The 54,009-nt window shown below is 65.7% G+C and carries 60 protein-coding genes and 5 tRNA genes (2 of these 65 only partly in view); 40 read left to right on the top strand and 25 right to left on the bottom strand.

All coding sequences use genetic code 11. The features are described from left to right. The 20 genes from nuoF to ACZK1G_RS15700 form a co-directional block, all read left to right on the top strand. On the top strand, positions 1-410 hold the end of the coding sequence (gene nuoF, locus ACZK1G_RS15795) for an NADH-quinone oxidoreductase subunit NuoF (RefSeq protein WP_005410459.1). 931 nt of this gene lie to the left of the window's left edge; only the last 410 of its 1,341 coding nucleotides appear in the window; its start codon lies beyond the left edge, outside the window; its stop codon occupies positions 408-410. After that, a complete protein-coding gene (gene nuoG, locus ACZK1G_RS15790; RefSeq protein ID WP_101765855.1) occupies positions 407-2,641 on the top strand; it encodes an NADH-quinone oxidoreductase subunit NuoG in 2,235 nt (744 codons plus the stop codon). The genes nuoF and nuoG overlap by 4 nt, the downstream gene beginning before the upstream one ends. Beyond that, positions 2,638-3,732 carry an NADH-quinone oxidoreductase subunit NuoH gene (gene nuoH, locus ACZK1G_RS15785; protein ID WP_006458641.1) on the top strand — a complete coding sequence of 365 codons (1,095 nt, stop codon included), beginning with the start codon at positions 2,638-2,640 and terminating at the stop codon, positions 3,730-3,732. Before nuoG ends, nuoH begins: the two co-directional genes overlap by 4 nt. A gap of 4 nt (positions 3,733-3,736) precedes the next feature. Further along, on the top strand, positions 3,737-4,225 hold the full coding sequence (gene nuoI / locus ACZK1G_RS15780) for an NADH-quinone oxidoreductase subunit NuoI (RefSeq protein WP_005410456.1): 489 nt from the start codon (positions 3,737-3,739) through the stop codon (positions 4,223-4,225). Between the two features lie 9 nt (positions 4,226-4,234). Further along, positions 4,235-4,891: an NADH-quinone oxidoreductase subunit J gene (locus ACZK1G_RS15775; RefSeq protein ID WP_075677133.1), complete on the top strand. Its 657-nt coding sequence runs from the start codon at positions 4,235-4,237 to the stop codon at positions 4,889-4,891. Beyond that, entirely contained in the window at positions 4,888-5,193 is a 306-nt protein-coding gene (nuoK, locus tag ACZK1G_RS15770; protein WP_005410454.1) for an NADH-quinone oxidoreductase subunit NuoK, read from the top strand. The genes ACZK1G_RS15775 and nuoK overlap by 4 nt, the downstream gene beginning before the upstream one ends. A 7-nt stretch (positions 5,194-5,200) precedes the next feature. Further along, on the top strand, positions 5,201-7,366 hold the full coding sequence (gene nuoL / locus ACZK1G_RS15765) for an NADH-quinone oxidoreductase subunit L (RefSeq protein ID WP_101765854.1): 2,166 nt from the start codon (positions 5,201-5,203) through the stop codon (positions 7,364-7,366). A 23-nt stretch (positions 7,367-7,389) separates the two neighbouring features. Continuing rightward, on the top strand, positions 7,390-8,898 hold the full coding sequence (locus ACZK1G_RS15760) for an NADH-quinone oxidoreductase subunit M (protein ID WP_008268294.1): 1,509 nt from the start codon (positions 7,390-7,392) through the stop codon (positions 8,896-8,898). Between the two features lie 15 nt (positions 8,899-8,913). After that, positions 8,914-10,374: an NADH-quinone oxidoreductase subunit NuoN gene (gene nuoN, locus ACZK1G_RS15755; RefSeq protein ID WP_075677141.1), complete on the top strand. Its 1,461-nt coding sequence runs from the start codon at positions 8,914-8,916 to the stop codon at positions 10,372-10,374. Positions 10,375-10,501: 127 nt separating this feature from the next. After that, positions 10,502-10,578 (top strand) — tRNA-Met (locus tag ACZK1G_RS15750). Positions 10,579-10,660: 82 nt separating this feature from the next. After that, positions 10,661-10,737 (top strand) — tRNA-Met (locus ACZK1G_RS15745). 367 nt (positions 10,738-11,104) lie between these two features. After that, complete coding sequence (gene rimP / locus ACZK1G_RS15740; protein WP_049401227.1) at positions 11,105-11,695, top strand: ribosome maturation factor RimP; 591 nt, start codon at positions 11,105-11,107, stop codon at positions 11,693-11,695. A 4-nt stretch (positions 11,696-11,699) separates the two neighbouring features. Next, positions 11,700-13,211: a transcription termination factor NusA gene (gene nusA, locus ACZK1G_RS15735; RefSeq protein WP_005410449.1), complete on the top strand. Its 1,512-nt coding sequence runs from the start codon at positions 11,700-11,702 to the stop codon at positions 13,209-13,211. Between the two features lie 92 nt (positions 13,212-13,303). Then, positions 13,304-15,949 carry a translation initiation factor IF-2 gene (gene infB, locus ACZK1G_RS15730; protein WP_075677143.1) on the top strand — a complete coding sequence of 882 codons (2,646 nt, stop codon included), beginning with the start codon at positions 13,304-13,306 and terminating at the stop codon, positions 15,947-15,949. A 124-nt stretch (positions 15,950-16,073) separates the two neighbouring features. After that, entirely contained in the window at positions 16,074-16,457 is a 384-nt protein-coding gene (gene rbfA, locus ACZK1G_RS15725; protein WP_005410447.1) for a 30S ribosome-binding factor RbfA, read from the top strand. Positions 16,458-16,562: 105 nt separating this feature from the next. After that, positions 16,563-17,471: a tRNA pseudouridine(55) synthase TruB gene (gene truB, locus ACZK1G_RS15720; protein WP_101765853.1), complete on the top strand. Its 909-nt coding sequence runs from the start codon at positions 16,563-16,565 to the stop codon at positions 17,469-17,471. Between the two features lie 173 nt (positions 17,472-17,644). Then, entirely contained in the window at positions 17,645-17,905 is a 261-nt protein-coding gene (rpsO, locus tag ACZK1G_RS15715) for a 30S ribosomal protein S15 (protein ID WP_005410445.1), read from the top strand. Between the two features lie 151 nt (positions 17,906-18,056). Next, positions 18,057-20,165 carry a polyribonucleotide nucleotidyltransferase gene (pnp, locus tag ACZK1G_RS15710; RefSeq protein WP_014037942.1) on the top strand — a complete coding sequence of 703 codons (2,109 nt, stop codon included), beginning with the start codon at positions 18,057-18,059 and terminating at the stop codon, positions 20,163-20,165. A gap of 273 nt (positions 20,166-20,438) precedes the next feature. Then, the gene (locus tag ACZK1G_RS15705; RefSeq protein WP_101765852.1) at positions 20,439-21,629 is read left to right on the top strand and encodes a glycoside hydrolase family 18 protein; all 1,191 of its coding nucleotides are present in this window, start codon (positions 20,439-20,441) and stop codon (positions 21,627-21,629) included. Positions 21,630-21,719: 90 nt separating this feature from the next. After that, complete coding sequence (locus tag ACZK1G_RS15700; RefSeq protein WP_101765851.1) at positions 21,720-22,124, top strand: VOC family protein; 405 nt, start codon at positions 21,720-21,722, stop codon at positions 22,122-22,124. Between the two features lie 24 nt (positions 22,125-22,148). Here ACZK1G_RS15700 and ACZK1G_RS15695 read toward each other — a convergent pair whose 3' ends face one another. The 3 genes from ACZK1G_RS15695 to ACZK1G_RS15685 are packed head-to-tail and all read right to left on the bottom strand — an operon-like array spanning position 22,149 to position 24,278. Next, entirely contained in the window at positions 22,149-23,708 is a 1,560-nt protein-coding gene (locus ACZK1G_RS15695; protein ID WP_101765850.1) for a PepSY-associated TM helix domain-containing protein, read from the bottom strand. 10 nt (positions 23,709-23,718) lie between these two features. After that, the gene (locus tag ACZK1G_RS15690) at positions 23,719-23,982 is read right to left on the bottom strand and encodes a hypothetical protein (protein ID WP_075677153.1); all 264 of its coding nucleotides are present in this window, start codon (positions 23,980-23,982) and stop codon (positions 23,719-23,721) included. Continuing rightward, positions 23,982-24,278, bottom strand: coding sequence for a hypothetical protein (locus tag ACZK1G_RS15685; RefSeq protein ID WP_014037937.1), 297 nt, complete (start codon positions 24,276-24,278; stop codon positions 23,982-23,984). The genes ACZK1G_RS15690 and ACZK1G_RS15685 overlap by 1 nt, the downstream gene beginning before the upstream one ends. Before the next feature lie 429 nt (positions 24,279-24,707). Between ACZK1G_RS15685 and thrS the strand changes: the two genes are divergently transcribed. From thrS to ACZK1G_RS15630, 11 genes are all read left to right on the top strand, one after another. Beyond that, positions 24,708-26,609, top strand: a complete 1,902-nt coding sequence (thrS, locus tag ACZK1G_RS15680) for a threonine--tRNA ligase (protein ID WP_100473453.1) — start codon at positions 24,708-24,710, stop codon at positions 26,607-26,609. 48 nt (positions 26,610-26,657) lie between these two features. After that, positions 26,658-27,200, top strand: coding sequence for a translation initiation factor IF-3 (gene infC / locus ACZK1G_RS15675; RefSeq protein ID WP_019660568.1), 543 nt, complete (start codon positions 26,658-26,660; stop codon positions 27,198-27,200). Positions 27,201-27,466: 266 nt separating this feature from the next. Beyond that, on the top strand, positions 27,467-27,664 hold the full coding sequence (rpmI, locus tag ACZK1G_RS15670) for a 50S ribosomal protein L35 (protein ID WP_005410436.1): 198 nt from the start codon (positions 27,467-27,469) through the stop codon (positions 27,662-27,664). An 11-nt stretch (positions 27,665-27,675) separates the two neighbouring features. Further along, positions 27,676-28,035, top strand: a complete 360-nt coding sequence (rplT, locus tag ACZK1G_RS15665; protein WP_005410435.1) for a 50S ribosomal protein L20 — start codon at positions 27,676-27,678, stop codon at positions 28,033-28,035. A gap of 193 nt (positions 28,036-28,228) precedes the next feature. After that, positions 28,229-29,224, top strand: coding sequence for a phenylalanine--tRNA ligase subunit alpha (locus tag ACZK1G_RS15660; RefSeq protein WP_014037935.1), 996 nt, complete (start codon positions 28,229-28,231; stop codon positions 29,222-29,224). 121 nt (positions 29,225-29,345) lie between these two features. Then, positions 29,346-31,727: a phenylalanine--tRNA ligase subunit beta gene (gene pheT / locus ACZK1G_RS15655; RefSeq protein WP_101765849.1), complete on the top strand. Its 2,382-nt coding sequence runs from the start codon at positions 29,346-29,348 to the stop codon at positions 31,725-31,727. Between the two features lie 27 nt (positions 31,728-31,754). After that, on the top strand, positions 31,755-32,054 hold the full coding sequence (locus tag ACZK1G_RS15650) for an integration host factor subunit alpha (protein WP_005410432.1): 300 nt from the start codon (positions 31,755-31,757) through the stop codon (positions 32,052-32,054). Beyond that, positions 32,035-32,391 (top strand): MerR family transcriptional regulator, encoded by a 357-nt coding sequence (locus tag ACZK1G_RS15645; protein WP_005410431.1) that lies wholly within the window; start codon positions 32,035-32,037, stop codon positions 32,389-32,391. The genes ACZK1G_RS15650 and ACZK1G_RS15645 overlap by 20 nt, the downstream gene beginning before the upstream one ends. Before the next feature lie 68 nt (positions 32,392-32,459). Beyond that, positions 32,460-32,536 (top strand) — tRNA-Pro (locus ACZK1G_RS15640). A gap of 116 nt (positions 32,537-32,652) precedes the next feature. Next, positions 32,653-32,853, top strand: coding sequence for a hypothetical protein (locus tag ACZK1G_RS15635; RefSeq protein WP_014037933.1), 201 nt, complete (start codon positions 32,653-32,655; stop codon positions 32,851-32,853). After that, positions 32,850-33,191, top strand: coding sequence for a low molecular weight protein tyrosine phosphatase family protein (locus ACZK1G_RS15630; RefSeq protein ID WP_049442387.1), 342 nt, complete (start codon positions 32,850-32,852; stop codon positions 33,189-33,191). Before ACZK1G_RS15635 ends, ACZK1G_RS15630 begins: the two co-directional genes overlap by 4 nt. Here the strand turns inward: ACZK1G_RS15630 and ACZK1G_RS15625 are convergent. Continuing rightward, a complete protein-coding gene (locus ACZK1G_RS15625; protein WP_182474389.1) occupies positions 33,170-33,619 on the bottom strand; it encodes a GNAT family N-acetyltransferase in 450 nt (149 codons plus the stop codon). The two genes, ACZK1G_RS15630 and ACZK1G_RS15625, sit on opposite strands and share 22 nt — an antisense overlap. Positions 33,620-33,705: 86 nt before the next feature. Next, positions 33,706-34,221, bottom strand: coding sequence for a DUF3011 domain-containing protein (locus tag ACZK1G_RS15620; RefSeq protein ID WP_087923176.1), 516 nt, complete (start codon positions 34,219-34,221; stop codon positions 33,706-33,708). 241 nt (positions 34,222-34,462) lie between these two features. Here ACZK1G_RS15620 and ACZK1G_RS15615 point away from each other — a divergent pair, with 241 nt between their 5' ends. Beyond that, positions 34,463-34,858, top strand: a complete 396-nt coding sequence (locus ACZK1G_RS15615) for a hypothetical protein (RefSeq protein ID WP_014037929.1) — start codon at positions 34,463-34,465, stop codon at positions 34,856-34,858. Positions 34,859-34,870: 12 nt separating this feature from the next. Here the strand turns inward: ACZK1G_RS15615 and ACZK1G_RS15610 are convergent, their stop codons facing one another. Continuing rightward, a complete protein-coding gene (locus ACZK1G_RS15610; protein ID WP_101765847.1) occupies positions 34,871-35,563 on the bottom strand; it encodes an aspartate/glutamate racemase family protein in 693 nt (230 codons plus the stop codon). Positions 35,564-35,724: 161 nt separating this feature from the next. On the opposite strand from ACZK1G_RS15610, the gene ACZK1G_RS15605 reads away from it, so the two are divergent. Continuing rightward, entirely contained in the window at positions 35,725-36,366 is a 642-nt protein-coding gene (locus ACZK1G_RS15605; RefSeq protein ID WP_101766431.1) for a LysE family translocator, read from the top strand. Positions 36,367-36,460: 94 nt separating this feature from the next. Then, positions 36,461-36,634 (top strand): DUF1328 domain-containing protein, encoded by a 174-nt coding sequence (locus ACZK1G_RS15600; RefSeq protein ID WP_005417836.1) that lies wholly within the window; start codon positions 36,461-36,463, stop codon positions 36,632-36,634. Positions 36,635-36,656: 22 nt separating this feature from the next. Here the strand turns inward: ACZK1G_RS15600 and ACZK1G_RS15595 are convergent, their stop codons facing one another. From ACZK1G_RS15595 to ACZK1G_RS15580, 4 genes are all read right to left on the bottom strand, one after another. After that, entirely contained in the window at positions 36,657-36,989 is a 333-nt protein-coding gene (locus ACZK1G_RS15595) for an SMR family transporter (RefSeq protein WP_075677169.1), read from the bottom strand. Between the two features lie 13 nt (positions 36,990-37,002). After that, complete coding sequence (locus ACZK1G_RS15590; RefSeq protein ID WP_101765846.1) at positions 37,003-37,572, bottom strand: TetR/AcrR family transcriptional regulator; 570 nt, start codon at positions 37,570-37,572, stop codon at positions 37,003-37,005. 87 nt (positions 37,573-37,659) lie between these two features. Then, a complete protein-coding gene (locus ACZK1G_RS15585; protein ID WP_101765845.1) occupies positions 37,660-37,893 on the bottom strand; it encodes a DUF1653 domain-containing protein in 234 nt (77 codons plus the stop codon). A 12-nt stretch (positions 37,894-37,905) separates the two neighbouring features. Then, on the bottom strand, positions 37,906-38,193 hold the full coding sequence (locus ACZK1G_RS15580; protein WP_101765844.1) for a hypothetical protein: 288 nt from the start codon (positions 38,191-38,193) through the stop codon (positions 37,906-37,908). Between the two features lie 394 nt (positions 38,194-38,587). On the opposite strand from ACZK1G_RS15580, the gene ACZK1G_RS15575 reads away from it, so the two are divergent. Further along, positions 38,588-38,845: a hypothetical protein gene (locus tag ACZK1G_RS15575; RefSeq protein ID WP_101765843.1), complete on the top strand. Its 258-nt coding sequence runs from the start codon at positions 38,588-38,590 to the stop codon at positions 38,843-38,845. Positions 38,846-38,921: 76 nt separating this feature from the next. Beyond that, a complete protein-coding gene (locus tag ACZK1G_RS15570) occupies positions 38,922-39,239 on the top strand; it encodes a hypothetical protein (protein ID WP_197621975.1) in 318 nt (105 codons plus the stop codon). Between the two features lie 71 nt (positions 39,240-39,310). Here the strand turns inward: ACZK1G_RS15570 and ACZK1G_RS15565 are convergent, their stop codons facing one another. The 7 genes from ACZK1G_RS15565 to ACZK1G_RS15535 form a co-directional block, all read right to left on the bottom strand. Further along, positions 39,311-39,805, bottom strand: coding sequence for a pilin (locus ACZK1G_RS15565; protein WP_119006557.1), 495 nt, complete (start codon positions 39,803-39,805; stop codon positions 39,311-39,313). A gap of 98 nt (positions 39,806-39,903) precedes the next feature. Continuing rightward, entirely contained in the window at positions 39,904-40,359 is a 456-nt protein-coding gene (locus ACZK1G_RS15560; protein WP_101766430.1) for a pilin, read from the bottom strand. Between the two features lie 153 nt (positions 40,360-40,512). Then, positions 40,513-40,959, bottom strand: a complete 447-nt coding sequence (locus ACZK1G_RS15555) for a pilin (protein WP_101765840.1) — start codon at positions 40,957-40,959, stop codon at positions 40,513-40,515. Positions 40,960-41,068: 109 nt separating this feature from the next. Further along, a complete protein-coding gene (locus ACZK1G_RS15550; protein ID WP_014037914.1) occupies positions 41,069-41,431 on the bottom strand; it encodes a hypothetical protein in 363 nt (120 codons plus the stop codon). A 63-nt stretch (positions 41,432-41,494) separates the two neighbouring features. Then, positions 41,495-41,866: a roadblock/LC7 domain-containing protein gene (locus tag ACZK1G_RS15545; protein ID WP_101765839.1), complete on the bottom strand. Its 372-nt coding sequence runs from the start codon at positions 41,864-41,866 to the stop codon at positions 41,495-41,497. Further along, positions 41,859-42,410 carry a GTP-binding protein gene (locus ACZK1G_RS15540; protein ID WP_101765838.1) on the bottom strand — a complete coding sequence of 184 codons (552 nt, stop codon included), beginning with the start codon at positions 42,408-42,410 and terminating at the stop codon, positions 41,859-41,861. The genes ACZK1G_RS15545 and ACZK1G_RS15540 overlap by 8 nt, the downstream gene beginning before the upstream one ends. Then, on the bottom strand, positions 42,407-43,114 hold the full coding sequence (locus ACZK1G_RS15535) for a hypothetical protein (RefSeq protein ID WP_101765837.1): 708 nt from the start codon (positions 43,112-43,114) through the stop codon (positions 42,407-42,409). Before ACZK1G_RS15535 ends, ACZK1G_RS15540 begins: the two co-directional genes overlap by 4 nt. 250 nt (positions 43,115-43,364) lie before the next feature. On the opposite strand from ACZK1G_RS15535, the gene ACZK1G_RS15530 reads away from it, so the two are divergent. The 3 genes from ACZK1G_RS15530 (at position 43,365) to ACZK1G_RS15520 (ending at position 45,100) form a co-directional block, all read left to right on the top strand. Further along, positions 43,365-44,036, top strand: coding sequence for a response regulator (locus ACZK1G_RS15530; protein WP_101765836.1), 672 nt, complete (start codon positions 43,365-43,367; stop codon positions 44,034-44,036). Between the two features lie 127 nt (positions 44,037-44,163). Beyond that, positions 44,164-44,721: a DUF3011 domain-containing protein gene (locus ACZK1G_RS15525; RefSeq protein WP_005417825.1), complete on the top strand. Its 558-nt coding sequence runs from the start codon at positions 44,164-44,166 to the stop codon at positions 44,719-44,721. Positions 44,722-44,896: 175 nt separating this feature from the next. Further along, a complete protein-coding gene (locus ACZK1G_RS15520; RefSeq protein WP_005417823.1) occupies positions 44,897-45,100 on the top strand; it encodes a hypothetical protein in 204 nt (67 codons plus the stop codon). A 139-nt stretch (positions 45,101-45,239) separates the two neighbouring features. Here ACZK1G_RS15520 and dxs read toward each other — a convergent pair whose 3' ends face one another. From dxs to ACZK1G_RS15485, 7 genes are all read right to left on the bottom strand, one after another. Beyond that, positions 45,240-47,147: a 1-deoxy-D-xylulose-5-phosphate synthase gene (gene dxs / locus ACZK1G_RS15515; protein ID WP_101766429.1), complete on the bottom strand. Its 1,908-nt coding sequence runs from the start codon at positions 47,145-47,147 to the stop codon at positions 45,240-45,242. A gap of 105 nt (positions 47,148-47,252) precedes the next feature. Beyond that, a complete protein-coding gene (locus ACZK1G_RS15510) occupies positions 47,253-47,918 on the bottom strand; it encodes an HNH endonuclease (protein ID WP_032956174.1) in 666 nt (221 codons plus the stop codon). A gap of 465 nt (positions 47,919-48,383) precedes the next feature. Next, a complete protein-coding gene (locus ACZK1G_RS15505) occupies positions 48,384-50,174 on the bottom strand; it encodes an acyl-CoA dehydrogenase C-terminal domain-containing protein (protein ID WP_099551910.1) in 1,791 nt (596 codons plus the stop codon). Positions 50,175-50,239: 65 nt separating this feature from the next. Continuing rightward, on the bottom strand, positions 50,240-50,716 hold the full coding sequence (locus ACZK1G_RS15500; RefSeq protein WP_101765835.1) for an LEA/WHy family protein: 477 nt from the start codon (positions 50,714-50,716) through the stop codon (positions 50,240-50,242). Between the two features lie 164 nt (positions 50,717-50,880). After that, positions 50,881-51,432: a lipocalin family protein gene (locus ACZK1G_RS15495; RefSeq protein ID WP_101765834.1), complete on the bottom strand. Its 552-nt coding sequence runs from the start codon at positions 51,430-51,432 to the stop codon at positions 50,881-50,883. 141 nt (positions 51,433-51,573) lie between these two features. After that, positions 51,574-51,649 (bottom strand) — tRNA-Phe (locus tag ACZK1G_RS15490). A 72-nt stretch (positions 51,650-51,721) separates the two neighbouring features. Beyond that, positions 51,722-51,797 (bottom strand) — tRNA-Phe (locus ACZK1G_RS15485). A gap of 333 nt (positions 51,798-52,130) precedes the next feature. On the opposite strand from ACZK1G_RS15485, the gene ACZK1G_RS15480 reads away from it, so the two are divergent. Beyond that, entirely contained in the window at positions 52,131-53,156 is a 1,026-nt protein-coding gene (locus ACZK1G_RS15480) for an NADP-dependent oxidoreductase (RefSeq protein ID WP_101765833.1), read from the top strand. A 37-nt stretch (positions 53,157-53,193) separates the two neighbouring features. On the opposite strand, the gene ACZK1G_RS15475 is transcribed toward ACZK1G_RS15480, so the two are convergent. Further along, positions 53,194-54,009, bottom strand: partial view of a bifunctional transcriptional activator/DNA repair enzyme AdaA gene (locus ACZK1G_RS15475; RefSeq protein WP_101765832.1) — the 3' portion only. 27 nt of this gene lie beyond the right edge of the window; the window shows 816 of its 843 coding nt (coding positions 28-843); its start codon lies off the right edge, out of view — the gene reads right to left on this strand; the stop codon is at positions 53,194-53,196.

The following is a 54,009-nucleotide window of genomic DNA, read 5'->3' as shown; positions in this document are numbered from 1 at the left end:
TGAAGGACCTGCCGATGGACTACGACACCATCCGTGCGCTGGGCTCCGGCCTGGGTTCGGGTGCGATCGTGGTGCTCGACGACAGCGTCTGCTGCGTCAAGTTCGCCTGCCGCATCAGCCAGTTCTTCCACAAGGAATCGTGCGGCCAGTGCACCCCGTGCCGTGAAGGCACCGGCTGGATGCACCGCGTGCTGGAGCGCATCGTCGCCGGCAAGGCCACGATGGAAGACCTGCACCAGCTGAAGGCGGTGGCCGGCCAGATCGAAGGCCACACCATCTGTGCGTTCGGTGAAGCGGCTGCATGGCCCATCCAGGGCTTCCTGCGCCAGTTCTGGGACGAATTCGAGTACTACATCGTCAACGGTCATTCGATGGTTGACGGCAAGAAGGTGGAGGCAGCCGCCGCATGAGCGCGCAACCCGTAAACCCGAACGTGCCACCGGACCACGTGACCATCGAGATCGATGGCAAGTCGCTGGTCGTGCCCAAGGGTTCGATGATCATCCAGGCGGCCGACAAGGCCGGCATTTCGATTCCGCGCTTCTGCTACCACGAGAAGCTGCCGATCGCCGCCAACTGCCGCATGTGCCTGGTGGACGTGGAAAAGTCGCCGAAGCCGGCGCCGGCCTGCGCCACCCCGGTGATGGATGGCATGAAGGTCGCCACCCGCAGCGAGAAGGCACTGAAGTTCCAGCGCTCGGTGATGGAGTTCCTGCTCATCAACCACCCGCTGGACTGCCCGATCTGCGATCAGGGCGGCGAGTGCGAGCTGCAGGACGTGTCGCTGGGCTATGGCCGTTCGGTCAGCCGCTTCAACGAGCGCAAGCGCGTGGTGCCGGACGAGGATATGGGCCCTCTGGTCGCCACCGAGATGACCCGTTGCATCCAGTGCACCCGCTGCGTCCGCTTCACCGCCGACGTTGCCGGTACCTATGAACTGGGTGGCATGTACCGTGGTGAGAACCTGCAGATCGGTACCTTCGACGGCAAGCCGCTGACCACCGAGCTGTCCGGCAACGTCGTCGACGTCTGCCCGGTCGGCGCGCTGACCAACAAGGTGTTCCAGTTCCGCGCCCGCCCGTGGGAACTGACCGCGCGCGAATCGCTGGGTTACCACGACGCGATGGGTTCGAACCTGTTCCTGCACGTGCGTCGCGGCGAAGTGCTGCGCACCGTGCCGCGCGACAACGAAGCCGTGAACGAGTGCTGGCTGTCCGACCGTGACCGCTACTCGCACCAGGGCCTGTACAGCGAAGACCGTGCGGTCAAGCCGCTGCGCAAGGTCAATGGCGAGTGGAAGGAAGTGAGCTGGGCCGAAGGCCTGGCCGCGGCCGCCGAGATCCTCAAGGCCAACCAGGGCGACAACCTGGGCGTGCTGGTGCACCCGTCGACCTCGAACGAGGAAGGCGCGCTGCTGGCCCGCCTGGCCAAGGGCCTGGGCTCGAGCAACATCGACCACCGCATCAACAACCGCGATTTCTCCGACGCTGCAACCGCCGAAGTGTTCGGCCTGCCGCTGGCTGAGATCGAAGGCGCTGACCGCATCGTCGTTCTGGGCAGCAACATCCGCCACGAACTGCCGCTGCTGCACGCCCGCCTGCGCAAGGCGCAGACCACCAACGGCGCGAAGATCCACGTCGTCAACCCGGTGGACTTCGACTTCGCCTTCAGCATCGCCGGCAAGCAGATCGTCGCGCCGTCGAAGTTCGTCGACGCGCTGGCCAACGCCGAGCTGCGTTCGGCGGTGCAGGGCGGCAACAACACCGTGCTGATCGTCGGTGGCATTGCCGAAAACCACCCGCAGGCTGCCGCGATCCGCGCTGCCGCGCGTGACTTCGCTGCCGCCACCGGTGCCAAGCTGTGCCGCATCCCGCAGGGCGCCAACGCCGTTGGCCTGACCCGCGCCGGCGTGCTGCCGGCCGGCAAGGACGTCGCCGCGATGCTGGCGCAGCCGCGCCAGGCCTACGTGGTGTACGGCCTGGAGCCGGGCCTGGACTTCGCCGACGCTCCCGCCGCGCGCAAGGCGCTGGCCGGTGCCCAGGTGGTGGCCTTCAGCCAGTTCGCCTGTGCTTCGACCCGCGACGTCGCCGACGTGATCCTGCCGATCGGCGCGCTGCCGGAAATCGACGCCACCCTGACCAACCTCGATGGTCGCGAGCAGTCGGCCCGCGCCGGCGGCAAGCTGCCGGGCGAGGCCCGTGAAGGCTGGCGCGTGCTGCGCGCCCTGGGCGGCGACCTGGCTGTGGCCGGTTTCGACTTCACCGACCTGGCCGGCCTGCGCGCCAGCCTGGCCCCGGTGTCGGTCACCGTTGCCGCCTCGGCACAGCCGGCGGTTGCCGGCGAAGGCCTGGAAGTGGCTTCGACCGCCGCGATCTACCGCACCGATGCGGTGGTCCGTCGCGCCCCGGCGTTGCAGTCGCATCCGCTCAACAACGCCCCGCGCATCGTGCTGAACGCTGAAGATGCCGCTCGCCTGCAGCTGCAGGAAGGGCAGATGGCCAAGGTCGGCACCGATGCCGGCAAGGCCACCCTGCCGGTGGTGGTCGACGCCCGCGTCGCTGCGGGTTCGGTCTGGATTGAATCGGGCCACGGCGCGACCGCGCCGCTGGGTGCCGCTCGCGTAACGGTGGTGGCTGCATGAACGAATTGCTGTTGAACGCGGTCGACCCGCTGCACCAGTGGCTGCTTGGCCTCGGTGACATCGGCGCGCTGATCTGGATCATCCTGAAGATCCTGGTGATCACCGTGCCGGTGATCATCTCGGTGGCCTTCTACGTGGTCTGGGAACGCAAGCTGATCGGCTGGATGCACGTCCGCCACGGCCCGATGTACGTGGGCATGGGCATCTTCCAGGCCTTCGCCGACGTCTTCAAGCTGCTGTTCAAGGAAGTGGTCCAGCCAAGCAGCGCCAACAAGGCGATCTACCTGCTGGCCCCGCTGATCACCCTGGCCCCGGCCTTTGCGGCCTGGTCGGTGGTGCCCTTCGATTCGCAGATCGTGCTGTCCAATGCCAACGCCGGCCTGCTGTACCTGCTGGCGATGACCTCGCTGGGCATCTACGGCATCATCCTGGCCGGTTGGGCGTCCAACTCGAAGTATGCGTTCCTGGGTGCGATGCGCGCCTCGGCGCAGATGATCAGCTACGAAATCGCCATGGGCTTCGCCCTGGTCGGCGTGATGATCGCGTCGGGCAGCTTGAACCTGAGCAACATCGTGATGGCGCAGGCCGGCAGCTCCGGCTTCTTCGACTGGTTCCTGCTGCCGCTGTTCCCGCTGTTCGTCATCTACTGGGTGTCGGGCGTGGCTGAAACCAACCGCGCGCCGTTCGACGTCGTGGAAGGCGAATCGGAAATCGTCGCCGGCCACATGGTCGAATACTCCGGCGGTGCATTCGCCCTGTTCTTCCTGGCCGAATACGCGAACATGATCCTGATCAGCTTCCTGATCTCGATCTTCTTCCTCGGCGGCTGGCTGAGCCCGGTGCAGGGCTGGGTCAACTTCGGCGACGTCTCGCCGCTGGTCGACTGGATCTGGAAGGGGGGGGCGCCGTGGCTGTTCGTCAAGGTGTTCTTCTTCGCCAGTGCCTACATCTGGTTCCGTGCCAGCTTCCCGCGCTTCCGCTATGACCAGATCATGCGCCTGGGCTGGAAGGTCTTCATTCCGCTGGCCATTCTGTGGATCGCGGTTACCGCCGTCATGGTGTTCTTCGGCGTGATTCAAAAGGGCGTCTAAAGTGATGAACAGGATTACCCATTACTTCAAGAGCCTGCTGCTGCTCGAACTGCTGGCCGGTCTCTGGCTGACGCTGAAGTACAGCTTCAAGCCGAAGTACACGATGATGTACCCGATGGAGAAGTTCCCGCAGTCGCCGCGCTTCCGTGGCCTGCACGCTCTGCGCCGTTATCCCAACGGTGAAGAGCGCTGCATCGCCTGCAAGCTGTGCGAAGCGGTGTGCCCGGCGCTGGCCATCACCATCGACTCGGCCAAGCGCGAAGACGGCACCCGCCGTACCACGCGCTACGACATCGACCTGTTCAAGTGCATCTTCTGTGGCTTCTGCGAAGAAAGCTGCCCGGTGGACTCGATCGTCGAAACCCACATCCTCGAGTACCACTTCGAGAATCGTGGCGAAAACATCGTTACCAAGCCGCAGCTGCTGGCCCTGGGCGACCGTCTCGAAAACGAGATCGCCGAGCGTCGCGCCGCCGATGCCGCTTACCGCTGAGGTCGAGAGATGGATTGGGTAAATATCGCTTTCTGGGTGTTCGCCATCGCGGCAACGGTTTCGGCCGGTGCGGTGATCAGCGTGCGCAACCCGGTTCACGCCGTGCTCTGCCTGGTGCTGACCTTCTTCTCCATCGCCTGCGTGTGGCTGCTGGTGGGCGCCGAGTTCCTCGGCGTGGCGCTGGTGCTGGTCTACGTCGGCGCAGTGATGGTGCTGTTCCTGTTCGTGGTGATGATGCTGGACATCGACCCCACCAAGCTGCGTGAGGGCTGGGTGCGCTACCTGCCGGTCGGCCTCATCGTCGCGGTGGCGATGCTGGCGCAGATGCTGATCCTGATCGGCGTCAAGGCCCGCTCGGTCACGCCGTTCCCGGCCGACAACGCTGCAGCGGTCGCCGCCGACAGCTCCAACGTCACCTGGCTGGCGCGCACGCTGTTCACCGAGTACCTGCTGCCGTTCGAGTTCGCCGCCGTCATCCTGACCGTGGCCGTGGTTGCCGCGGTGATGCTGACCCTGCGCCGCCGTACCGGCGTGAAGAGCCAGAACCCGGGTGAGCAGACCATGGTCAAGGCCGGCCAGCGCCTGCGCATGGTGAAGATGGGCGCCGAAGCACCGGTCGTGCACAGCAACAGCAAGCCGGCCGCCGGCGAGGAGACCCAGCCGTGATTACCCTTGGCCACATGCTTGCGCTCGGCGCGGTGCTGTTCGCCATCAGCCTGGCCGGCATCTTCCTCAACCGGAAGAACGTCATCGTCCTGCTGATGTCGATCGAACTGATGCTGCTGTCGGTGAACATCAATTTCGTCGGCTTCTCGCGTCAGCTGGGCGATCCGTCCGGCCAGCTGTTCGTGTTCTTCATCCTGACCGTCGCCGCCGCGGAAGCCGCCATCGGCCTGGCGATCCTGGTGACCCTGTTCCGTACCCGCCGCACGATCAATGTCGGCGAAGTCGATTCGTTGAAGGGCTGATCCACAGATGGAAATCACTCTCTCCAAGAGTCTGTTGATCGCAGTGGTGCTTGCACCGCTGTTCGGCAGCATCATCGCCGGCCTGTTCGGTCGCCAGGTCAAGCGCTTCGGCGCGCAGACCATCACCATCCTCGGCGTCGCGGTTGCCTGTGGCCTGTCGATGTACACGCTCTACCAGCTGCTGTGGGGCGGGGCGCAGCCGTTCAACCAGAACATCTACACGTTCTTCGAAGTCGGCCAGTACTCGGCCCACGTCGGTTTCATGGTCGACAAGCTGACCGCGATGATGATGGTGGTGGTGACCTTCGTGTCGCTGCTGGTCCACATCTACACGATCGGCTACATGCAGGACGATCCGGGCTACCAGCGGTTCTTCAGCTACATCTCGCTGTTCACCTTCTCGATGCTCACCCTGGTGATGAGCAACAACTTCCTGCAGCTGTTCTTCGGCTGGGAAGCGGTGGGCCTGGTGTCGTACCTGCTGATCGGGTTCTGGTTCAAGCGCCCGACCGCGATCTTCGCCAACATGAAGGCGTTCCTGGTCAACCGCGTCGGTGACTTCGGCTTCCTGCTGGGCATCGCCGGCGTGCTGTGGGTGTTCGGCACCCTGGACTACTCGCAGGTGTTCTCGCAGGCCGGCATGCTGGCTGACCCGCGCGCCCAGCTGCAGATCTGGGACGGCACGATCCTGGGCATGCAGCTGCTGAACGAGCCGGTGATCTGGTCGATCGCCACCGTCATCTGCATCTGCCTGTTCATCGGTGCCATGGGCAAGTCGGCCCAGGTCCCGCTGCACGTGTGGCTGCCGGATTCGATGGAAGGCCCGACCCCGATCTCGGCACTGATCCACGCCGCGACGATGGTGACCGCCGGTATCTTCATGGTCACCCGCATGTCGCCGCTGTTCGAGCTGTCGCAGACCGCGCTGAACTTCGTGCTGTTCATCGGTGCCACCACCGCGTTCTTCACCGGCCTGATCGGCATCGTGCAGAACGACATCAAGCGCGTGGTCGCGTACTCGACCCTGTCGCAGCTGGGCTATATGACCGTCGCCCTGGGCGTGTCGGCCTATTCGGCCGCCGTGTTCCACCTGATGACGCATGCGTTCTTCAAGGCCCTGCTGTTCCTGGGCGCCGGCTCGGTCATCATCGCGATGCACCACGAGCAGGACATGCGCAAGATGGGCGGCCTGCGCAAGTACATGCCGATCACCTTCATCACCATGTGGATCGGTACCCTGGCGCTGGTCGGTACGCCGTTCTTCTCCGGCTTCTACTCGAAGGACACCATCATCGAGGCCGCCGAGCTGCACGCGCACCTGTCCAACAACTGGGTGGCCACCTATGGCTACTGGGCGGTGCTGGGTGGCGTGATCGTCACCAGCTTCTACAGCTTCCGCCTGCTGTTCCTGACCTTCCACGGCAAGGAGCGTTTCCGCGACGCGCATCATGACGATCATGGTCACGGCCATGACGATCACCACGCCGCCGACGCCCACCACGGCGATGCGCATCACGACGACCACGGCCATGGCCACGGTCCGCACGAGCCGCACGAAACCCCGTGGGTGGTGACCCTGCCGCTGATCCTGCTGGCCATCCCGTCGATCGCCATCGGTTTCTTCAGCATCGGTCCGATGCTGTACGGCACCGACTGGGCCGGCAACCATGCGCACGATGCCATCAAGGGCCAGGCGCATACGTTCTTCACCGGCGTGGTCGACTTCTACGATCCGGCCAAGAACACCATCGGTTTCCTGGGTGAAGAGTTCCACGGCCCGGTCGCCTTCGCGCTGCACGGCATGATGGCTCCGGCGTTCATGCTGACCGTTGCGGGCTTCCTGCTGGCCGCGCTGTTCTACCTGTGGAAGCCGGACCTGTCGGGCAAGGCTCGCAAGACCTTCGCTCCGCTGGTGTCGGTGCTGGAAAACAAGTACGGCTTCGACAAGCTGTGGATCGATGGCTTTGCCGGTGGCAGCGTCAAGCTGGGCAAGGTCTCGCGCTGGATCGACAGCAACATCGTCGACGGCGTGGTCAATCTCTCGGCACGTGTTGTGGACGTCGCAGCCGGCGTGCTGCGTCGTACCCAATCCGGTTTCCTCTATCACTACGCCTTCGCGATGATCATCGGCCTGATTGCCCTGCTGGGCGTGCTGATGCATTACCTGCGTTGATGACCTGTACGGAATAAGAAGACGTGTCGAACTGGCCTCTACTCAGTGTCCTCATCTGGCTGCCGATCCTCGGTGGCGCCCTGATCCTTGCGATCCGTGATGCGCAGACCGCCCGCTGGGCGTCGCTGGGCGTAGCGGTGCTGACATTCGTGGCGAGCCTCTCGCTGCTGAGCGGCTACAACGCGGGCATCGACGGTCTGCAGTTCGTCGAGACCCATGCCTGGATCCCGGCATACAAGATCGGCTACAACCTGGGCGTGGACGGCATTGCCGTGGCGCTGATCCTGCTGACCACCCTGGTCAGCGTGCTTGCCCTGATCGGCGCCTGGAGCGCCATCGACAAGCGCGTGAACCAGTACGTGGCGGCCTTCCTGATCCTGGAAGGCGTCACGGTCGGTATCTTCTCGGCCACGGACGCGATGCTGTTCTACGTGTTCTTCGAGGCGATGCTGATCCCGATGTTCCTGATCATCGGTGTCTGGGGTGGCCCGCGCCGCATCTACGCCGCGCTGAAGTTCTTCCTGTACACCTTCCTCGGCTCGGTGCTAATGCTGGTGGCGCTGATCTACCTGTACCTGAAGGGCGGCAGCTTCCAGCTGGCCGACCTGTACGCGCTGCCGCTGTCGGCCAAGGAACAGACCTGGATCTTCTTCGCCTTCCTGATCGCCTTCGCGGTCAAGGTGCCGATGTTCCCGGTCCACACCTGGCTGCCGGATGCCCACGTGGAAGCACCGACCGCCGGTTCGGTGATCCTGGCCGCCATCGCCCTGAAGATCGGTGGCTACGGCTTCCTGCGCTTCAACCTGCCGATCGTCCCGGACGCATCGCAGGAATGGGCCTGGCTGGTGATCGCGCTGTCGCTGATCGCGGTGATCTACGTCGGCCTGGTCGCCCTGGTTCAGGACGACATGAAGAAGCTGATCGCCTATTCGTCGATCGCGCACATGGGCTTCGTCACCCTGGGCACCTTCATCGCCCTGTGGCTGGTGCGTGAAGCCGGTAACGCCGATGCCGCCCGCCTGGGCCTGCAGGGCGCCATGGTGCAGATGATCTCGCACGGCTTCGTGTCCGGCGCTATGTTCTCCTGCGTCGGCGTGCTGTACGACCGCATGCACAGCCGCCGCATCGCCGATTACGGCGGCGTGGTCAACGTGATGCCGTGGTTTGCCACCTTCGCCATGCTGTTCTTCATGGCCAACGCGGGCCTGCCGGGTACCAGCGGTTTCGTTGGCGAGTTCATGGTCATCCTGTCGGCCTTCCAGCGTAATCCGTGGATCGCACTGGGCGCGGCCACCACCCTGATCATCGGCGCCGCCTACACCCTGTGGCTGTACAAGCGCATCTTCTTCGGTGAAGTGGCCAACAGCCATGTTGCCGAACTGAAGGACATCAACGGCCGCGAATGGCTGGTGCTGGGCGTGTTCGCCATTGGCGTGCTGGCGCTGGGCATCTATCCCAAGCCGCTGACCGACCTGATGGAGCCCTCGATCGCGAAGCTGGCGATGCAGATCGCATCCAGCAAGCTGCTGTAATTCCAGGATTTGATGATGACCACCTCGCCGCTGCTGCCATTGACCGCCGCTGACCTGCCACCGCTCGCTCCCGAGCTGGTGCTGATCGGCAGCGCCTTCGCCCTGATGATCCTCGACCTGTTCGTCAGCAACCGGAACAAGATCGTCACCCACCTGTTCTCGCTCGCTGCGCTGGCCGTGGTGCTGTTCATGCTGGCCACCGGCGTGGGCGGGCAGGGGGAGGTCTTCCATGGCATGTTCGTGCGCGATACCGCCGCGGACGTGATGAAGACCGGGATCGTGCTGCTCAGCGGCCTGACCCTGGTCTACGGCTGGCGCTACCTGCGTGACCGCAACCTGTTCCAGGGCGAGATCCCGGTGCTGATCCTGTTCGGCACCGCCGGCATGATGATCCTGGTCTCGGCCGGCAGCCTGCTGATGGTCTACCTGGGCCTGGAACTGCTGGCGCTGTGCTCCTACGCACTGGTCGCCAGCAACCGCGAGAACGGCCTGGCCTCGGAAGCGGCGATGAAGTACATCGTGCTCGGTTCGCTGGCCTCGGGCCTGCTGCTGTACGGCATGTCGCTGATCTACGGCGCCACCGGCAGCCTGCACCTGGACGTCATCCGCGAGGCCATCCCGCACTCCGAAGAGCGCGTGCTGCTGATCACCGGTGCGGTGTTCATGATTGCCGGCGTCGCCTTCAAGCTGGGTGCCGCGCCGTTCCACATGTGGCTGCCGGACGTGTACCAGGGTGCCCCGGCACCGATCGCACTGTTCATCAGCTCGGCGCCGAAGCTGGCCGCCTTTGGCATGGCGTACCGCCTGCTGGAAATGGGCGTGGGCCCGCTGTCGACCGAACTGCAGCTGCTGATCGCCGGCCTGGCCGCGGTCTCGCTGGTCATCGGCAACCTGATGGCCATCGCGCAGAGCAACCTCAAGCGCATGCTGGCGTTCTCCACCGTCTCGCACATCGGCTTCCTGCTGATGGGCATCGCAGGTGGCGGTTCGCAGGGCTATGCCGCCGCACTGTTCTACGCACTGGCCTACGCCATCATGTCGACCGCCGCCTTCGGTGCGATCATCGCGCTGTCGCGTGCCGGCTTCGAAGCCGAGAACATCGAAGACTTCAAGGGCCTGAATGCCCGCAACCCGTGGATGGCCGGCCTGGTGCTGTGCATCATGGCGTCGCTGGCCGGCATCCCGCCGTTCCTGGGCTTCTGGACCAAGCTGGCGGTGCTGGGCGCGGCCGTCAACGGCGGCCTGCTGTGGCTGGCCATCCTCGGCGTGCTGTGCGCCGTGGTCGGCTGCTTCTACTACCTGCGTGTCATCAAGGTCATGTACTTCGATGAGCCGGTGGGCGAGGCCATGCCGCGCAGCAACGACCGCGTGCTGGGCGTGGTGCTGGGCGTGAACGCGCTGGCACTGCTGGCCCTGGGCCTGGCCTGGAACCCGATCATGGTCTGGTGCCAGCAGGCATTTGCGCATCTTGCATAAAAGTTGACACAAAGCTGCGCGATTCGTGTAATATGCGCAGCCTGAGTTGTCACTGCAGCGGTTCAGCCAGAACATCGTTGCGGTAGCCCTCCTCGAAAGAGCAGGGCAGCAGTTCAAACACTTCCGGTGCGGGGTGGAGCAGTCTGGCAGCTCGTCGGGCTCATAACCCGAAGGTCGCAGGTTCAAATCCTGCCCCCGCTACCAACTTCATATCGGCGCCAACCGGTTTGATGAATGAGGGAAGGCTTGCATGTTTTGAAGCATTCGCTCATAATTCCGCTTCTGATGCGGGGTGGAGCAGTCTGGCAGCTCGTCGGGCTCATAACCCGAAGGTCGCAGGTTCAAATCCTGCCCCCGCTACCAAGTAAAGAAATCGCCTTCGAAGTTCTGCTTCGAAGGCGATTTTCTTTGGGGTCTGCGTCGTTTCTGCGTGATTGGGGTCAGGTCCCTTTTCCCGTGGAAAAGGGACCTGACCCCGGGTCCGCACCTTGCACCAGCGCGGTGCAGTCGCTATCATCAGCGGCCTAGCAGTACCCCTGAAGGCGGCCTCCCAGCGGGAGTCCGGACCCGGAAGGAGGGCCGCAACCGGCAGGCAATGCAGGTTGCAACCGGAATCCAGTCACCGGAGTCTTTCCGGAAAAGGGGCCCAACGGGCCCTTTGTCGTTTCCGGGGCGTCATGTTTCCACGCCGGCCAAGGCCGGCACCCAACCATAGAGATCAAGGCAGGCTGTGAGCGACAAGGCAACCGACATCGCGAATCTGCTCGCCCCGACCGTTGTGTCGCTGGGCCTGGAGCTGCTGGGCGTTGAGTATCTGCCGGCCCCCGGCGGTGCGACCCTGCGCCTTTACATCGACGTGCCGCTGGCTGAACAGCCCGAGCGCATCATCAATGTCGACGACTGCGAGCGCGTCAGCCGCGAAGTGTCGGCGCAGATGGACGTCGAAGACCCGATCAGCGGCAACTACACGCTGGAAGTGTCTTCGCCGGGCGTCGACCGTCCGCTGTTCAACCTGGAGCAGTTCGGCCGTCACCTCGGCGAAATGGCCAAGGTCACGCTGAAGCTGCCGCAGGACAACCGTCGTCGCCTGCAGGGCCGCATCGAAGCGATCGACGAGGCCGCGGACACCATCACCTTCATCGTCGACAAGGCCGAAGTGGTCGTGTCGGCCGACAACATCGACAAGGCACGGATCATGCCCGACTGGGTGGCGCTGGGGCTGGCCCCGAGCAAGCCGACCGGTCCGGCACCGAAGCGTCCGAAGCCGAACAAGAATTCTTCTTCCAACGAGCCGGCGGCAAAGAAGCCGCGCGCGGAGTGAGCCAATGAGCAAGGAACTGTTGCTGGTAGTCGACGCAGTCGCCAACGAGAAGGGCGTGCCGCGTGAAGTGATCTTCGATGCCATCGAGGCCGCCCTGGCCTCGGCAGCGAAGAAGCGCTATCCCGACGAGGAAGTGCTGACCCGCGTGGTCATCGACCACAAGGATGGCAGCTACGAAACCTTCCGCCGCTGGGAAGTGGTGGCCGATGACGTGGTCATGGAATCGCCGGACCGCCAGATCCGCCTGATGGACGCCGTCGATGAAGCCGAAGGCGTGGACGTCGGCGACTACATCGAAGAGCAGATCGAGAACCCGGACTTCGGCCGCATTGCTGCCCAGGCCGCCAAGCAGGTCATCGTCCAGCGCGTGCGCGAAGCCGAGCGCCAGCAGGTCGTGGATGCGTGGAAGGATCGCGTGGGTGAGCTGATCACCGGCGTGGTCAAGCGCGCCGAGCGCGGCAACATCTATGTCGACCTCGGTGGCAACGCCGAAGGCTTCATCCCGAAGGACAAGGGCATTCCGCGCGACGTGCTGCGCGCCGGTGACCGTGTGCGCGGCTACCTGGCCGAAGTGCGCTCGGAGCCGCGTGGCCCGCAGCTGTTCATCAGCCGTGCCGCCCCGGAATTCATGATCGAGCTGTTCAAGCTGGAAGTGCCGGAAGTCGGCCAGGGCCTGGTGGAAATCAAGGCCTGCGCCCGCGATCCGGGCGACCGCGCCAAGATCGCCGTGCTGGCCCACGACCAGCGCACCGATCCGATCGGTGCCTGCATCGGCATGCGCGGTTCGCGCGTGCAGGCCGTGTCCAACGAGCTCAATGGCGAGCGCGTGGACATCGTGCTGTGGAACGACAACCCGGCCAACTTCGTCATCAACGCGATGGCACCGGCCGAAGTGCAGTCGATCATCGTCGATGAAGACAAGCATTCGATGGACCTGGCTGTTGCTGAAGACCGCCTGGCCCAGGCGATCGGCAAGGGCGGCCAGAACGTGCGCCTGGCCAGCCGCCTGACCGGCTGGCAGCTCAACGTGATGACCCAGGACCAGGTCACCGCCAAGTCGGAAGCCGAGCAGGCTTCGGCCCGCCAGCTGTTCATGGACAAGCTGGAAGTGGACGAGGAAATCGCCGGCATCCTGGTCAGCGAAGGCTTCGGCACCGTCGAGGAAATCGCCTATGTCCCGGTCGGCGAACTGCTGGCCGTGGAAGGTTTCGACGAGGACATCGTCGAAGAGCTGCGCGCCCGTGCCCGCGATGCGCTGCTCAATGAGGCCCTGGCAGTCGAGGAAGGCCTTGAAGACGGCCAGCCGGCGCAGGACCTGCTGTCCCTGAAGGGCATGGACGAAGCCACCGCATATGCGCTGGCCGGCCACGGCGTGCGTACCAGCGAGGACCTGTCCGACCTGGCCGCCGACGAGGTCATGGACTTCGGCATCGAAGGACTGGATCAGGCGCGCGCCGCTGCGCTGATCCTGGCCGCCCGTGCCGAGGAGATCGCCCGACTGGAACGCGGCGAATGAGCCGGCAATGAACAGGGCCCTGAGCCGCTCAGGGCGTAGAATCCGCGCCACCTCCAGATGCGGGGGGGCGCCCACAAGATCATAGGATCCGAATGTCGCAGCAAACCACCATCCGCAAGCTTGCCGAACTGGTCAACACGCCGGTCGAAAAACTGCTGGAACAGCTGGCCGGTGCCGGCATGAAGTTCAGCGGTCCCGACCAGGTCGTGACCAGCTCCGAGAAGGTTAAGCTCCTGGGCTTCCTTCGTCGTTCGCACGGCAAGCCCGAGCAGGCCCCGGAAGAGACCGATCAGTCTGCAAAGAAGATCACGCTCAACCGCCGGAAGCAGCAGGAAGTGACGGTCAATTCCGGTCGCAGCAAGACGACCGTGAATGTCGAGGTGCGCCAGAAGCGTACCTACGTCAAGGATGGTGCTCGCGCCATGACCCCGGACGAAGAGCGCGCCGACATCCTGCGCAAGCTGGAAGAGTCGCGTGCCCGCAACCTTGCCGAACAGCAGGCCCTGGCCGAGAAGGATCGTCTGCGCGACGAGGCCATCGTCCGCGCCCGTGAGGAGGAGGTTGCCGCCAAGGAGCGTGCCGAAGCCGAGAAGAAGGCGGCCGAGGAAGCTGCGGCTGCCGCCAAGGCGGCCGAGGCGCTGGCTGCCAGCAAGCCCAAGCGTGCTCCGATCGACGAAACCGCGCCGCGTCCGCCGCGCGCCCCGGCCGCAGCCCCGGCTGCACCGCGTGGTGCTCCGCCGCCGCCGCGCAGCGACGACCGCAACAACCGCAGCGCGCCGCGCAACGAGCGTGGCCCGGGCGATCGCTTCGCCGGCCAGATGCACCTGTCGGCTGCCGACCGTGCGCGTCGTGGCAACAGCAACAACAGCAATTCCCGTGGACGTCCGGGTGGTCGCAACCAGTCCGGTGGCCGTCGCGACATGTCGCGTGGTGGCAACAATGCCGGTCCGCACGCCTTCGAGCGTCCGACCGCACCGGTGGTGCGTGAAGTGGCGATCGGCGACACGATCACCGTGGCCGACCTGGCGCAGAAGCTTGCGCTGAAGGGCGGCGAGGTGGTCAAGGCGCTGTTCAAGATGGGCGTGATGGCCACCATCACCCAGTCCATCGACCATGACACCGCCGCGCTGGTGACCGAAGAACTCGGCCACAAGGCGATCCGTGCCAACGACAACGACGCCGAGGACGCACTGCTGGCCTCGACCGGTGAAAACCAGGGCGAAGCCACCCAGCGTCCGCCGGTGGTCACCATCATGGGTCACGTCGACCACGGCAAGACCTCGCTGCTGGATTACATCCGCCGTACCAAGGTCGCCACCGGCGAGGCCGGCGGCATCACCCAGCACATCGGCGCTTACCACGTCGATACGCCGAAGGGCGTGATCAGCTTCCTGGATACCCCGGGCCATGCTGCCTTCACCTCGATGCGTGCGCGCGGTGCCAAGCTGACCGATATCGTGGTGCTGGTCGTGGCCGCCGATGACGGTGTCATGCCGCAGACCAAGGAAGCGATCCAGCACGCCCGTTCGGCGGGTGTGCCGCTGATCGTGGCGATCAACAAGATCGACAAGTCCGATGCCGATCCGATGCGGGTCAAGAACGAACTGCTGTCCGAGCAGGTCGTGGCCGAAGACTTCGGTGGTGACACCCAGATGGTGGAGATCTCGGCCAAGACCGGCCTGGGCATCGACGACCTGCTGGACGCCATCTCGATCCAGGCCGAACTGCTGGAACTGAAGGCCGTCGACGAAGGCCGCGCCTCGGGCGTGGTGATCGAATCGTCGCTGGACAAGGGCCGCGGCCCGGTCGCGACCGTGCTGGTGCAGCAGGGCCGCCTGAAGAAGGGCGACTACCTGGTGTGTGGCATCCAGTACGGCCGCGTGCGTGCGCTGTTCGACGAGACCGGCAAGCAGCCGGAGTTCGCTGGCCCGTCCATCCCGGTGCAGGTCCTGGGCCTGTCCGGCGTGCCGGAAGCCGGTGACGACTTCGTGGTGGTCGAGGACGAGCGCCTGGCCAAGGACGTTGCCCAGCAGCGTGAGACCAAGCGCCGTGAGTCGCGCCTGGTCGCCACCGCGGGCAGCCGCATGGAAGACATCATGGCGACCCTGGGCAAGGGCGAGGGCCAGCAGGTCCTCAACCTGGTCATCAAGGCCGACGTGCAGGGCTCGGTACAGGCGCTGAGCCAGGCACTGGTCGCGCTGTCCAACGAAGATATCCGCATCAACGTGATCCACTCCGGCGTGGGCGGCATCACCGAGTCGGACGCCAACTCGGCGGCCGCTTCGAAGGCCACCGTCATCGGCTTCAACGTGCGTGCGGACGCTTCGGCCCGTCGCATCATCGAATCCAACGGCGTGGACCTGCGTTACTTCTCGATCATCTATGACGTGATCGACCAGGTGAAGCAGGTGGCCTCCGGTCTGTTGGGCGTGGAGATCCGCGAAGAGATCATCGGTATCGCCGAGGTCCGCGACGTCTTCCGCAGCTCCAAGCTGGGCGCCGTCGCCGGCTCGATGGTCATCGAGGGCGTGGTCAAGCGCAACAAGCCGATCCGCGTGCTGCGCGACAGCGTGGTGATCTTCGAGGGCGAGCTGGAATCGCTGCGTCGCTTCAAGGAGAACGTCGAGGAAGTCCGCAACGGTACCGAATGCGGTATCGCGGTGAAGGCCTACAACGACGTCAAGCCGGGTGACCAGATCGAGTGCTTCGAGCGTATCGAAGTGCCGCGCACCCTGTAATGCTGCGTGGCGGCCCGACCAACGGTCGGGCCCTGCCGGCATGCAAAGCCCGACCCACGGTCGGGTACCATGTAGATGTAGCGCCCGACCGTTGGTCGGGCGACAACTGAACCAAGAGCTCCTCGTGCCCAAGACTTTCCATCGAACCGACCGTGTCTCCGCCCAGCTGCGCCGTGAACTCGGCACCCTGGTGCACAACGCCGTGCGCGAGCACGGGTTGCCCTCGGTGAGCGTGTCCGACGTGGAAATTACCCGCGACATGGCCCACGCCAAGGTGTTCGTCACCGCGCTGATGCCGGAACGTTCGGCTGAAGCCGTGGCCGGCCTGAAGGAGCTGGGCTACCGCCTGCGCATGGACCTGGCCCGTGCGATGAAGCTGCGCCACGTGCCGGAGCTGCATTTCCACTACGACGACTCGGTCGACCGTGGTGAGCACATCGACAACATCCTGCGCGACCTGCCCGATACGCTGGCCGCCGAGAAGCGTCGCGAGAGCGACGAAGAATAAGGTAGCGCCGGGCCCATGCCCGGCGTCTTTCCATTCCGGCAACGCGAAGCCCCTGCGGGCCGCGCTGCGGCAGCCGAGCATGGCCCGGCTCTACACACTCCTGTCATGACCCGAATTCAGTTCCGCCGCCTGGATGGCATCCTGCTGCTCGACAAGTCGACCGGCATGAGCTCCAACGCTGCCCTGCAGGTGGCGCGCCGCCTGTTCCGCGCCGAGAAGGGGGGCCATACCGGCAGCCTCGACCCGCTGGCCACCGGCCTGCTGCCGCTGTGTTTCGGCGAGGCGACCAAGATCGCCGGCCTGCTGCTGGGTTCGGCCAAGGCCTACGACGCCGAGATCGTGCTCGGCCAGACCACGGATACCGACGATGCCGAAGGCCAGGTGCTGCTGCAGCGCCCGGTGCCGGCGATCAGTACCGAGGCCCTGCAGGCTGCGCTGGCGCCGCTGACCGGCAACATCCGCCAGCGTGCCCCGATCTATTCGGCGCTGAAGCAGGGCGGTGAACCGCTGTATGTGAAGGCTCGCCGCGGTGACGCCATCGAAGCGCCCGAACGCGAGGTGCAGGTGCACGCCATCGAGGTGCTGGAGCAGCGGCCGGAACGGCTGCGGTTGCGCGTGACCTGTGGTTCCGGCACCTATATCCGAAGCCTGGCCCGCGACCTCGGCGAAAGCCTGGGCTGTGGCGCCCACATCAGCGCGCTGCGCCGGCTCTGGGTCGAGCCGTTCCGCGAGCCTGCCATGGTCACGCTGGACCAGCTGCGGGCGATGGTCGAGGCCGGTGACGAGGCCGGCATGGATGCGTTGCTGCTGCCTCTGGCGGCCGGCCTGGCTGAATACCCGAGGGTCGACCTGGACGCCGACCAGGCCCATCGGTTCTGTGTCGGCCAGCGCCAGCGCGACCTGTCCTGGCCGCGCGGCCTGGTGGCCGTGTTCGGTCCGGACGATGCTGTCCAGGGCCTCGGCCAGGTCGACGACAGTGGCCTGCTGGCCCCGCAGCGCCGTTTCAACCTCTGACCGGGGCCAGCCGGTTCAGCCCCGGTCCTTGTCCCGGAAGCCCCCGACCGTTACAATTTCGCGGCCGTTTTCCGGCAACCTGCCTCGCGCAGGTTTCATCCTCGTAGTCCACGGCGAGCCTGGCGGTGCGCGAAGCGCGTTCCTGCCGGCCACGCATCACAGAGAAAAAAGAAATGTCGATCGACACCCAGAAGGTCATTGAAGACAACAAGCGCAGCTCGGCTGACACCGGCTCCCCGGAAGTCCAGGTTGCACTGCTGACCGCCCGCATCGAACTGCTGACCGGCCACTTCAAGACCCACAAGAAGGACCACCACAGCCGCCGCGGCCTGCTGCAGATGGTCAATCGCCGTCGCAGCCTGCTCGACTACCTGAAGAAGAAGGACGTCGAACGTTACAAGGCCCTGATCGAGAAGCTTGGCCTGCGTCGCTAAGCAACGAATCCCCCGCGGCGCAGCGATGCGCCGCGGTTTTGTTTTGTAGCACCGCAATCCCCGATTCAGGCCGGAACGATCCGGCCACCCGCTGGCGGCAAGGGTCGCCGACGGTCCAAATTCGCAGACAGCATCCCCAAGGACACCCTCCGTGGCAAAAATCACCAAAACCTTCCAGTACGGCAAGCACACCGTCACGCTTGAGACCGGCGAAGTCGCCCGTCAGGCCAGCGGCGCCGTCATCGTCAAGATGGACGACACCGTACTGCTGGTCACCGCCGTCGCCGCCAAGAGCGCGCGCGAAGGCCAGGACTTCTTCCCGCTGACCGTCGATTATCAGGAAAAGTTCTACGCCGGCGGCCGCATCCCGGGTGGTTTCTTCAAGCGCGAAGGCCGTGCGACCGAGAAGGAAACCCTGATCTCGCGTCTGATCGACCGTCCGATCCGCCCGCTGTTCCCGGAAGACTACAAGAACGAAGTGCAGATCATCGCCACGGTGATGTCGCTGAACCCGGACGTGGACGGTGACATCCCGGCCCTGATCGGTGCTTCGGCTGCCCTGGCCCTGGCTGGCACCCCGTTCATGGGTCCGATCGGCGCGGCCAAGGTCGGTTACAAGAACGGCGAGTACATCCTGAACCCGACCGTCAGCGAACTGGCTGACTCGCAGCTGGAGCTGGTCGTCGCCGGTACCTCCAACGCCGTGCTGATGGTTGAATCCGAAGCCGCGCTGCTGTCCGAAGAAGTGATGCTGGGCGCCGTGACCTTCGGTCACCGCGAAATGCAGAAGGTCATCAACGCGATCAACGAGCTGACCGTTGAAGCCGGTACCAAGCCGTCGACCTGGGAAGCCCCGGCCAAGAACGACGCGCTGATCTCCGCCCTGAAGGAAGCCATCGGCCCGCGCCTGGGCGAAGCCTTCCAGGTGCGTGACAAGCTGCAGCGCCGCGACGCCATCTCGGCGATCAAGAAGGACGTGGTCGAAACCCTGGCTGGCCGCGTGGCCGCTGAAGGCTGGAACCCGGCCGAGCTGTCGAAGGAATTCGGCGAGCTGGAATACCGCACCATGCGTGACTCCGTGCTGGACACCAAGGTCCGTATCGACGGCCGTGCGCTGGACACCGTCCGCCCGATCGCCGTGAAGACCGGCGTGCTGCCGCGCACCCACGGTTCCTCGCTGTTCACCCGTGGCGAAACCCAGGCCATCGTGACCATCACCCTGGGCACCGCCCGTGATGGCCAGGTCATCGATGCCGTTGCCGGTGAGTACAAGGAAAACTTCCTGTTCCACTACAACTTCCCTCCGTTCTCGGTGGGTGAGTGCGGCCGCATGATGGGCCCGAAGCGCCGCGAAATCGGCCACGGCCGCCTGGCCAAGCGTGGCGTGCTGGCTGTCATGCCGTCGCTGGAATCCTTCCCGTACACCATCCGCGTCGTCTCGGAAATCACCGAGTCGAACGGTTCCTCGTCGATGGCCTCGGTCTGCGGCTCGTCGCTGGCCCTGATGGACGCCGGCGTGCCGGTGAAGGCGCCGGTGGCCGGTATCGCCATGGGTCTGGTCAAGGAAGGCGAGCGCTTCGTCGTCCTGTCCGACATCCTGGGTGACGAAGATCACCTGGGCGACATGGACTTCAAGGTGGCCGGTACCGCTGAGGGCATTTCCGCCCTGCAGATGGACATCAAGATCGAAGGCATCACCGAAGAGATCATGAAGCAGGCCCTGCAGCAGGCCAAGGCTGGCCGTCTGCACATCCTGGGCGAAATGGCCCACGGCCTGACCGCTCCGCGTGAAGAGCTGTCGGACTACGCGCCGCGCCTGCTGACCATCAAGATCCACCCGGACAAGATCCGCGAAGTGATCGGCAAGGGTGGCTCGACCATCCAGGCCATCACCAAGGAAACCGGCACCCAGATCGACATCCAGGACGACGGCACCATCGTCATCGCGTCGGTCAATGCCATCGCTGCCCAGGCCGCCAAGGCCCGCATCGAGCAGATCACCTCGGACGTCGAGCCGGGCCGCATCTACGAAGGCAAGGTCGCCAAGATCATGGACTTCGGTGCGTTCGTCACCATCCTGCCGGGCAAGGATGGTCTGGTCCACGTGTCGCAGATCTCCAGCGATCGCGTCGAGAAGGTCGGCGACGTGCTGAAGGAAGGCGATGTGGTCAAGGTCAAGGTGCTGGAAGTCGACAAGCAGGGCCGTATCCGCCTGTCGATGAAGGCCGTGGAAGAAGGCGACGCCGTCAGCGCCGAATAATCGGCGGTGGGTGTCAACCTTGGTTGACACGCTCCTGGAATCGCTGAAATGAAAAAGCGGGCTTCGGCCCGCTTTTTCTTTGCCTGGATGTCATGAAGTGCCGCTCATCCAGGTCGCTGCATGTCCTGCTGCAGTGCGTGAGCGCCGCCACGTGGCCATCGTTCTGTCAGGGTTGCGCGGATCGCGCCTGTCCACGGGACGACATGCCGCGACATCCGTGCCGCGGGCACATCGGTTTGCTAACGTGGCTGCGCCTTCGAACCGGGAGATCCCATGTTCCGCCAGACCGTGGCTGCCCTTGCCGTGCTGATTGCCGGTGCCTTGCCCATTGCCGTGCATGCGGGGCCCGCGCAGCCTCCCATCTTCGGTGCCTACTACCCCGGTGGTTCGGCCGAGCGCTACCCGGTGTCGAGCATTCCGGCCGAGCGCCTCACCCATCTGTTCTACGCGTTCTCCACCATCGAGGACGGGCGCTGCACGATCGGCGCGGAAGCGCCGAAGAATTTCGCCGCGCTGGCCGAGCTGAAGAAGGCGCATCCGCACCTGCGCACGCTGATTTCGATCGGTGGCTGGGGCGCGGGCGGTTTCTCCGATGCAGCGCTGACCGAAGCCAGCCGCAAGCGCCTGGTGGACTCATGCATGGCACTGTTCTTCGATCGCCATGCCGGCAGCTTCGATGGCGTGGATATCGACTGGGAATTTCCTGTCAGTGGCGGCCCGAAGGAGCTGGCGCATCGCCCGCAGGATCGCGCCAATCTGACCAAGCTCGCACAGGCGTTCCGTGTGGCGCTCGACGCGCACGGGCGCAAGGCGCGACAGCCGATGCTGCTGACCGCCGCGCTGGCCGCCGGTCGCCTGCAGACCGACGGTCCCTATGATCCGGCGGCGAGCTACGACCTGCTGGCGCTGGCCAAGGTGTTCGATTTCATCAACCTGATGAGCTACGACATGGGCACCGGCTTCTCTTCGGTGTCGACCTTCAATGCGCCCCTGCATGAAGTGCCGGCCGATCCGCTGGCGCCTGAGCTGCGGCGCTGGAACAACGTGGCCGGCGCCGTGCAGTACTACCGCGAGCATGGCGTGCCGGCCGACAAGCTGGTGCTGGGCGTGCCGTTCTACGGACGCGGCTTCAAGGTCACCGGCGATGCAGCGGATGGCCTGTACCAGCCCTACAGCGCACCGGCCGACGCCGGCGACTGGCGGGTGATCAAGGCGCGCTATCTCGACCAGCCGGGTTGGACCAAGCACTGGCAGCCGCAGGCGCAGAGCCCGTGGCTGTACAACGCCGGGCAGAAGGTCTTCATCAGCTATGAAGACCCACGTTCGATCGGCCTGCGTGCGCAGTTCGCCCGCGAGCAGGGCCTGGCCGGGGTGTTCATGTGGGAGCTGACCGGCGACGACGAGCAGGCCAGCCTGCTCAACGCCATGCTGGGCCCCTGGCAGAAGGCGCGCATCGGCGATTGAGCTGTATCAGGCGATGTCCGGCGCAACGACGCAACGCCATCGGCCCGACCCCGCACAGCATGTCCATGCCCGCAGCGTTACGCTGCGGGCATGATCCATCTCGAACGCTTGGACCACCTGGTCCTCACCGTCGCCGACATCGACCGCAGCTGTGATTTCTACCAGCGCGTGCTCGGCATGCAGGTCGTGCGCTTCGGCGCCGGTCGTACCGCGCTGCAGTTCGGCCAGCAGAAGATCAACCTGCATCCGGCCAGCGCCCCGCTGCAACCGCATGCGCTGCGGCCCATGCCGGGCAGCGCCGATCTGTGCCTGGTCACGCGCACGGCGACGACCACTGTGCTGGCCCACCTGCAGGCGCAGTCCGTTGCAGTTGAGGAGGGGCCGGTCGCACGTACTGGCGCGCTGGGGCCGATCGAATCGGTGTACTTCCGCGACCCGGATGGCAACCTGATCGAAGTGAGTCGTTACCCGGGCGAAGAACACCCGCAGCGGTAGCGCCGGGCGATGCCCGGCGAAGACTCAGTTGGCCCAGACACTGTTGGGGTCGCCGCTGCGGGCGCGGCGCTGGCTGGCGACGGCCAGGCGGGCGAAGCCGAAGGCCATGGCCAGCGCGATGGCATCGACCCAGAACAGCGGCCACTGGCCACGCGCGGCGGCGCGCCACAGCCAGTCACCATTGAGTGCACCGTGCAGGACCGGCACCAGTGCAGTGCTGATTGCTGCGGCCCACAGCAGCTCGCGCGCGGCCTGCGCGGGTCGGCGCAGTGCAGCCCACAGCGCACAGGCTGCCCAGCTGCCGAAGCAGGCCCAGCGGATGCCGTGGTCGACTGCAGAAGGTGCCAGCCGCTCCAGCACCAGCGCGGTGACGAACGCGACCGAGATCGCCACGCACAGGCCGATGCACACGCCAACCGTGGCCCGCGCCATGTTCACCCCGGCACGCGGCTGTTGCGGCTGGCGACGCTTGCGCCGCGACTCGATCCACAACAGGTTGCCGGAGTAGAACAGGAACGCACCGCCGAGGCCGAGCAGGAAGTACAGCCAGACCACCACGCCGTTGCCGAACTCGCCGAAGTGCAGGGCATAGGCGGCGCTGAGCGTGGCGTGGTTGGCATCGCGCTGGCCCGGCAGCTGGGAGGCCAGAACGTTGCCGGTGGCCACGTCCAGGGCCACCGAACCGAGCGGCCCGAGTGTGCCGGTGGATTCACCAGTGATCTCGATCGTGGCGTTGGCATCGCCGGCGTTGGCCAGCTTCAGGTAGGCCGGTTCGAAGTTGGCCACGCCCTGTGCGCGGGCCACGTCAAGCGCGCGCGCATGCAGCAGGCGCAGGCTGCCCGGCGGTGCCGGGATGCCGCTGGCGTCGCGCACCGGCGCGGTGTCCATTGCGGTCGGTACCGCCTGCAGGGCCTTGCCGTCGTAGATCAGCGGGTTGAGCAGGGCCATCTGCACGAACACCAGGCAGAGCAGGGCGCCAGTGACCGCGAACATCAGGTGGAAGGGCAGGCTGAGCACGCCGATCACGTTGTGCGCGTCCTGCCACAGCTGCTTCAGGTTGCGGCCCGGACGCAGCGCGAACAGGTCGCCGAACAGCTTCGGCAGGTGGATCACCAGCCCGCTCAGCAGTGCCATGCCATACAGCAGGCTGACGATGCCCATCACGTAGATGCCGGCCACCGGCAGGCCGAGGCTGTAATGCAGTTCGTTGACCAGTTCGGCCAGCCCGGTCTGTGGCGGCGTCGGGCTGCCGGCGATCTGGCCCGGCCAGGCATAGCGCCAGCTGCCGTCATCGGCCTGCCAATAGGCCAGTGGTTGTGGATGCTCGGCGCCAGGGAAGGTCATGCCGACGTGGCGGCGGGCTTCCGGGTGTGTCGCCAGCACGTCTTCCAGCAGGTACTGCGCGTCGTCCAGGCCCGCCGGCAACGCGGTGGCTGCACCGGGCGTCTGCCACAGCGGCAGGTCGTGGTGGAACAGGGTCAGCGCACCCGCGTAGAAAGCCACGAACAGGCCGAAGCCGGCAACCAGGCCGACCCAGGTGTGCAGGGTGGTGAACGTACGCAGGGTCTGCGAGCTGAACTTCATGGGGTGGGTCTCATTGCACCGCGCCGGTCAGGCGCAGCAGCGTCAGCACGGCAAAGCCGGCCGCAGCGCTGCCGGCCAGAGTCACCCAGGCGCGCAGTGCGCTGCGGAAGCTGAACGCCCACAGGGCAGCCAGCATCCACAGCGGGATGAACGTGATCAGGCTGGGCACCAGCGCGTTCTGCCAGGGGCCTGGCGGCAGCCAGGTCACCAGCCCGGTCACGGCCGCGGCCAGGAAGAAGCCGGCCACGATGCCGGCGAAGGCGCGCGGCCACATCAGGGCGACTCCGTGCCCGGGCGATGCCAGGCGGCCAGGGCGGGCAGCAGCATCGCGGCCAGCATCCAGGTGCACAGCATCGCCACCAGGCCAGCAGCAAAGCCGAGTTCGGCCATCCACAGCCACAACGCGGCAGCGGCGGCGACCAGGCCGATCTGGCGGCCGAGGCGGCCGGCGCGGCGCAGGCGCGGCCAGCGGCAGTGCGGCGAGGCGGCATAGAACGCCAGCACCGAGAACATCGCCGCCAGCATGCCCAGGCTGCAGAAGCCCAGCGTGGAAAGGCCGACGGTGATCATTGCGGGCGGCCGCCTTGGCAGCGGGCCGGCGAACGCGGGACACGGGCGGGGCCGGCGGGAGCCGGTCGGAGCGGGTGGCGCATCACGAGGTCCTGGGGGAAAGCGGGCAGGCTGGCACGGGGCGGGCTGCGCGGACATGGTAATCATTGCGTTTTCACGCCGCCAGCGCTGGCCATTCAGCGGACCGTACGGTAGCCCTTGGGCTTTCCGGTGCGCTGGTTTAAGATCGTCGCAGAACCCTGACTGGAACAAGGTGGCCCGCGCCCAGCGCCGGCCGAGCGTGCGACATGAGCACTACCACCGCCCACTGTTGACCTGCCCCCGAAGGCCCTGTGTTCCAGGCGCCCTCGCGGCGCTTTTTTATTGCCCGGGCAATGGCCCGGGAACGCTTTCCAGCCCGCCCCGCGGGCCCCGCACGAAGCCAATGCGATGATCAACATTACCCTTCCCGACGGCAGCCGCCGCGAGTTCGAAAATCCCGTCAGCGTCATGGACGTCGCCCAGTCGATCGGTGCCGGCCTGGCCAAGGCCACCATCGCCGGTTCGGTCGATGGCGTGCTGGTCGATGCCAGTGACGTCATCGACCACGATGCCAGCCTGCGCATCATCACCGCCAAGGACGAGGAGGGCGTGGAGATCATCCGCCACTCCTGCGCCCACCTGGTTGGCCACGCCGTCAAGCAGCTGTACCCGGACGTGAAGATGGTGATCGGCCCGGTGATCGCCGAGGGCTTCTACTACGACATCTACTCCGAGCGCCCGTTCACCCCGGACGACATGGCCGCGATCGAGAAGCGCATGGGTGAGCTGATCGCCCAGGACTACGACGTCATCAAGAAGGTGACGCCGCGCGCCGAAGTGATCGAGATCTTCAAGGCCCGTGGCGAGGACTACAAGCTGCGCCTGATCGAGGATATGTCCGACGACATCCAGGCGATGGGCATGTACTACCACCAGGAATACGTGGACATGTGCCGCGGCCCGCACGTGCCGAACACGCGCTTCCTGAAGGCCTTCAAGCTGACCCGCATCTCCGGCGCCTACTGGCGCGGCGACGCGCAGAACGAGCAGCTGCAGCGCATCTATGGCACCGCCTGGGCCGACAAGAAGCAGCTCGAGGCGTACATCAAGCGCATCGAGGAAGCCGAGATGCGCGACCACCGCCGCATCGGCAAGCAGCAGGACCTGTTCCACCTGCAGGAAGAGGCCCCGGGCCTGGTGTTCTGGCACCCGAAGGGCTGGGCGCTGTGGCAGGTGGTCGAGCAGTACATGCGCAAGGTCTACCGCAGCAGCGGCTATGGCGAAGTGCGTTGCCCGCAGATCCTGGACGTGAGCCTGTGGAAGAAGTCCGGCCACTGGGACAACTACCAGGACAACATGTTCTTCACCGAGTCGGAGAAGCGTACCTACGCGGTCAAGCCGATGAACTGCCCGGGCCATGTGCAGGTGTTCAACCAGGGCCTGCACAGCTATCGCGACCTGCCGATCCGCTACGGTGAGTTCGGTTCCTGCCACCGCAACGAGCCGTCCGGCGCGCTGCACGGCATCCTGCGCGTGCGTGGTTTCACCCAGGACGACGGCCATGTGTTCTGCACCGAGAGCCAGATCGAGTCGGAAGTGACCGCGTTCCACCAGCAGGCGCTGGCGGTCTACCAGCACTTCGGCTTCGATGAGATCCAGATCAAGATCGCGCTGCGCCCGGAATCGCGTCTGGGCGACGACGCCACCTGGGACAAGGCCGAGGGCGCGCTGCGCTCGGCGCTGTCCAGCTGTGGCGTGGAATGGCAGGAGCTGCCGGGCGAGGGCGCCTTCTATGGCCCGAAGATCGAGTACCACCTGAAGGACGCGATCGGCCGTACCTGGCAGCTGGGCACCATGCAGGTCGACTTCATGATGCCGGGCCGTCTGGGCGCCGAGTACGTGGATGAGAACAGCCAGAAGAAGCACCCGGTCATGCTGCACCGCGCCATCGTCGGCTCGATGGAGCGCTTCCTGGGCATCCTGATCGAGCACCATGCCGGCCAGTTCCCGGCCTGGCTGGCGCCGACCCAGGTGGTGGTGGCCAACATCACCGACGCCCAGGCCGACTACGTCTCGGGCGTGACCAAAACCCTTGCGGAGCAAGGCTTCCGCGTCAGCTCGGATTTGCGTAACGAGAAGATCGGCTATAAAATCCGCGAGCATACGTTGCAGCGCGTGCCCTACCTGCTGGTCATTGGTGACCGCGAGAAGGAAAATGGGGCTGTGGCGGTGCGTACGCGTTCTGGCGAAGACCTGGGCAGCATGAGCCTGCAGGCCTTCATCGAGCGGCTCCACGCCGAGGGCGCGTAAGCAAAGGTCCGGTCCGGGCGCACAGGCACCCGGACCGGTTCGATACCCTTGGGAGAACGTAATATCAGCACCCCTGACAACAAACAGAACCGCAAGAATCAGGAAATCCGTGTGCCGCGCGTCCGCGTGATCGGCAGTGACGGAGAAATGATCGGCGTGTTGTCGCGCGACGAAGCGCTGTCCATGGCCGAAGATGAAGGCCTGGACCTGGTCGAAATCCAGCCGCAGGCCGATCCGCCGGTCTGCAAGATCATGGACTTCGGCAAGTTCAAGTTCGAAGCGCAGAAGAAGGCCAGCGAGGCCAAGAAGAAGACCAAGCAGGTCGAGATCAAGGAAGTGAAGTTCCGTCCGGTCACGGACGAGGGCGACTACCAGATCAAGCTGCGCAAGATGCGCGGGTTCCTCGAAGATGGTGACAAGATCAAGGTCAACATCCGTTTCCGTGGCCGTGAAATGAGCCACCAGGAACTGGGCCGCGAAATGGCCAACCGGATCGAGGCCGATCTGGGTGAGGACATCGTCATTGAATCCCGTCCGCGCCTGGAAGGGCGTCAGATGGTCATGATGATCGCGCCGAAGAAGAAGACCTGAGGCCTGACCGGCCGCCTTCCGGGGCGCCTGGCTGAATGGTTCAGGGTAAAGGGACGCCATGGGCGTCCCTTTGCTTTTGCAGGAAGCCGGTGAATTGCCGGCAAAAGGGTTGCAGGGGCTGGTGGCAGGGCGGTTTTGCCTGTATCATGCCCGGCTCGACCCACCCAGGACGGGTCGTACGCCGATCATGGCAGGACGGAAAGAGCGGCCCAGGCCGCCGCCAGATCAGTCAGAAACCAGGGTCATATCCCATCAAGGACATTGCAATGCCCAAGATCAAGACCAACCGGGCAGCGGCCAAGCGTTTCCGCAAGACCGCCTCGGGCAAGTACAAGTGCGGCCACGCCAACCGTAGCCACATCCTCACGAAGAAAGCGACCAAGCGTAAGCGTAATCTGCGTCAGACGGGCCATGTCCGTGCAGAAGACGCCGGCCGTCTGGACCGCATGCTCCCTTACCTCTGAGGAACTGAAAAATGGCACGAGTTAAGCGTGGCGTACAGGCGCGTCGCCGCCACAAGAAGATTCTGGATCTCGCCAAGGGCTATTACAACGCCCGTCGCAAGGTCTTCCGCGTCGCCAAGCAGGCGGTCATCAAGGCACAGCAGTACGCCTACATCGGCCGTAAGCAGAAGAAGCGTAACTTCCGTTCGCTGTGGATCACCCGTATCAATGCGGCTGCCCGCATCAACGGCCTGAGCTACAGCCGCTTCATGAACGGTCTGCTGAAGGCCGGCATCACCCTGGATCGCAAGGTCCTGGCTGACATCGCCGTGCACGACGCAGCTGGTTTTGCTGCGCTGGCCGAAAAGGCCAAGGGCGCGCTGGCGGCATAAGTCCTTCCCGATGCCGTAACCGTTCACTCGGAACGGTGTCAGGTCAAGGCAATGCATGGGGAAGGGCGCAAGTCCTTCCCCATTCTTTTTTGGGTCCCGGCGCGGCCACAGCGGCAGCGCGGGGACGGCGGTGGCGACAGGGGTCGGCCCTTCGCGCATCGCGATGGCAGATCGACTGGAGTTCCGGCCCCCCATGAGCGACATCCAATCCCTCACCACCCAGGCGCTGGCCGATGTGGCCGCCGCACAGAGCCCCGACGTGCTGGAACAGCTGCGCGTGGCCCTGCTTGGCAAGAGTGGCAGCATCACCTCGCAGCTCAAGCAGCTCGGCGCCCTGCCGGCCGACGAGCGCAAGGCCGCCGGTGAAGCGATCAACCAGGCCCGCGACGCGCTGACCCGCGCGCTGGGCGAGCGCAAGGCGCTGCTGGAAGACGCGGCACTGGATGCGCGCCTGGCCGCCGAAACCATCGACATCACCCTGCCGGGCCGCAATGGCGACCGCGCCGGCCTGCATCCGATCACCCGCACCCTGGAGCGCATCACCGGCATCTTCGGCCGGCTGGGCTACGAGCTGTCGGAAGGGCCGGAGATCGAGGACGACTGGCACAACTTCGAGGCGCTGAACTTCCCGCCGCACCATCCGGCGCGTGCCATGCACGACACCTTCTACTTCGGCGACGGCCGCCTGCTGCGCACGCATACCTCGGGCGTGCAGGTGCGCTACATGGGCGACCACGCGCCGCCGCTGCGCATGATCGCCGCGGGCAAGGTGTACCGCAGCGACAGCGACCAGACCCATTCGCCGATGTTCCACCAGGTGGAAGGCCTGCTGGTGGACGAGCATTCGACCTTCGCCGACCTGAAGGGCACGCTGGCTGAGTTCGTGCGTGCGTTCTTCGAGCGCGACTTCGAGATGCGCTTCCGCCCCAGCTACTTCCCGTTCGTTGAACCGGGCGCGGAAGTGGACATCGCCTGGCAGCAGCCCGATGGCAGCACCCGCTGGCTGGAAGTGCTCGGCTGCGGCATGGTCCATCCGAACGTGCTGCGCAACGTCGGCATCGATCCGGAGCGCTACACCGGCTTCGCCTTCGGCATGGGCGTGGAGCGCTTCGCGATGCTGCGCTACGGCGTCAACGACCTGCGCGCGTTCTTCGAGAACGACGTGCGGTTCCTGAAACAGTTCGCGTAAGCCGCAACCGTGTAGGGCCGAGCCATGCTCGGCTGCTTTTCTGGATGGACGCCTCCTTGCGCATGCGCTGGGCGACCACAAAAACCGCAACGGGAGGCACGCCTCCCACCAGGGTGACACCATGAAATTCTCCGAAAACTGGCTGCGCAGCCACGTCCCGACCGGCGCCTCGCGCGATGAACTGAGCGCGGTGCTGACCGCCATTGGCCTGGAAGTGGAAGAAGTGACCGCGCTGGGCGAGGGCCTCGAGCACGTGGTCGTGGCACGCATCGTCGAAGCCGTACGCCATCCGGAAGCCGACCGCCTGCAGGTGTGCAGGGTCGACGCCGGGCAGGGCGAGCTGCTGCAGATCGTCTGCGGTGCACCGAATGCGCGCCCGGGCCTGGTTGCGCCGCTGGCAATGGTCGGTGCGCAGATCGGCGAGCTGAAGATCAAGCCGGCCAAGCTGCGCGGCGTCGAGTCCAACGGCATGCTGTGCTCGGCCAAGGAGCTGGGCCTGGACAACGATGCCTCCGGCCTGCTGGAACTGCCCGATGACGCCCCGGTCGGCCAGGCCCTGGTCGACTACCTGGGCCTGCCGGACGCCAGCATCGAGATCAAGCTGACCCCGAACCGCGCCGACTGCTTCAGCCTGCGCGGCATCGCCTACGACGTCGCCGCCGCCACCCGCAGCGAAGTGCTGGCGTTCGCCGCCGACGCCATTCCGGCGGCCGGCAGCCGTGAGCTGAGCATCCAGCTCGACGCCGGCGCCGAAGCGCCGCGTTACCTGGGCCGTGTCATCGAAGGCGTCAACGCCGCTGCCAAGACCCCGTTGTGGATGGCCGAACGCCTGCGCCGCAGCGGCGTGCGCCCGGTCTCGCTGCTGGTCGACATCACCCAGTATGTGATGTTGGAACTGGGCCAGCCGATGCACGCCTACGACCTCGGCACCCTGCAGGGCAGCATCGCCGTGCGCCGTTCGCGCGCTGGCGAGAGCCTGAAGCTGCTGGACGGCCGCGATGCCGCGCTGGACGACAGCTTCCTGGTGGTCACCGACGCCGATCGTGCGGTCGGCCTGGCCGGCCTGATGGGCGGTTTCGACACCCGTGTCACCGACGCCACCACTGCAGTGTTCCTGGAAGCTGCGCACTTCGCGCCGGCCGCGATCATGGGCCGTGGCCGCAAGCTGGGCCTGCACACCGATGCCGGCCACCGCTTCGAGCGCGGCGTTGATCCGGCGCTGCCGCGTACCGCGATCGAGTACGCCACCCGCCTGGTGCTGGACCTGGCTGGGGGTACCCCGGCGCCGGTCACCGAGGCCGTGCGTGAAGCCGATCTGCCGCAGCCGGCAACCATCGTGCTGCGCCGCGCCCGCATCACCCGCGTGCTCGGCATCACCATCGACGATGCGGAAGTCGAGCGCATCCTGCGCGCGCTGGGCATGGACGTGGTCGCCACCACCGATGGCTGGCAGGTGGCCGCGCCGAGCCGCCGCTTCGACATCGCCATCGAAGAAGACCTGATCGAGGAGCTGGCCCGCATCCACGGTTACGAGCAGATCCCGACCACGCTGCCGGGCGGTGCCTCGCGCGTGGCGATGCCGAGCGAGACCCAGCTGGACGCGCTGAGCGTGCGCCGCCAGCTGATCGCCCGTGACCAGCAGGAAACCGTCAATTTCGCCTTCGTCGACGATGCGCTGCTGACCCAGTGGCAGCTGCGCGACGGCCTGGTGCCGCTGGCCAACCCGCTGTCGGCCGAACTGGCGGTGATGCGCCCGTCGCTGCTGCCGGGCCTGGTCGCCACGTTGGGCCGCAACGCTGCCCGCCAGCTCGGCCGCGTGCGCCTGTTCGAGCTGGGCCGCGTGTTCGCCCAGCAGGCCGGAGACGGCCAACCGGCGCCGCTGGAGACCCCGCGCGTGGCCGCTGCGGTCTGTGGTGACGCGCAGGCGGTGCAGTGGGGCCTGCCGACCCGCAAGGTCGATTTCCATGACCTGAAGGGCGACCTGGAATCGCTGGCGGCCGCCAGTGGCGCGCAGCTGGAGTTCCGCCCGTCGGCGCGCGCCTACGGCCACCCGGCGCGTTCGGCCGAAGTGTTCCGCGATGGCGTGTCGATCGGCTGGATCGGCCAGATCCACCCGCGCCTGGCCAAGGCGATGGAGATCGAAGCCGACGTCTATGCCTTCGAGCTGGACCTGGAGCCGCTGACCGCCCGCCGCCTGCCGCGTGCCGGCGAACTGTCGCGCTTCCCGGCGGTGCGTCGCGACCTGGCGTTCCTGGTGCCTGAACAGGTGGCCTGGGCCGATCTGGCGGCCACCGTCCGCCAGGCCGCCGGCCCGCTGCTGCGCGACCTGAACCTGTTCGACCGCTATGTCGGCCAAGGCGTCGAGCCGGGATTCAAGAGTCTCGCTATGGGCTTGATTTTGCAGGACAAGTCGCGCACTCTGACGGACCGCGACGTGGATGCGGTGGTGGCCGAGGCGGTCACTGCCATCGAGCGTGAACACCACGCCCGGATCCGCGGCTGAGCGGGCAGCACTCGGGGGTAGCAGGCAATGGCATTGACCAAGGCGGAGATGGCGGAAAAGCTGTTCGACGAAGTCGGTCTGAACAAGCGGGAAGCCAAGGAATTCGTCGACGCGTTTTTCGATGTGCTGCGTGAAGCATTGGAACAGGGACGTCAGGTGAAGCTGTCGGGCTTCGGTAATTTCGATCTGCGGCGCAAGAACCAGCGCCCGGGTCGCAACCCCAAGACCGGCGAGGAAATTCCGATTTCCGCCCGTACGGTGGTCACCTTCCGTCCGGGCCAGAAGCTCAAGGAGAGGGTGGAAGCTTATGCTGGATCCGGGCAGTAACCGCGAACTACCGCCGATCCCGGCCAAGCGCTACTTCACCATCGGTGAGGTCAGCGAGCTGTGCGACGTCAAGCCGCACGTGCTGCGCTACTGGGAAACCGAGTTTCCCAGCCTTGAGCCGGCCAAGCGCCGAGGCAACCGCCGCTACTACCAGCGCCACGACGTGCTGATGGTGCGGCAGATCCGCAGCCTGCTGTACGAACAGGGCTATACCATCGGTGGTGCACGCCTGCGTCTGGACGGTCCCGATGCCCGCGAGGAATCGGCACTGAGCAACCAGATCATCAAGCAGGTGCGCATGGAGCTGGAAGAAGTGCTGCAGTTGCTGCGCCGCTGATCCCATTTCCATCGTAATCCGCTATACTTCACGGCCCGCCGCACTGGCGGGCACATCGCAGCATCAGTCGGGGCGTAGCGCAGCCTGGTAGCGCATCTGCCTGGGGGGCAGAGGGTCGTCGGTTCGAATCCGGCCGTCCCGACCACTGTGATGAATCAAGAAGCCTGCGCAGCGATGCGTGGGCTTTTTGTGCGTGCGGTGTATGCTGCGCGCCACTCGTACTACCGCGGCTGCTGAACCCGGTACTTACGAGAACACATCATGGAATCTGCAAGAAACCGTGCCTGGCGTCGCAGTCAGGCCCGCAACCGCGGTGGCGACCGCGCCACGACCGCCTACAGCTACAAGCCCGAAAAGAACTGGAAGCTGCTGTATACGCGCGATGCCAAGCTCGCGCGTGCACGGCAGCTGGGCTTCACCTATCCGGTGCTCAGCGCCCGCCAACTGCAGGAACAGGAATGATCAACCTGCTGTTCGTCTGCAGCCGCAACCAGCTGCGCAGCCCGACCGCCGAAGCCATGTGGCGACGGCGGCCCGGCTTCGCCGCGCTGTCGGCCGGCACCAGCCCGCATGCGCGACGCCCCATCGGCCCGGCGGACATCCGCTGGGCCGATGTCATCTTCGTGATGGAGGCCAAGCACCAGCATCGCCTGCAGGCCGCGTACGCGCGCCTGCTGGAACACAAGCGCCTGCATTGCCTGGACATCCCCGACGACTATCGCTGCATGGATCCGCTGTTGATGGACCTGCTGGACGCCAAGGTAACTACGTATCTGGATCAGCTGCCGGCAAAGCGGTAGATCAGCTCCGGATCGCCTTCGTCCAGGCCATGCACGATGCCGCTGTCGATGAAGCCCGAGGCGGCGAGCAGGCGTTGCATACCGGCATTGGAGGCATTGGTCGAAGTGAACAGCTTGCCCTGGCCCTGCAGCGCGATGGCATGGCGCAGCAGGGCGGCGCCGACGCCCTGGCTGCGATGTTCGCGCGCCACCATCAGCATCTCGACGAAGGCTTCGCCGAAGAAGTGACGATGGATGACCAGGTAACCGGCCAGCTGGCCGGCGCGTTCTGCCACGTGCATGCCACCGCTGGCCTGCCAGTCGCTGATCTGCCGTGCGCGTTGCGGATCACGGGCCGCAGCGCTGTCGAGTGCGATCAACGCGGGAACATCGGCGAGCATTGCCTTGCGGATGTGCAGCATTGTCGCGGAGGGATCGGGCGGCACCATCGAAGGCTCCTGGGGTGGGTGCGCCCAGTCTATCGATCACCTCGGCCGTGCCTGCCGATCCGCCGCAGCCAGCGTGTGGACGGCAGTCAATACACACGGAACTCTGCACGGCAGCCATCGCTGACCCACACGCCGCGTCGGTCCCAGCCCCAGTTGCGGTCCTCGATGCAGGGGGTCACCGATTTCTGCTTGACCAGGCGCACCTCGCGACGCACGCGGATGCGGCATTCCTTGTCCTTCTGCTCGTAGGACTCGCAGACCAGGCGCTCGCCGTCGTCGTCGCGGTCACCATCCCGGCCGCGCCCCGGCCAGCGGCCGCGTCCATGTTCGTCGGCCACGAACTCGGCGCGACAGCCGTCGGTGACCCAGAGCATGCGGCGGCTCTGGCCCCAGTTCCTGTCCTCGACGCAGCGGGTGACCGACAGCTGCCTGGCCAGGCGCATGCGGCCTTCGATCGGGCACTGCTGGGTCTTGTTGAACTGCGACTCGCAGCGCAGCGGCGGAATGTGATCGCTGTCGTAATCCTGGGCGGCCACCGTGGTGGCGGCCAGCAGCAGGGCCAGGGAAGAGGCGGCGATCGGCAGCAGCAGGCGATGGGTCATGGAGAGCCTCGGCAGGGGAACGGGCCGCAAGAATGGACCAGCCCGAGGCTGTCGGAACGGATCGTTCCGGCGCTGGCTCAGTGGGGATTTAGTAGTGCGCACGGGCCCATGCAGGGCCTTACATCCCTTATCATCGCTGCACATCCGATCGCATCGGCTTACACCTTCTTACATGTCTCCCACGCTTGCCGGCACCGCCTGTGGTTGCCGTCACTGGCGTGCAGCCGGCTTGTGGAGGAGGATGCGCGGACCACGACGACCACAGGGGGTTGCGTTGATCAGCAGTACCGTCATTCATCGCTCGGCTGGCGCAGAGGCCGGGCAGGTGCGTGTCCTGGACACCACGTTCAAGGGCAAGCATGTGTTCATTGCGTGGGGCCTGCGCGGGCCGGAACTGACCCGCAGCGCAGACCCGGCCGCCACCGTGGCTGCGCGCAAGGCGCTGCATGCCGTGGCCGGCCACAGCGAGGGGCCGCGCAGCCCGGAAGTGTTCATCGCCAACCAGTCGGCGGTGGCGATCACCGTCTATCGGCTGCTGACCGAAGCGCGTTCGGGCGATGCCATCTTCTTCCTGTGTGATTCACAGGCGGTGGTCGATTGGCTGATCACCGCACTGGAAGTGCAGGGCGAGGGCTGACAGCGCGCAGGGTCAGGCCAGCGCTGCGTCCACCGCCGCAAGCGCGTGCAGGGTGGTGGTGTCGAACAGCGGCACCGCACTGTCTTCGGGGCGCACCAGCAGCATGATCTCGGTACAGCCGAGGATGATCGCTTCGGCACCGCGCGTGACCAGGCGGGCGATCACGCCTGCATAGACCTGCCGCGAGTGTTCGCTGACCACGCCGGCGATCAGTTCCTGGTAGATGATGTCGTGCACGCTACGGCGATCATCGGCCTCCGGAACCAGTACCTGCAGTCCGAAACGCTCCTGCAGCCGGTCGCGGTAGAACGCCTGCTCCATGGTGAAGGCAGTGCCGAGCAGCCCCACCTTGCGGATGCCAGCCTGGAGGATCGCAGCGGCGGTCGGGTCGGCGATATGCAGCAGAGGCAGCGGGCACTCGGCTTCGATCCGACTGGCCAGCGTGTGCATGGTGTTGGTGCAGATCACCAGCAGCTCGGCGCCACCGGCCTGCAGGCGTCGTGCGGCGTCGGCCATATGGTCGCCCAGCGCATCCCAGTCGCCGTCATGCTGCAACTGCTTGATCGGGGCGAAATCGACCGACCACAGCAGCAGTTGCGCCGAGTGCGCTCCACCGAGGCGATGCCGCACCGCCTCGTTGATGAGCCGGTAGTACTGCGCCGAGCTTTCCCAGCTCATGCCGCCGATCAGGCCGAGGGTCTTCATGCACTGCTCCATGCCAGAGGGGACCATTGCAGCACAGAAGACCATGGTGATGCCGTGCACGGGCGCCGGCATCTGTAACCGTCGCATCCACCGCACGCTGTATGTGCCGCATCCTGCATGGGTGCCCTATGCTGGTGCCGTCTTCTGAAGTGGAAACCGGCATGGCCTTGCATACCTGGTGGTGGTTCCTGGCCACGGTCTTCGTGCTGTGCGGGACGCCCGGGCCGAACATGCTGCATATCCTTGGCCGCAGCGTCGGGCTGGGGTTTCGTGGCAGCGTGCCGGCGATGGCCGGCTGCCTGCTGGCGATGCTGCTGGTGCTGGCCGCATCCGCTGCGGGCCTGAGCGCATTGCTGCATTCTTCGCCGATGCTGTTCGAGGTGCTGCGCTATCTCGGCGTGGCCTACCTGGCCTGGCTGGGCATCAAGGCGTGGCGTGACAGCACCCGGCCGGCACCGCCGGTGACCAACGATGCAGAGGTCGTGCTGGCGCCGGTGCACGGCGCGGGGACGGTGTTCCGCGGCGGCCTGTGGGTTGGCCTGAGCAACCCCAAGTTGTTGTTGTTCGCGGCAGCGTTCCTGCCGCAGTTCGTCGACCCGTCGCGCAGCCAGGCCGTGCAGTACAGCGTGCTGGTAGCGACCTTCGCGACCTGCGAACTGTTCTGGTACGTGATGTATGCCGCCGGTGGCCATGGCCTGCGCCGTTGGTTGGCCAAACCCTTCGCACGGCGCTGGTTCGAGCGGCTGGTGGGGAGCGTGTTCCTGGCCTTCGCAGTGGCCCTGCTGCGCTTCCGGCCGCGCTGATTCACGCCGCGCACGCGGCCTGTTCACGACTGCCGCATCGGCGGCGGCCTAGCCTGATCACACCGTTTGCATTCCCTGCGGGGAAAGGACTGACATGATCAAGTGGGCCATCATCTTTGCCATCATCGGCATCATCGCGGGCGTGCTGGGCTTCGGCGGCATTGCCGGTGCCGCCGTGGGCATCGCCAAGTTCCTGTTCTGGGCCGGCATCATCATCGCCGTGGTGCTGTTCCTGATCGGCATGAGCGTGGCCAAGAAGGTCAGCTAGCGCCTGTCGCGCAGCAGCGGGTTCAGTGCGCGCTGCTGCGCGAGAACAGGTTGATCACCAGCACGCCGGCACAGATCAGGCCGATGCCGATCAGCGCCGGTGCATCCAGGCGCTGCTTGAACACCACCAGGCCGATCAGCGAGATCAGCACGATGCCGACGCCGGACCAGATGGCGTAGGCAATGCCGGTCGGTATCGATTTCATGGTCACCGACAGCAGGTAGAAGCACAGTCCGTAGCCGACCAGTGCGCCAAGTGTCGGCCACAGCCGGCTCATGCCGTCTGAGGCTTTCAGCAGCGACGTGGCAATCACTTCCAGCACGATGGCCGCAGCCAAGTAGATATAGGGGTTCATCGCGGGCTCCGGGTCACTGCGGGTCGCACAGCTTGAGGGCCTGCTCGGCCATGGCCAGTGCATTGAGGCGTTCTTCTTCATCCAGCGGACGACCGTAGGCGGTGGCCCAGTAGCCGTCGGCCACGCAGCGCGCTGCATACAGGCGCGGGTCGGAGGCTTCATCAGGGAATTCAGCCAGCATGCGTCGCAGCCATGCGCCCCACTGGGCAAGCAGGGCGGGTTCGAGCATGTTGCCCAGGGTCAGGCCGATGTCGTTGTCCCGCTCCTGCTGCAGCAGGTGATCGAAGTTGGCTCGTACGTAGGCGCGGCTGAAGCAGCCATGGCGGGGGCTGCCTTCCATCAGGCCGCGCACCTGCGCTTCGAAGTCGGCGATGAGTGTGGCGATGGCTTCATCGACCAGCACCTGCTTGCTGCTGAAATGGTGGAACAACGCGCCTTTGCTGACCCCGGCCGCGCGTGCGACATCCTGTACGGTCAGTGCCGCCAGTCCATGCTGGCCGATCACTGTGATGGTGGCCTGCAGCAATGACTGGCGCACGCTGTCGGGCGCCTTGCGGCGCGAACGGGAAGGGGATGCGGACATGGGCGGGAAGAAACCGACTGGACGGTACGATTGTAGCGCAGGCCTGCCACCGCGCCGTGGCTGCCGACCCGGGCCGGCAGCGTGGATTCAACCGTCGACGCGTGCGAAGCGGGGCTGTGGGCCGTGCTCGCCGGGCACCTGTTCGATGAACATCGGGTAGGGGCGCACCCACAGGCCGCCTTCGCCATACAGGGCGCGGTACAGCACCAGCGGTTCCAGTGTCTCGCTGCTGCGGACGATGTCGATTACTTCGTACTCGCCGCCCTTGAAGTGGCGATACCGGCCACGGGCGAGGTCGGGCAGGGGACTCAATTCAGCCATGACGGAGCGTGCTCACTTGCGCGCCGGGCTGGCCGGCGTGGCGCAGTACGCGTCGATGGCCTCGGCGGTGTTGGCCAGGCCCTGTGCCTGTGCCAGCTCCCAGGGACGCTCGCAGCGCTGGCTGTGCTCGCACCACTGGTAGCCGGCTGAACCGATGCAGCCATGCGCATCGCGATCACCACCCACCACGGGCGTGGCCGTCGACGTCGCGTTGGCATCGGCACGCGCGGTCGCCGCCTTGTCCGGGCTGGCACAGGCGGACAGCACCAGCAGGGCGGGAATCAGAAATAGCGCTTTCATCGGGCGGGCTCCGTGCCTAAAGCGACAGTTTGTGTCGCAAATACCCTAGCGGCAAGCGCTCAGTGCACGGCGGCGCGGACCAGCTCTTCGATCAGGATCAGATAGCTGGCCACGAAATAGAACTTCAGCAACGTCCAGCGCTGCTGTGAGAAGAAGGTGCGCATGTGGAAGGGGCCCCTGTTGATGACGATAGTGTGAAGTCAGGCTGACTCCGTGACAAGGATCACGAAATGAACGGGCTAAACGGGCTCAGGGATGTGACGAGGGTGGGGTTCTGACGCACTGGCGCGGGTTTTTCGTACTTATCTGATGGGACCACCCTGATGGGCTGGCTAGGGTGACGTCATCAGCAGAAGGGCAAGCGCCCTGCGCCTTTTCCCACAAGGAGCCTCCCATGGTCATTACCGTCAAGTGCAGTGCCGCGCAGTGGTCCCTGTTGGACCCCGCTGCGGGCCTGGCCGAAGCATTCAACACCGGCGCCGCAGCGTTCGACGCCGCGGTTGGCCGGGCCAGCGCCCACCATCGCCGGACCGGCCAGCGCAGCACGGTGCGCGTGGAGGCGCTGGGCAGCAGCGTGGATGCCGTGCACTTCGAGGCGTTGGCGATTGCCTCCGGGCCGGCTATCGGGCTGAATCCTGCGCCGGTGGCGTAACGCCAGATGATCCCTCGCGCACTGCCTGGCTTACGAAATGGCTCAGCCACGATGGATTGACCGTCTTGGCATAGACATGACCGATCTGCGCCGGCAGGGCGCGATCCTGCAATACGCGCAAGGGTTGTTGGGCCAGGACGAGGATGAGCAGATCCCTGCGCAGGCAGCAGATGCGGCGCAGCAGTGGCATGCCGTCGACCTGGCCCACAGTCGGCATGCAGGGATCGATGATCAGTGCCTTGCATCGCGGGCTGGCGATCTGGGTCAGGACCTCTGCGGGCGAGCGTGCTTCGCCGAGGGCTTTACCGCCCAGGTAGGGGAGGGCGCTGTGTATCAGTTCGCGTCGGACCCAGGGATTTGCATCGGCGATGACGAGGGTGGGGGCCGGGGCTGACCGGCTTTCGCAGGCGCCGCTGCCTGAATGGAGTGGCGAAGCGTCAACAGCTTGAAGTGTGTGCATGCAGGCTACGGATTGTCGGGGCCACAGCCTTTGGGCAGGAGGTCGTAATAGGGGATGGCAGTCCAGCAGCGCCATTCATGGCTGCCCGAGTCCCTGATCAGCACCAGGTTGTTTCGCCATGTCCCCACGTTGTAGCCAGTGTCGAATCGCAGCAGGCAATCGATCTCGAGGCCGCCATCCGCACGAATACGTGTTGCGATGGTTTCACAGCGCTCACTGCTCTCCGGTAGTCCCAGCTTGCGGTTGTCTGAGCCATAGAGATCACCCCGTTCGGCCAGCCACGCCTCTACTCCCGCCTTCCCGCCGGCCAGTTCGGCCAGGGCCGCCGCCAGCTTGGATCGGGTAGAGAACTTCTTGTATTGCGGGACTGCGATCAGCGAGAGAATCATGATGATGGCCAGGACCACCATGAGTTCGATCAGAGAGAATCCGCGCTGGTGGTGTGCGTGATTCGATCCGCAGCCAGCCTTTGATATTTTCTTTTTCATCGGTTCCTGCATCAGGAAATCAACGTTGAATCGTGGATGGCGCACGCAATGGAAAGGCGCATGCGACTGTGGGCAGGTTGAGCAGTCCGCGCAGTGGCATGCGCCCGTGATCAGGCCTGGCAGCCCTGGGGAAGCAGGCTCTGGTCAGAGATGTCGCTCCTGCAGAGCCAGACGCCCTCCGAGTCGCGATCCAAGGTCAGGTTGCCACTGCCGATTGCAGCGTCGTTCTTGAGCTCGCAGTTGATGCTCGTAGCTCCGTTGGTGACATCGGTCGTTACCGCAATCGCATCGCAGCGGGAACTGGTCTCGGGCAGGCCAATCGATGCAGGCGTTGTGATATCGCTGCCCTCAGCCAATAGGGATTCGACGCCAACTTTCCCGCCGGCGACCTCCGCGAGCGCGCCAGCCAGCTTTGCCTTGGCCGAGAACCGCTGATACTGCGGCAGGGCAATCATCGCGAGAATCCCGATGATCGCCACCACCACCATGAGCTCAACAAGGGAAAAACCCTTCTGCCGGGATGGGCCTGTGCCTGCGCGGGGTGTCGGGCCGGGTACGGTATTCATGATAATCCTCTGTGACATGGCGGTTTCCTGGGTTCGGCCACGAAGCGATCATTCGCGGCGCAGCCATAGAAAATCACGTGTGCAGCAGTGGGTATATTCAAGAACTGGTAAAGTCGAACCTGTTGAGTAACTGCACGATTGTTTTGCAATTAATCAGAAAGTACGCCGTAGCTCCGTGGGGCACGGCGTCGGCACTGCATGCACATCGGCCGTGCTTGCAGTGCATCTCCATTCGCCCGCAGGGGTTCGCCGCCATCGCACGCTGCCCTCCTGGTGTAGATCACAGGTCAGCACTGCGCGGCCGGTATCGGGCAGCGATGCACGCAGGCGCGCGCAGTGTGCGGCGCTGGCAGGCAGGCCGAGGTGCGGGTCGGTCACGGTGAGATCACCTTCGGCGTAGCTGTTTTCCACGGCGGCGATGGCGCCGCCCAGCACGTTGGCCGCATCGCGAAGCCGGGTTCGGCTGGCATCGTCATCCAGGCGGGGCGCACACAGCAGTAGTGCGTAGATGGCTGTCAGTCCGGCGACGATGCTGACCAAAGTCCATCGTCGGTAGTGCCGCGGGTGATGTGTCGCCTGGGTGGTTGATCGAGGGCGCATGGACGGCAGCTCCTGCGGTTGAGAAGGGCGCGCGGCGCAACTGCAGGCCGGGGCCGCTCTCCCCAGAGCAGCCCCGGCATTCCGATCCCCTGTCTATCGTTGCCTCGCGTTACAGCGCCAGCGAACTTTCCACGTCCAGTACGATGCGCCGGGCGAGGGCAAGGTTGGCCTTCTGCCGGTCCAGTACCACATAGAAGAACAGGCCCTTCTTGGCCGACACCGGGCGCAGCACGTGGTACGCCCGACCCAGAGTGATCAGCACGTCTTCGATGTTGTCGTTGAGGTTCAGCGCTTCGGCCGTCTTCATCTTGGCGCGCAGCACCTCGGTGTTTCCGGCTGCCGCCAGTTCCATGTCCACGCCCGAGCCGGCGTCACCCAGCAGCATGCCGCTTTCGAAGTCGACCAGGGCGACGGCTTGCGCGCCGTTGATCTGCATGAGCGTGTCCAGGCATTTGTTGATGGCGATATTCATTTCAGTGGTCCGTTGCGGGTGTGAGGGGGTGAAGAGGCGTCTGAGTACTGAGAGGGGCATGTATCAGGTCGGGGTGTTGGCCAATGCGCGCACGCACTGCTTGGCATGCCACAGCACGTTGCCGATGACGCAGCTGTGGTCGCATGCGGTCATCAGCAGGCGCGGTTGATTTCCTGGAATGGCGAGCATCAGTACCTTGCCGTTGGCGGCATCGAGGATGAGTGTGTCGAGTTCGCCGAAGTGCAGTTCGCGACCCAGCGCACTGGCCAGGCCGAGCATCGAGCTGGTCATCGCGGCCAGGCGATCGGCGACATGACTCTTCGGGCCGGCCTGGGCCAGTGCGAAACCATCAGTGCTGGCAACGACGAGCGCCTGGATACCGGTGACATCGTGTACCAGCGCGTCGAGTGCCGAAGTGTGGCCGATGTCATTCATGGGTGGCCGCCATGGCGTTGCATTCGATCTGGCTCATCAGCAGGTCCATCGCAATGACGGCCTGTGCCATGTCGCGTGGGTCCAGCGGCAATGCCGGCAGGTGTGGCGCATGGTCCTGCAACCAGTCCTGCCAGTGCGGCTGTACCGGATCATCGGTGCTGCCGCATCGGGTGAAGCCGATGACCACGGGCAGGCCCGGTGCGCTGTCGGCGATGGCTCTCAGATGCCGCCCGGCCAGCGTGGCGCCCACGCTGGCGCTGCCATCGATCAGGACGATGGCACCTTCTGCACCGGCCAGCAGGATCGGCCAGATGTAGGAGAAGCGTTCCTGCCCCGGCGATCCGTACAGGCGCAGGCGGTCGCCGCCTGGCAGGTCGATGTCGCCATAGTCCATCGCCACGGTGGTGTATTGCTTGCCCACGGTAGGGTCGGTATTGCGGGCTTCCGTCACCACGGCCGTGCCCCGGGTCAGGGTCTGCACGAGGGTGGACTTGCCCGCGCCGAGTGGGCCCATCACTACGATCTTGTGCTCACGCACGGTCATGCACTCCAGCGGATGCGAAGTTGTCGCCACAGATTGACGAGGCCGTCGGCGGGCGAGGAGCGCACGGGTGCGTCCTCGCCCACAACGGGAAAGGCATAGGCGGTGAGGAACGCTGCGTTGAAGAACGACTGCACGATTTGGCGTGGCAGATCGAGGATGTCGCAGCATGCCCGCACGGACGCGCCCTGCTTGATCAGCAGCGCGCACAGTCGGAAGTGGTCGGGACGATGGGCGAGGATGCGGAAGTCTGGCCAACGCCGGAGGCGCAACTTCGTGCCGTCCTGCAGGGGCGGGATCGGCACGCCGCGGCCGTCCGTGACCAGGGCAACGTTCCATAGCGTCAAGCGCAGCGGAACATTGCTGCACACCGTTGCACGCTGCACGAAGACCTCCTGTGTCACCGGTACCAGGCTCAGCCGAGGGTCTGCGTCGCCCAGTAGTCTCTGCAGCAGTGTCAGCGTGATCGGCGCGGGTGCGGTGGTCATCATCCGGTCGTTCCTGGCGTCCAGCCAGCACACGGTGGCCCCGTCATGAATGATCGCGGCATGGGCCGAACGCCGTGGCAGCGCGCCATCGCTTGCCAGGTGCAGGCGCAACTGCTGTACGAACGGCAATGCGGCAGTTGGCAATGCGGCCGGCGCCAGGGGCTCTGCTTCAAAGGGCTCTTGCAGATCCTCAAACGGTTGACGACGGAAACGGACCATGGGATGTCCAGGGCAGCGAGTGATCGGAGGTGACTTTGTAAGCGGTCCTCCTGGCTTTCTGGAATGAAACTATTGGGAAAGCTGCAGTGCCATTCGTGTTTTTGATGCTCTCTGCAACAAATGGAATTGGCCGGATGTTTATGCTTCGATGAAATCAATTGCAGCGAGCGATTATTAAGTTGACGTAACCTGGAATGATTACTAGCGTCTCCACTGCGCACTGCGGCGTGACTATTGACGGGTAATCAGCATGCTCACTCGAATTGCCATCGCGGATGATCATCCACTGGTCCTGCTTGGCACGCGCATCGTGATCGAGGCCGGTGGGCACCATCGCGTGGTGGCGGAGGCGCGATGTGCAGAAAGCCTGCTGGCCATCCTGGCCGAAGAGCCGGTGGATCTGGTGGTGACTGATTTTTCGATGCCGGATGTCGGCCGCTCGGACGGCCAGGCGATGCTGCAGGCGTTGAGTCGCAATTACCCCAAGGTGCCGGTGATCCTGGTCACGATGGTCACCAATGCCACCACCTTGAACATGGCCATGCGTACCGGTGTGCGCGGACTGGTGTGGAAGTGCAGTTGCGTGGATGGCACCCGCAAGGCGGTCGATACCGTGTTGAGCGGGGGGATCTACCTGGACCCCCAGTTGGCGCACTGCCTGCAGGAGGGTGGGCGCGAGCGATCGCTTTCGGTGTTGTCGCCCAAGGAGCTGGAAGTTCTGCGGCTGTATGTGTCGGGGCCTTCGATCACAGAGATCGCCGGGCAGCTGCGGCGCACCGTCAGTACCATCAGCCGGCAACGCATTTCGGCGATGAGGAAACTGGGCATCAGCAATGATGCCGAGCTGTTCGCCTATGCGTTCGAGGAACGCCTGGGCAATGCCGGTGGCATGGCCAGTGGGGCAGCAAACGGGAGCCCATGAGCTCACAGCGGTCCAGTCAGGTCCGGTTGCGTTGTTTGAATGGGGAAAAACTGCCGTTGCGCCCCCCTCTGTGCGGCGGGCCGTGAATCCCGGATGCTTGCGCCATCGTATTCATCTGGAGATCTCGATGGGCAAGGCACTCACCTGGCGCACCCTGGCCTGCACCCTGTTGCCGATGCTGGCGGCTGCCGGTGGCGCCCAGGCGCAGAGCTATGGCTACGGCTATGACGACGACCGCTATGGCGGCCGCGATGGCAGTGGCATCGTGCGCTGCGAGTCGGTCAAGAACCGCAGCAATGAGTGCCGCCTGGACGGCCGCGCGCGGTTGATCCGCCAGCTGTCCGGTTCGCCCTGTGTGGAAGGCGAAACCTGGGGCCAGTCGCGCAATGGCGTCTGGGTCACACAGGGGTGCCGTGCCGAATTCGTGGGTGAGTACCGCCGCGGTGGCGGCTGGGGCGGCAATGGCGGTGGCTGGGGTAATGGCAATGGGTGGGGCGGCGGCGATGTCGTCACCTGCCACTCCAATGGTCATCGCCAGGAGTACTGCGATGCCCGCATCCGCCGGGGTGTACGCCTGATCCGCCAGGACTCGCGCAGCGCCTGTATCGAAGGCCAGAGCTGGGGCTGGGATCGCCGTGGCATCTGGGTCAGCGATGGCTGCCGGGCGCAGTTCCAGGTGAACTGAGCATTCCGCGCTCTGTCCCGTGAAAATCAGAATAATCTGATACAGCTCACATTTTGAACGCCGTATTGTCTGCGATCAGGGCACGTTGCGTGCCCTGAATCCCAGCGATGCCGTGTGCCGTAGCCGGCATGGGCATCGCGCCGCCATCGATACGCTGCCTCAAGGAGTGAGCTGCATGTTGATCCGCCTGCAATGCGAACAGCGCCAGTGGCGCGTGCTGCATCCGGACCGGCCGGAGCCGATCGAGTTCCGCGATGGCGCCCGTGCCTATGACTTCGCCGAGACCCTGGCCCGCCTGCACTTTGTCGACACCGGTCAGCGTGCGGCCGTGCGCGTGGAAGCCAGCGGCGCATTCGTCGAAGCGGTCAGTTACGGCTGAGGGCGGGTGCCTGCCGAGGCAGGCCTGCGGAGTTCCGCCATCCACGCATGGCGTGGATCTACGCGTTTCGAGCCTGAAGGGTGCGGACTCTGTCCGCGCCCATTGCGCCCTGTGTGAATCTACCGGGTGGCGATCGGCCTCAGCCTGCCGCGCTGAGCGGCGGGATACCTGCGGCCAGCTGCGGCCAGCGCTTGAGCACAGCAGCGCGGATGCCGGCCGCGTCGATGCCGGCTTCGGCCAGCAGGTCCTCGCGGCTGGCGTGGTGCTGATAGCTGTCGGGCAGGCCCAGGTGCAGGATCGGACGCAGCACGCCTTCGGCATTGAGCAGTTCACCGACGCCGGAACCGGCGCCACCGGCCACCACGTTGTCTTCGATCGTGACCAAGCCCTCGTGCTGGGCGGCCATGGCCAGCACCAGCTCGCGATCCAGTGGCTTGATGAAGCGCATGTTGACCACGCTCAGGCCCAGTTCGCGGCCGACCTGCTCAGCGGCGGCCACGGTGCTGCCGAAGGCGAGCAGGGCGATGCGGCTGCCCTGCAGGCGCAGCTCGCCCTTTCCGATCGGCAGGGTCGACAGGTCGGTACCGGCCGCAACGCCGGTGCCGGTGCCACGCGGGTAGCGTACGGCGGCCGGGCCCGGGTGCTGCAGGCCGGTGCTGAGCATCTGCCGGCACTCGGCTTCATTGGACGGTGCCATCACCACCAGGTTCGGCACGCAGCGCAGGAAGCTCAGGTCGAGGTTGCCGGCGTGGGTTGCGCCGTCCGGGCCGACCACGCCGGCGCGATCGATCGCAAACAGCACGTCCAGGTCCTGGATCGCCACGTCGTGCACCAGCTGGTCGTACGCGCGCTGCAGGAAGGTGGAATAGATCGCCACCACCGGCTTGCCACCCTGGGTGGCCATGCCGGCGGCGAGGGTGACCGCGTGCTGCTCGGCGATCGCCACGTCGAAGTAGCGCTGCGGGTATTCCTTGCTGAAGCGCACCAGGCCTGAGCCTTCGCGCATTGCCGGGGTGATGCCGTACAGGCGCGGCTCGGCGGCGGCGGCATCACACAGCCAGTCGCTGAATACATCGGTATAGGTCGGCTTCTTGGCCCCGGCTTTGGCCACCAGGCCCTTGTCCGGATCGAACGGGCCCACGGCGTGGTAACCGATCTGGTCGCCTTCGGCCGGCTCGTAGCCCTTGCCCTTGGTGGTCATCACATGCAGCAGCTTCGGGCCCTTGGAGGCGCGCAGCGTCTTCAGCGTGGACAGCAGGGCAGGCATGTCGTGGCCGTCGATCGGGCCGGTGTAGTGGAAGCCCATTTCCTCGAACATCGTGGAGGGCACGAACATGCCCTTCCAGTGTTCTTCCCAGCGCTTCACGAAGCGCGCCGGGTTGTTCTTCTTGTCACCGAGGATCTTCTTGCCGCCTTCGCGCAGTGCGTTGAGCGTGCGGCTGCCGGTGGCGCGTCCCAGCATCTTGGTCAGGCCGCCCACGGCCTCGGAGATCGACATGTTGTTGTCGTTGAGGATCACCAGCAGGTTCGGTTCCGGCTCCATGCCGCCGGCATGCATCAGCGCTTCGAACGCCATGCCGGCGGTCATCGCGCCGTCGCCGATCACCGCCACGACCTTGCGGTCGTCGCCTTCGGACTGGCGGGCGATGGCCATGCCGAGTGCGGCCGAGATCGAGGTCGAGGAGTGGCCGACGCCGAAGGTGTCGTACTCACTTTCCTCGCGCTTCGGGAACGGCGCGACGCCGTCCTTCTGCTTGACGGTGTGGATCTCGTCGCGGCGGCCGGTGAGGATCTTGTGCGGGTAGGTCTGATGGCCGACGTCCCAGACCAGCTGGTCGTGCGGCGTCTGGTACAGGTAGTGAAGGGCCACGGTGAGCTCGATCACGCCCAGGCCGGCGGCGAAGTGGCCGCCGCTCTTGCCCACCGATTCGATGAGGTAGGCGCGCAGTTCGTCAGCAACCGCCCTCAATTCGGATTCGTCGAACGTGCGCAGGTCATCCGGCGTCTGGATGCGCGCGAGGCGGGGATAGCGGGCAGAGTCGATCATCATGTTCGCACTTTTTCTGAACGCCCATTTTCGCCCTCAAACGGGGGTGGGGCAAGCAAACGCCGCCGCCCGTGACAGGACGGTGAGGGTTGCATTTTCGGGCGTTCAGGTGCTCAGTTTCGACCGCTTGGGCAATTGCGCCTTCAGGAAGGCCATCTGGTCGGCCAGGATGTTGCGGTTGGACAGGATCAGGTGCTCGATCCAGCTGGGCCGGTAGGGCACCGCCAGCAGGGGCATGCCGGCCTGCTGCGGGGTACGGTCGCTCTTGCGCGAATTGCAGTGGAAGCAGGCGGTGACCACGTTTTCCCAGCAGTCCAGGCCGCCCTTGGACAGCGGCATGACATGGTCGCGGGTGAGCGTGGGGCGGCTGAACTGCTGGCCGCAGTACATGCACAGATGGGCGTCGCGGGCGAACAGGGCCTGGTTGGTCAGGTTCGGCGTCGGGTCGATCGCGCGCGAGCGGGCATGGCCGCGGGCGGCGATAATCGGGTGCAGGTCCATGCCGCTCTGCAGGCCGCTGAAGCGGTTGGTGCCGCCATGGATGTGCAGGCAGGGATCGCCGAGCGTCCAGGCCACCGCTTCGCGTGCGTAGAGGCACGCCGCGTCCTGCCAGGTGATCCAGTCCAGTACGCGTCCGTGGGCATCAAGCGAGAGCAGCCGGACCGAACCGGGGCGATGCAGCGTCGTGGCGTTGGGCGATGCTTCGGCGCCCGGAGCAGAAAACGGAGCTCCGGCTTCGATCAGACCCAAGCGTGTAGTGTCTGTCTCCATCGGGAGAACAGCTTATACCTGAATCATTGCGATTTGGGTATCGCCTGGAGGGCGATACCCAAATCGCAATGATTCAGGTCCGCGCATTCGGCATCCCAGCCCGCCGTCGGCGGGTTGGGATGCCCACGCATCCCTCCTAGCCCCCGCGCCGTTGGCGCGCCCCCCTTAACAAAGGGGGGCTCTTCTCCAGAGAGATCCCGGTGGTTTCCATCCACGCGTGGCGTGGATCTGCCGTGTCGACCAAGGTCGACACCTGCCATCAGCCGAGTGAACCTGTCAGAGGCCCGGGCGGTGTGGGGTGGCAGGACCGTTGGCGCCATGGATGGCGCCATCGAGCCCCCATGGATGGGTTTACGGCGTGTCCTGCCAGCCCACGCCGCCCAGCCATTCATCGGGATGCAGCTGTTGCTGTTGCGGTTGCCGGCCAGCGGCCGGCACTACCGCGGGTGCCGGGCGCAGCCCGGCTCAGGCGCCGAAGCGCTCGTCGTCCATGGCCATCAGCGGGGCGGCGCCGGCCTGGATCGCGGCGGCGTGGCTGAGCGTGCGCGGCAGCACGCGGGCGAAGTAGAACCGTGCGGTCTCGCGCTTGCCCTGGGCGAAGGCGGCGCCGTGCGCGCTGGCGTCGGCGGCGGCCACGCTGCGGGCCCACCAGTAGGCCAGTACCACGTAACCCGAATAGAACAGGTAGTCGTAGCTGGCCGCGCCCAGTTCGTCGGGGTTGGCGGCCGCGCGCTGCAGCACGTCCAGGGTCAGCTTGCCCCATTCGGCGGCCTTGGCGCGCAGCGGGCCGATGAACTCGGCCAGCGCTTCGTTGCCCTCGTGTTCCTTGGCGAAGGCTTCGATCTCGGCCAGCATCAGCTTCAGGCCGGCGCCCTGGCTGGACGCGGTCTTGCGGCCGATCAGGTCCAGCGCCTGGATGCCGGTGGTGCCTTCATACAGCGTGGTGATGCGTGCATCGCGGGCCAGCTGTTCCATGCCGTGTTCGCGGATGTAGCCGTGGCCACCGAAGCACTGCAGGGCGTTGTAGGTGTTCTCGATGCCCCATTCGGTCTGGCAGGCCTTGGAGATCGGGGTCAGGAAGCTCACCAGGGTGTCGGCGCGCTCGCGCTCGGCGGCATCCTCGGCGTGGTGGGCGACGTCGATCAGGGTGGCCGCGTGCAGCGCCAGCAGGCGGCTGCCTTCGACCAGCGACTTCACCGTCAGCAGCATGCGGCGCACATCCGGGTGGACCAGGATCGGGTCGGCCGGCTTGTCCGGGAACTTGGCGCCGCTCAGGGCGCGCGACTGCAGGCGCTCACGGCTGTACTTCAGTGCGTTCTGGTAGGCGCGCTCGGACAGGCCGATGCCCTGCAGGCCGACGCCCAGGCGCGCGGTGTTCATCATGGTGAACATCGCCTGCAGGCCCTTGTGCGGCTGGCCGACGAGGTAGCCCTGCGCACCATCGAAGTTCATCACGCAGGTGACCGACCCCTTGATGCCCATCTTGTGCTCGATCGAGCCGCAGCGCAGTGCGTTGCGCTCGCCGACGTTGCCCTCGCGGTCGACCTTGAACTTCGGGGTGACGAACAGCGAGATGCCCTTGGCGCCCGGAGGGGCGTCGGGCAGCTTGGCCAGCACCAGGTGCACGATGTTGCCGGTCAGGTCATGCTCGCCGGCGGTGATGAAGATCTTGGTGCCGGTGATCGAATAGCTGCCATCGGCGTTCGGCTCGGCCTTGGTCTTGAGCAGGCCCAGGTCGGTGCCGCAGTGCGGTTCGGTCAGGCACATGGTGCCGGTCCAGCGGCCTTCGATCAGCGGCTTGAGGAAAGCCTCGTGCTGCCAGGCCTCGCCGTGCTGCTTCAGCGCTTCGATGGCGCCATGCGAGAGCAGCGGGAAGTTACCCCATGCCAGGTTGGCGGCGTTGATCATTTCGTTGAGCGGCACGCCCAGGGTGTGCGGCAGGCCCTGGCCGCCCAGCTCCGGCGAGGCGGTCAGGCCGGTCCAGCCGCCATCGACGAACTGGTCGTAGGCCTGCTTGAAGCCGGGCGGGGTGGTCACTTCACCGGTGGCCTGGTCGAGCACGCAGCCGATCTCGTCGCCGACGCTGTTGAGCGGGGCCAGCACGGTGGCGCTGAAGCGGCCGGCTTCTTCCAGCACGGCATCGACCACGTCGGCGGTGGCGTCGGTGAAGCCCAGGCGGGCGAACAGGGGTTCGACCTTGAGCACGTCGTGCAGGGCGAAACGGAGGTCGGAAAGCGGGGCGGTGTAGCTGCTCATCGGTACGTCTCGATTTGATCAGGGCAGGGGGAGAGCGGCGCCGGGCGCCGCGACGAAAGGCGGGTTCAGCGCAGCACGCCGGGCAGGCCGGGGGCCTGGTTGAGGGTGCTGCGGCTGCTGATGTCGAAGCTGCGCTGCTTCTTTTCCTGCGGTGTGGCCGCCACCGTTCCCTTCAGGCCATAGGCCAGGGTGCGGTTGCTGGCCAGCGCGTCGGCCACCACCAGGCGCGCGGCCGAGCTGGGCACGAGGTCGACATTGATGACGTCGGCGGAGGTGCCGCCGATGGAGATGCCGGGCTTGACCTGCAGGGTGCCAGCGTCGTTGTCGCCGACGGTCAGCGCCAGCGCGACGTCATCGAAGGTCATCGGCATCGAGCTGAAGTTCTGCAGGCGCAGGGCCACGGTCCAGTTGCCGTCGGCACGTACGGTCAGCTGCTGCAGGCTGGCTGCCGGTTCCGAAACACGCTTGACGATGCCGTTGTTGCAGGCAACAAGGGCGAGGGTGCACAGGACGATCAAGGCGGTACGGAAACGGTGGAGCATGGGCGCAAGTCCTCTGGAGGGGGTGCGTTGGGGTAAGCATACTACGGCGTATGGTTTTGTGGATCGCCTGTGGCGACCCGTCGCAGAGGGTAGCGCGTGAAGATGGCGGCCGGGCGTGCGCAACGCTGGATCGGGCGCGCGGAATGCGCCCGATGCGGGGCGGTTCAGTCGGCGGGCGTATCGCGCAACGGTGCCATCAGCCGCAGCGGGCCGAGGTCGTAGCCCATGGCCTCGGCCTTGGCTTTCAACTGTTCGAACCGGGCGCGATCCATTTCCGGCAGCCGCGAGAGGATCCACAGGTACTTGCGGTCCGGTTCACCAACCAGCGCCCACTGATAGTCCGGGTCCAGCGCCAGCACCCAGTAGTCGGCCCAGACCAGGGGGACCCAGCTCAGCCAGTCGGGCACGAAGCGCACCTGCAGTTGGCCGGGGTGTCCGGCCACCAAGCGTGCCACGCCTTCGGCGACCACGCGTTCGCCCTCGCCATTGCGGCAGGCATTGGTGACGCTGATGCGGCCGTCGCGGCGCAGCCCGTAGTTGGCAGTGATCTCGCCCACGCACTGCTTCTGGAACGACACCGGCAGGTGCGCGATTTCGTGCCATTGGCCTGCGTAGCGGTCGATGTCCAGCGTTTCGACCGCGCGCACCGGTTCGGCGGCGATCACCGGGAAGGCGGCCAGCAGCAGGCAGGCGAGCAGGGCGGGGCGCAGAGGCATCGGCAGGCTCCAGGCAGGAGTCTGGAGCGTAGGTGCCGCCGCGCATGCCGGTGTAAATGTTTCGTCAACCGGGCGGCGGTGGCCGCCGCTTGCGCGAAGCGCGAACAAAAAAAGACCTGCATTTCTGCAGGTCTCTGAAGATGGTGGCCGAAGACGGAATCGAACCGCCGACACGGGGATTTTCAATCCCCTGCTCTACCAACTGAGCTACTCGGCCAAATTGTGTGGCGACCGCGGTGAATGCGGTTTCCGGAAAAAAAAGACCCGCATTTCTGCAGGCCTTCGAAAGTGGTGGCCGAAGACGGAATCGAACCGCCGACACGGGGATTTTCAATCCCCTGCTCTACCAACTGAGCTACTCGGCCACATGTTTCGTTGCAGCGAGGTCGCTGCCAAGGACGCGTATATTACGGAGGTCGGCTGCCTTCGGCAAGCGTTTTGCCAAGATTTCTTCACATTGCCGTCTGCGCGCTCGCAAGTGCTTGATCCTCCGTCGTGGGCGGGGCGTGACCAGTCGATCATCGTCTGCGGTGGAAATCAGCAGGTCGCCGCGATCGCCAAAGCTGCAAGGGCAAGGGCTGCGCTGGACCCGCGCCGGTCCGGGCAATGGAACGCTGTTTTCGTGGCCGCCATCGGGGATGGCTGCGGCGTAGTGTCGGCAGTCCTTTCCCGACGCTGGCAACAGCAGAGACCCGACCATGTCCGATTCCTCTACCACCTCCCGCATCGTGCTGGCGTCGCGTCCGCAGGGGGCGCCGAGTGCAGCCAATTTCCGCCTGGAACAGGTTGCGCTGCCGGCACTGGCCGATGGCGACGTGCTGCTGCGCAACCGCTACCTTTCGTTGGACCCGTACATGCGAGGACGCATGGACGAGGGCCCGTCGTATGCCGCGCCGGTGGCGGTCGGGGCGGTGATGGAAGGCCAGACCGTGGCCGAGGTGCTGCAATCCAAGGCCGAGGACGTAACCGCGGGCGAGCTGGTGCTGGCGCCGGGGGGCTGGCAGACCCACGCGGTGCTGCCGGCCAAGGCGCTGGGGCGCCGTCTGGATCCGGCCGGGCTGCCGCTCAGTGCGGCGCTGGGCGTGTATGGCATGCCGGGTTTCACCGCCTATTCCAGCCTGCATGAAATCGCACGCCTGAAGCCGGGCGAGACGCTGGTGGTGGCTGCCGCGACCGGGCCGGTGGGCGCGACCGTGGCCCAGCTGGCCAAGCTGCAGGGCGCGCGCGTGGTCGCCATCGCCGGTGGCGAGGCCAAACGTGCCTATCTGCAGACGCTGGGCGTGGACGTGGCGCTGGATCATCGCGCCGCTGATTTCGCCGCCCAGCTGCGCGCGGCGGTGCCTGCGGGCATCGACGTGTACTTCGAGAATGTCGGTGGCCATGTGCTGGATGCAGTGCTGCCGCTGCTCAACGACTTCGCCCGCATTCCGGTGTGCGGCACCATCGCCACCTACAACGAGCGCGGCGTCGAGCAGCCTGGCCCGGACCGGTTGCCGGCACTGTTCAGCCAGATCCTGCGCCAGCGCCTGATCGTGCGTGGTTTCATCGTGCACGACTTCAACCACCTGTGGCCGGACTTCGAACGCGAGATGCCGCAGTGGCTGCGCGAAGGCCGCATCCAGTACCGCGAGGATGTGGTGGAAGGGCTGGAGAAGGCGCCGGAGGCGTTCTTCGGGCTGCTGAAGGGGCACAACTTCGGCAAGCTGGTGGTGAAGCTGGATTGAGGGCCTGGCGGTGTGCCGACCAAGGTCGGCACCCACGTCAGGCAGTCGAGGCCTTTTCCCGGCGCAGCAGTTCGCGCTTGCGCGCTACGCCCCACGCATAGCCGGACAAGTCGCCATCGCGGCGCACCACGCGGTGGCAGGGCACGGCCACGGCCAGCGGATTGCTTGCACAGGCGCGTGCCACCGCGCGGCTTGATCGCGGCGCGCCGATGCGCGCGGCGATATCGGCATACGAGGCAGTGTGCCCGCGCGGAATCTGCTGCAGTGCCTGCCACACCCGCTGCTGGAACGCGGTGCCGCGGATGTCCAGCGGCAGGCTGGTGCCCCGCGTGGGATCCTCGACCAGGCCCACCACCTGCGCTACCAGTTGTTCATAGCCGCTGTCGGCGCCGACCAGTTCGGCCTGGCGGAAGCGCTGCTGCAGCGACTGCAACAGCGTCTCCGGATCGTCGCCGAGCAGGATCGCGACCACGCCGGTCTCGCTGCTGGCCACCAGCACGCTGCCCAGTGAACTTTCGGCGATGGCGAAGTGGATGACTTCGCCGCGGCCACCTGCGCGCCATTGCTTGGGCGTCATGCCCAGCAACTTCGGTGCGTTTTCGTAGAAGCGTCCGCTGGAGCCGAAGCCAGCATCGTGGAAGGCATCGGTGATGCGCTCCTGGTGTTCCAGGCCGGTGCGCAGGCGGTCGGCGCGCAGCGCGGCGGCGTACTGCTTGGGGGTCAGCCCGGTCGCCTGCTTGAACAGGCGATGCAGGCGCGTCGGGCTGCAGCCGGCGATGTCGGCCAGCTCCTGTAGCGAGGGTTCGTCGAGGCTGGTCTGAAGGTGGCGGCAGACGCGTTCGACGCGGGCATC

The organism is Stenotrophomonas sp. 109824_Sma, assembly GCF_056480025.1.
Note: the sequence above shows the minus strand (reverse complement) of the source record. Positions and strands in the feature narration are given on the sequence as shown.

Bases quoted from the DNA above. Each gene is read 5' to 3' on its own strand.
- nuoI (WP_005410456.1), top strand. From the start codon at position 3,737: ATGAACAGGATTACCCATTACTTCAAGAGCCTGCTGCTGCTCGAACTG.
- ACZK1G_RS15615 (WP_014037929.1), top strand. From the start codon at position 34,463: ATGCGCGGACCACGACGACCACAGGGGGTTGCGTTGATCAGCAGTACC.
- thrS (WP_100473453.1), top strand. From the start codon at position 24,708: ATGATCAACATTACCCTTCCCGACGGCAGCCGCCGCGAGTTCGAAAAT.
- nuoH (WP_006458641.1), top strand. From the start codon at position 2,638: ATGAACGAATTGCTGTTGAACGCGGTCGACCCGCTGCACCAGTGGCTG.
- ACZK1G_RS15700 (WP_101765851.1), top strand. From the start codon at position 21,720: ATGATCCATCTCGAACGCTTGGACCACCTGGTCCTCACCGTCGCCGAC.
- nuoL (WP_101765854.1), top strand. From the start codon at position 5,201: ATGGAAATCACTCTCTCCAAGAGTCTGTTGATCGCAGTGGTGCTTGCA.
- rpmI (WP_005410436.1), top strand. From the start codon at position 27,467: ATGCCCAAGATCAAGACCAACCGGGCAGCGGCCAAGCGTTTCCGCAAG.
- pheT (WP_101765849.1), top strand. From the start codon at position 29,346: ATGAAATTCTCCGAAAACTGGCTGCGCAGCCACGTCCCGACCGGCGCC.
- nuoN (WP_075677141.1), top strand. From the start codon at position 8,914: ATGACCACCTCGCCGCTGCTGCCATTGACCGCCGCTGACCTGCCACCG.
- ACZK1G_RS15545 (WP_101765839.1), bottom strand. From the start codon at position 41,866: ATGAATGACATCGGCCACACTTCGGCACTCGACGCGCTGGTACACGAT.
- ACZK1G_RS15690 (WP_075677153.1), bottom strand. From the start codon at position 23,982: ATGTGGCCGCGCGCCTTCGCCGGCATCGTGGCCGGCTTCTTCCTGGCC.
- ACZK1G_RS15775 (WP_075677133.1), top strand. From the start codon at position 4,235: ATGGATTGGGTAAATATCGCTTTCTGGGTGTTCGCCATCGCGGCAACG.
- ACZK1G_RS15570 (WP_197621975.1), top strand. From the start codon at position 38,922: ATGACCGATCTGCGCCGGCAGGGCGCGATCCTGCAATACGCGCAAGGG.
- ACZK1G_RS15605 (WP_101766431.1), top strand. From the start codon at position 35,725: ATGGCCTTGCATACCTGGTGGTGGTTCCTGGCCACGGTCTTCGTGCTG.
- rpsO (WP_005410445.1), top strand. From the start codon at position 17,645: ATGTCGATCGACACCCAGAAGGTCATTGAAGACAACAAGCGCAGCTCG.
- ACZK1G_RS15495 (WP_101765834.1), bottom strand. From the start codon at position 51,432: ATGCCTCTGCGCCCCGCCCTGCTCGCCTGCCTGCTGCTGGCCGCCTTC.
- ACZK1G_RS15585 (WP_101765845.1), bottom strand. From the start codon at position 37,893: ATGGCTGAATTGAGTCCCCTGCCCGACCTCGCCCGTGGCCGGTATCGC.
- ACZK1G_RS15535 (WP_101765837.1), bottom strand. From the start codon at position 43,114: ATGGTCCGTTTCCGTCGTCAACCGTTTGAGGATCTGCAAGAGCCCTTT.
- ACZK1G_RS15660 (WP_014037935.1), top strand. From the start codon at position 28,229: ATGAGCGACATCCAATCCCTCACCACCCAGGCGCTGGCCGATGTGGCC.
- ACZK1G_RS15645 (WP_005410431.1), top strand. From the start codon at position 32,035: ATGCTGGATCCGGGCAGTAACCGCGAACTACCGCCGATCCCGGCCAAG.
- ACZK1G_RS15620 (WP_087923176.1), bottom strand. From the start codon at position 34,221: ATGACCCATCGCCTGCTGCTGCCGATCGCCGCCTCTTCCCTGGCCCTG.
- ACZK1G_RS15600 (WP_005417836.1), top strand. From the start codon at position 36,461: ATGATCAAGTGGGCCATCATCTTTGCCATCATCGGCATCATCGCGGGC.
- ACZK1G_RS15525 (WP_005417825.1), top strand. From the start codon at position 44,164: ATGGGCAAGGCACTCACCTGGCGCACCCTGGCCTGCACCCTGTTGCCG.
- ACZK1G_RS15575 (WP_101765843.1), top strand. From the start codon at position 38,588: ATGGTCATTACCGTCAAGTGCAGTGCCGCGCAGTGGTCCCTGTTGGAC.
- infB (WP_075677143.1), top strand. From the start codon at position 13,304: ATGTCGCAGCAAACCACCATCCGCAAGCTTGCCGAACTGGTCAACACG.
- ACZK1G_RS15590 (WP_101765846.1), bottom strand. From the start codon at position 37,572: ATGTCCGCATCCCCTTCCCGTTCGCGCCGCAAGGCGCCCGACAGCGTG.
- ACZK1G_RS15540 (WP_101765838.1), bottom strand. From the start codon at position 42,410: ATGACCGTGCGTGAGCACAAGATCGTAGTGATGGGCCCACTCGGCGCG.
- ACZK1G_RS15685 (WP_014037937.1), bottom strand. From the start codon at position 24,278: ATGATCACCGTCGGCCTTTCCACGCTGGGCTTCTGCAGCCTGGGCATG.
- ACZK1G_RS15635 (WP_014037933.1), top strand. From the start codon at position 32,653: ATGGAATCTGCAAGAAACCGTGCCTGGCGTCGCAGTCAGGCCCGCAAC.
- ACZK1G_RS15505 (WP_099551910.1), bottom strand. From the start codon at position 50,174: ATGAGCAGCTACACCGCCCCGCTTTCCGACCTCCGTTTCGCCCTGCAC.
- ACZK1G_RS15650 (WP_005410432.1), top strand. From the start codon at position 31,755: ATGGCATTGACCAAGGCGGAGATGGCGGAAAAGCTGTTCGACGAAGTC.
- ACZK1G_RS15510 (WP_032956174.1), bottom strand. From the start codon at position 47,918: ATGGAGACAGACACTACACGCTTGGGTCTGATCGAAGCCGGAGCTCCG.
- ACZK1G_RS15630 (WP_049442387.1), top strand. From the start codon at position 32,850: ATGATCAACCTGCTGTTCGTCTGCAGCCGCAACCAGCTGCGCAGCCCG.
- ACZK1G_RS15580 (WP_101765844.1), bottom strand. From the start codon at position 38,193: ATGAAAGCGCTATTTCTGATTCCCGCCCTGCTGGTGCTGTCCGCCTGT.
- ACZK1G_RS15565 (WP_119006557.1), bottom strand. From the start codon at position 39,805: ATGCAGGAACCGATGAAAAAGAAAATATCAAAGGCTGGCTGCGGATCG.
- nuoG (WP_101765855.1), top strand. From the start codon at position 407: ATGAGCGCGCAACCCGTAAACCCGAACGTGCCACCGGACCACGTGACC.
- ACZK1G_RS15625 (WP_182474389.1), bottom strand. From the start codon at position 33,619: ATGGTGCCGCCCGATCCCTCCGCGACAATGCTGCACATCCGCAAGGCA.
- ACZK1G_RS15530 (WP_101765836.1), top strand. From the start codon at position 43,365: ATGCTCACTCGAATTGCCATCGCGGATGATCATCCACTGGTCCTGCTT.
- ACZK1G_RS15560 (WP_101766430.1), bottom strand. From the start codon at position 40,359: ATGAATACCGTACCCGGCCCGACACCCCGCGCAGGCACAGGCCCATCC.
- dxs (WP_101766429.1), bottom strand. From the start codon at position 47,147: ATGATCGACTCTGCCCGCTATCCCCGCCTCGCGCGCATCCAGACGCCG.
- ACZK1G_RS15480 (WP_101765833.1), top strand. From the start codon at position 52,131: ATGTCCGATTCCTCTACCACCTCCCGCATCGTGCTGGCGTCGCGTCCG.
- ACZK1G_RS15555 (WP_101765840.1), bottom strand. From the start codon at position 40,959: ATGCGCCCTCGATCAACCACCCAGGCGACACATCACCCGCGGCACTAC.
- ACZK1G_RS15610 (WP_101765847.1), bottom strand. From the start codon at position 35,563: ATGAAGACCCTCGGCCTGATCGGCGGCATGAGCTGGGAAAGCTCGGCG.
- rplT (WP_005410435.1), top strand. From the start codon at position 27,676: ATGGCACGAGTTAAGCGTGGCGTACAGGCGCGTCGCCGCCACAAGAAG.
- ACZK1G_RS15595 (WP_075677169.1), bottom strand. From the start codon at position 36,989: ATGAACCCCTATATCTACTTGGCTGCGGCCATCGTGCTGGAAGTGATT.
- ACZK1G_RS15520 (WP_005417823.1), top strand. From the start codon at position 44,897: ATGTTGATCCGCCTGCAATGCGAACAGCGCCAGTGGCGCGTGCTGCAT.
- ACZK1G_RS15500 (WP_101765835.1), bottom strand. From the start codon at position 50,716: ATGCTCCACCGTTTCCGTACCGCCTTGATCGTCCTGTGCACCCTCGCC.
- truB (WP_101765853.1), top strand. From the start codon at position 16,563: ATGACCCGAATTCAGTTCCGCCGCCTGGATGGCATCCTGCTGCTCGAC.
- ACZK1G_RS15550 (WP_014037914.1), bottom strand. From the start codon at position 41,431: ATGAATATCGCCATCAACAAATGCCTGGACACGCTCATGCAGATCAAC.
- nusA (WP_005410449.1), top strand. From the start codon at position 11,700: ATGAGCAAGGAACTGTTGCTGGTAGTCGACGCAGTCGCCAACGAGAAG.
- ACZK1G_RS15705 (WP_101765852.1), top strand. From the start codon at position 20,439: ATGTTCCGCCAGACCGTGGCTGCCCTTGCCGTGCTGATTGCCGGTGCC.
- ACZK1G_RS15695 (WP_101765850.1), bottom strand. From the start codon at position 23,708: ATGAAGTTCAGCTCGCAGACCCTGCGTACGTTCACCACCCTGCACACC.